The organism is uncultured Brachyspira sp., assembly GCF_944390845.1.
Lineage (GTDB): Bacteria > Spirochaetota > Brachyspiria > Brachyspirales > Brachyspiraceae > Brachyspira > Brachyspira pulli.
This window is the reverse complement of record NZ_CALXRM010000009.1, coordinates 1-57,671: the sequence shown is the minus strand read 5'-3', so window position 1 is coordinate 57,671 and position 57,671 is coordinate 1. Positions and strand designations below refer to the sequence as shown.

Sequence of the window (57,671 nt, the reverse complement as noted above, 5' to 3'; positions counted from 1 at the left end):
TACTTTACAATTAACAGTTTCTTTATCTTTAGTAAAGTTATATTTAATAGTTGCATTATGATAAACTCTAGTAGGATATGAACCTGAATCATCTACAATTTCTTCAACAAAAAATACTGGAACTTCATAATCATAAGACTGTTTTTCAGAAGTTAAATCCCAAGGAACAAGAACATTGTTTCTGTACTCTTGATTTCCTGTACTGCTGTCATATTTGGAAGTACTTATTTTACTTAATGATAACAATACTCCTGTGGCATCTGAAGCAATATTAAAATATACTTCTCCGTCTGAACTAACAGACATAGTTGATGAACCGCTTTTGTATGTACCTATTAAATTTGTTGTTCTTACTTTTGAACAAGCTGTTGAGAATAAAGCTAAAGCTGTTAAAACTAAAGCTATTTGTAAAATTTTTTTCATTTGTTTTACTCCTATTGTTTTTTTATTAATAAAAAGTTATATCTCGAGCTATAACCAATTATTTGATAAATTAATTTTCTTGAATGCAATACAAAAAGATATACTGCTTTATATGATAAATATCTATTTATAAAAAATAAAGAACTAACAAATAAATTATTGTTAGTTACTGTAGACTGTAGACTGTAGACTGTAGACTGTAGACTGTAGACTGTAGACTGTAGACTGTAGACTGTAGACTGTAGACTTGCCTTTAATATAAGAAATTGCTTTTAATATCATAGTAAACAAATTATACATTATACAATTAAAATGTCAATTAAATTTATATATAAATAATTAAAATATAGAATATTATTGGTAACTATATAATACGTTCTATTCTATATAAGAATTTCTAAAATCATATATAGAAAAAATATCATATTTCACACCATGAAGTTTTTTACTCTGCATAACGGTAGCCTTATCATAATATATAGGTATAATAGCCATATCTTCTTGTATGAGTATGCGTTCTGCATCATAAGCTGCTTTTATTCTTATATCTTCATTGGCATTGGTCATAGCTATATCAACTAAATAATCATAAACTTCATTAGTATATCCGCCGTCATTACCTAAACCATCAAGCTGAAAAAGTCTTAAATAACCTGTGGCCTGATTATAAGCAACACTTGTACCAGCTTTAATCATCTGAAAACTTCCATCTTTTATTGACTGTAAATAAGTTGTAGGTTCTTCGTATCTTAATTTCAAATCTATACCAAAATTATTTTTATACATACTTTGAATAGCTTCTGCCACAAATAATGAAGAAGGATTAGTTGTTGTAATTAGTTCTATTATAGGAAATTTCTTTATATCTCTGTATCCTGCCTGAGCAAGTAATTTTTTAGCTTCTTCAACATTTTTTTGATAATCACTTTCTTTAAGAGAAAAATATTCAGGAGCATTATCTCTAAAATTATTAGTACCATTCTTTACATTAATAGGAACAAAACCATTAGCAGCTACTCTGCCCCCACCTAGAACATTACTTACTATATAATTTCTGTCTATACCAAGTGCTAATGCTTTTCTTACTAAAGGGTTAGTAAAAGGTCTTCTTTTCAAATTAACCATATAATAAGCAATAGATGTTATGTCAACTTCTCTGCCTATACCCTGCTCTATTAAAGAAGCTCTTTCATTTTCTGGTGCCTCTGGATAAAATAATATACTATCTGCATAAATACCAGCAACTGCAGTATTAACATCTTCTAAAAATTCAAAAGTTATTTTTTCAGCCTTAACATTATCTTTATCCCAATAATAAGGATTTTTCTCCATTACTATTTTCACCGCCTCATCATATTCAGTCATTATATAAGGGCCATTTCCTATATAATGATCTTTACTCAATGCCCAATCCTCACCATAAGTTCCTATAATATCCTCTCTTACAGGTGAAGCAATATCACTAGCCATGGCTTCTTCAAAATATGGTAATGGTATATCTAGTTCTATTTTTAAAGTATGATCATCTAAAGCATAAACTCCAAGTTCTTCTAAATTCTTTTCACCTTTCATTATACTTTGAGCATTCTTTATTATATCAAATCCCAAAGAAAAAGGAGATGCGACTTCAGGATCAATCAATCTTCTTAAAGTATATACAAAATCATTAGCAGTTAAATCTCTTCCGTCTGACCATTTAGCATTTTCTCTTAAATGAAATATATAAACTGTATTATTACTCATAGATTCCCAGCTTTCAGCAAGTGCCGGAATTATAGTACCTTTTTCATCTCTTTGAGTGAGAGTTTCAAATGCATGTGTTATGTAAACTGCTGTATTAATACCTTTAGCAAATGCCGGGTCTAAACTGCTTGGCATTCCTCCAACTGATACTACTATGCCGTCATTAGAGGATTTAATATTAGAGCATGATAAGAAAAATATATTTGCAATTAAAATTATTATAAAAATTACTTTCTTCATTATATTATTCTCTTTAATTTAATTTTCTAAATATGATAACTAAATATATAATTATGTCAACTATATTATGTTAATTAAAAAAATAGTGCACACGGTAAATAAATTAAAAAATATAAATGCATTAATTTTCTTTTTAAATACATAAATTAATAAAAATAAATCGTGCGTAGAAAAAATTTTTAAACTTAATAATCACTTGGGCGGGTGCTGAAATTTCTCATTAAACTTAAAAAATAAATAAAATTTTATTATCCAAATAAAACTATAAAATATAAAGGGCGGGGTATGTATAAAGACTTATTATTTAAATTATATCAATAATATATTTAGAATCTACATAATCGCACAGCCACACTTTATTTTCAGACAAATAGAATTTAATACCATCTTCATACATTTGTTTAGAATTAATTTTTATAATGGCAGGTTTACCATGACGCTCACCTACTTTTTTGGCTATATCCTCTGTTAATGATAAATGTACATGAAGTCTATTCATTTTCTTTATGCCTTCCTGTTTTATACTATCTATATTATCAATTGAAGTTCCATGAAATAATATCTCAGGAGGTTCTTTTTCTTCAAATCCTAAATCTACATCGATGCTATGTCCTTGATTCGCCCTTATTAATGTATGATTTTCATTAAAGCTAAATCTTTTTTTATCATTGTATAAAACTACCCTTTCAAGTATATCTTTATTTATATTTCTACCAGTAGCCTTTATTTTTTCAATCAATTCATGAACATTTGCCCAACCGTCTTTTGATAATGTAAGTCCTATATTTTCAGGTTTATGTCTTAATACTAAACTAACAAATTTACTTATTTTAACTTCTTCTTTACTTAATTTATCATCTTTCATATTTATTGCCTTTATGAATTTATATAAAAATAACGCTATTTATAAATTATGTCAACTATATTATGTTAATTAAATACTATAATAAGTTATATAAATACATAAATAATGTTATTAGGTATTGTAAAAAAATCACTTTAAATATAATATAACTAAAAATCAATTATGAGGAAAAAGTTTTATGAGCATTATAGGAATATCAGGAAATCTATTATACGAAAACAATTCAATACCTAAAGCATTTGTAAACCGTTCTTATGTAGATTCTGTTATAAGAGCAAGCGGAACACCTTTTATAATGCCTATAACAGATGATGAAAGAACCATAAAAAGCATGGTTGAAAAGGTAGATGGTGTTCTAATGACAGGAGGAGTTGATGTCCACCCTTTCAGATTCGGAGAAGAACCTATAACAAAAATAGGAACTATTTCAGATGAAAGAGATGAATTTGACTTTACTGTTATGAAATATGCCTGTGAAATGAATAAACCAATATTTGGAATATGCAGAGGAATACAAGTTATCAATGTACATTTCGGCGGAACACTAATACAGGATATACCAACACAAAGAAATACAAATATACTACATAGTCAAACTGCAGAATTATATGTTCCTGCGCATAAAATTCAAATAGTAAAAGACAGCATCATTTATGATATGTTCGGCGATACTGCTGAAGTAAACAGCTTCCACCATCAGGCTATAGATAAAGTATCAAAAGATTTCAGAGTAACAGCAACTTCAAAAGACGGAATAGTTGAAGCTATAGAATATAAGAAAAAATACTCTTTTATCTTAGGCGTACAATGGCACCCTGAATTAATGAGTTCTAAAAATATAAAGATGCAAAATCTTTTTGATATGTTTGTAGAAGTTTGTAAATCAAGAAAATAATTATTAAACAATAAATATAAAATAAAAGACTTTTTTATTATGCTTTAATATTTAGGCAGTAAAAAAAGTCTTTTTTATTATAACTTATATTTCAATATTTAAGTTTATATATACTAAAAAATTTTTAACTTTGTCAATTTTTTGTTGTTCTTTTTCCCACCGCATACGCTCTGCGGACTTCGTCAAAGAACCAAAAAGTGCAAATATAAAATTAGTATTAAATCATACTAATTATGTTTTACATGTAAGATAAATTACTAAATTTAAATCAAAATGCAGCCTTTCGCAAAGCGTATCCGAGCCTGTCGAGGATATAGCTTCTTTGTGGCAATACCACAGGCACTCCTTTCAGTCGCAAAAGAAGTGGGGTTTGGGGCAAAGCCCCAAATATAAAACCAAAACATAAATTTATTTTTGACAAAGTATATTTGTTTAGGTATATACTGAAAATTTTTAAGTTTGTCATTTTTTTATTGTTCTTTTTCCCGCCGCATACGCTCTGCGGACTTCGTCAAAGAACCAAAAAGTGCAAGGATAGAATTAGTACTAAATCATACTAATTTTGTCTTACATGTAAGATAATTTTTAAATTAAAGCCTATATGTAGCCTTTCGCGAAGCGTATCCGAGCTTGTCGAGAATATAGCTTCTTTGTGGCATACCTAAAGGTACTCCCTTCGGTCGCAAAAGAAGTGGGGTGCTTGCGAAGCACACAAAGTGGTGGGCAAAGCCCGGCAAATATTTTAAATTAAAAAAATTATTTTGACAAAATATAGTTATTTATGTATATACTATTAGGTATAGTATACAAATATAAATTTTAATTAATAAGATTCTTTACTTCGTCCCAGCTTAATTTATTAATATCACCCATAGAATCGCCTACAACGGTATCAATCAATACACGCTTCTTATTTTGAAGTTCTAATATCTTTTCCTCTATAGTTCCTCTTGTAATAAGCTTATAATTAGTTACAACGCGTTTCTGACCTATTCTGTAGGCTCTGTCAGTAGCTTGATCTTCAACAGCAGGATTCCACCATAAATCATAATGCATTACTGTATCAGCTTGTGTTAAAGTAAGTCCTGTACCAGCAGCTTTTAAACTAAGTAAGAATATAGGCACTTCTCCGGCATTGAATCTATGAACTAAATCCATTCTATCCTTTGTAGCACCGTCCAAATAGAAATAATCTATACCTAACTTTTTGAAAGCTCCTCGCATAAGATTAAGCATTCTTGTAAATGAACTAAATACTAATACGCTATGTCCGCCTGCAATAGCTTCTTTAATCATCTCTATGAACATATTAAATTTACCGCTTGTATGGCTTTCTCCTCTCAAATCATCATGCATTAATCTTGGGTGACAGCATACTTGTCTTAATCTTGTTAATGCTGAAAATATTTCTATATGTGATTGAGCAAAACCTTTACGCTTAACTGTTTCAAATATTTCTATTCTTGCAGCTTCAAGTATAGACATATAAAGTTCTTTCTGATCTTTTGTTAAATCGCAATAACTTACAACCGTATGTTTTGGAGGCAAATCTTTAAGAACATCAGTTTTTAATCTTCTTAATATAAAAGGTGCTATTCTAGTTTTTAAATTATCTAAAGCCTCGCTTGAACTATCCAAACCAGCAAGTATAGGAGCCTCATAATCTTCAACAAAATCTTTATGCTTACCCAAGAAACCAGGCATAAGAAAATCAAACATTGACCACATCTCACTTATACTATTTTCTATAGGAGTACCGCTTAATGCAAGTCTTTTTAACGATTTTAAACTTTTTACCATTTTTGCATTTTGAGTATTGGCATTCTTTATATGCTGTGCCTCATCAAGTATTAAATAATTAAATTCATTTTCGCTTAATGCTTTAACATCTCTTCTTAATGTTGAATAAGATATCACTGCCACATCATAATTGCTTACTGCTCTGATTTTTTTCATTCTAGTTTTTAAATTACCAGATAAAACTATTACTTCAAGAGAAGGAGCAAATTTCTTAATCTCACATTCCCAGTTAGCAACGCATGAAGTAGGAGCAACAACTAATGATGTAAGTTTTGAACCATTTTCTTTTTCTTTTAATATAGTAGCTATAGTCTGAAAACTCTTTCCAAGTCCCATATCATCGGCAAGTATTCCATTCAATGACATATCAGCTAACTTTCTAAGCCATTTATAACCTACTAATTGATAGCTTCTGAAATCCCCTACAATAGTTTTTGGAGGAGTTTCATCATAATCCACCTTTTTTATATTAGCTATTGTATCCATAGCATTATCATCTAAATCTAACTCTATACCGCTATGCTTCTCCAACATATCAGCAAAATAAGGAGCACTGAACATAGGAAGTAAATATCTATTATTCTCTTTCTGTTCTATAGGATTTTCTTTAAACATCTTAGCTATATAATCAATTACTTCCAAATCTATAGGCACAAAAGAACCATTCTGAAGTCTTATATATTCTTTATTCTCAACTTTTACTGCTTTTACAATATCTGATAAATCATGTATTTCTTTAACGCCTTCAAAAGAAAAATTAATCTCAAAGAAGTTAATATCTTTAGTTAAAGAAACTCTCATTTTTAAAGGCTTAACATTTAATTTTAATGATTTGAAAGATTCACTATAATAACAAGTCCAACCTCTGTCCTGAAGTGCCGGAAGTATTTTATAGCATAAATAAAATATTTTCTCATCATCATCAGTTGCAAAAGTATAATCACCTACTTTCTCCAAATATTTTGATAATGTTCTGCAGAAATATTCTTCCTTTTCAGTATCTCTGTAAATCTCTGTAACTTCATTATCAAACATATTACTGCTGGTAAACTTTCCGGAATAAGGATCTACTGTAAAAGAACCATATTTAAACTTAATAGTTGAAAATACATTAGTTCCGTCATAATCTAAAAATACCAATGCCTGAGCAGGAAATGCTAATATATCATTGTCTCTAATATCTTCAGGAAGTTCTATATTATCAAAATCTTTTTTAAGATTAGGAAGTACTCTTGAACAGAAATCTTTTATATAATCTTTTTTTACTACTATACTGTCTTTAAAAATATTCTTCTTTATCTTTGGATATGAAGGATTTGTTTCATAAAATATATCTTTATAAAGTACAAAATCACAATTCTCACCGAATGTATAAACTCTATTTAAATCAACATCTTTAATATTCAAATTAAGTACTAAATCTTTTTGTTCATTATAATAGCTTTCCAATTGTAAATTTAGTACATCATCACTGAAAGTTATAACTCTGCTTTCAAGCCTTATATTATGAATATCTTTTAATAATATCAAACATTGATAAGCATTATAATCTTTAAACCATAATTTACCATTTTCTTGTATATGTCTAGCCTCAGCATATAAATTATTTAAAAATCTTATTAATTTTGCTTCAGCCTTACTGAAATCTTCAAGTTCTATTTTATATTCACTGTCTTCTATATTTTGCTTATCTCCAATAACGCATGAAAATAAAAAGTTCTCAAGCTCGCCTACTCTTAATTCTTTTTTATTTTCTATATCTATCAATTTTAAAGAAAGACCTAGAGTTCTCTCATTGTTATTATCACCCCTTACAGATAATAATACAGACAAACCATAATATTCCCTATAAAGATTATCCCTATAATTATCCATTAATGGGGATCTTGTATAATATAGCCAATCCTTTCTTGAAGGATCTATTATTTCTACAGATTCCTCTTTTTTGTTTCTATCTATTCTTTTATTATCACTTTCTGTAATAACTACACTATTAGCTATAGTTTTTATAGATGCTTTCGCTAATTCATCATTTTCCTTAGCAGTAGCATTAAGATTTAAAAAAGGATTATCATTTTCTTTAATTTTCTTTTTAGAGTTACCCCTAGTATTCATTCCCATAACCTTACTATATTTATACACATTATTTTAATGGCTTTTATAATAATAGAATTATCAAAAAAGTCAATATTATTAATGTATAAATAAACATGATTTTTTATAATATGTAAAAAACAATAGTTTTTATTATATTATGATAACTGAATTATGTTAATTGATTAAGAAAAAATATTTAAATACACTGTATATTTTTTATTTGATTTAAAAAATTCTTTAGAATCATTATAACCCTGCTCTATTCTTTTGGCAGCATTTTTTGGAGAGAAATCTAAAGCACATCTTACAAAATTGCCTAAATTCTTTGAAGGATACATTTCATAAATATTTACATTATATTTCTTTTTAACAGGCTTCTTATAATCTAAATGTACAACTATAATATCTGTACAATTCTCATAACTATAAAGAGGCTCTATAGTAGAATCATCAGTATAACATCCGTCAATATAATAATTATAATCAATTTTTTATGCTGGAAATACAGCTAATAATGCAGAAGTAGCAAGAAGTATTTTTTTTATTATTTCATTAGAATTGCCATTTCATTTAAAATATTGAGCTTCAACAAAAAAAGGTTTTCTATACTTTGAACATAAAAAAATGATAATCTGATATAAGATTTAAATCGATATATTTATCTATAATTTCTATTAATCTGTATCTTGAAAATATTCCGAAAAGAAATGATTTATAAATATTAAAATCTTTAGCAGTTAAAATTTTCTCTTTCCAAACTTTTTCATATATACTATAATTATTCATAGCCAAAAGATAGGCACTAAAATCACCAACAGAATTATCAGAAATAGAACTCACTTTATCATATAACCGATTCTATTAGATACTTCCATACCCCTATATAATAAACTCCTCTGCTTCAAACGCCGCCTAATACAAGACCAAGTTTTTTAATAAATAAAAATTATTTATTAATATAAAATTAGTTACCGCCATTATTTGGATTCAAAGAAGATTCAAGTCTCTTTCTTTCTCTTTCTGCTTGCTGTAATTCTGCCTGCATCTGATAATATGAAGCAAGTCTCTGTTGTCTATATTCTTCAATTCTGTCTTTTTCAGCATCCATACGTTTTTTATTATCTTCTAAACGGCTTTTTGTCATTGTAATACTATTTTCAACAATACCTCTTGTTTGAGAATAAGGAGTAACAAAGTCACTCATAGCATAAGCAACACCTGTATCTGGTATATCATCTCCTGTTGTATCATTAGAGAATAATTCTTCTATACCGTCCATTTGAGTTTCAATTTTATTCATAAATTTTTCTTCATCAACCTGTAAGAAACCTTTTTTAACTTTTGACCAATCCTCACCAGCATTACCTCTGTTTATACCTATTTGGTCAAGAAGTGCTAATTCTTCGCCGTATTCTGTTTCATAAGAATCAGCAACTATCATTCTTACACGCTGTGATATAGTGCTTACAAGTCCATTACCGCTAAATACACCAACATAATATAATTTTTTTCTCAAAGCGTCATCTGTCATATCAACATTAAACTCTATTCCTAAAGTAGTAGCCAAATCGTTTAAATCGGTTCTATTCATAGCTTCAAGTCCGTCTCTTATATCTCTTGATAAAGGTCTTTGAGTAGTATCATTTAATAAGTCTATTACTTCGTTGTATGCTCTTATAAAATTAGCTATAGCATTAACTACACCTTCTTTATCTACTTCAATAGTAGTGGCAAATGCTTCAGGAGTAACTTTTTTAGCTGTTATATTAAGACCATCAACAACATCATTGAATTCATTAGTATCACTTAATACATCGATTCCGTCTATAGAAGCTCTGGCATCTGTAGCTTCTGATATCAAATAGTTAGGAGCATCTTCTTCCCTGCCCATATCTTCTATAAGCAAATCTTTATAAAATACATTATAACCGGCATTTTTATTTATTAAAACAACTTCTGTTATAACATCGCCAGGTTCAAACTGTCCGCCTATTGGTATATTAAGTCTTTGCCAAGATGCACTTATAGTAGGTAAAGCAAAGAATTTCTCTACTTCATCACCTGCTTTATTAATATATTTAACTCCTATTATTTCAGAATTAAATCCAACCTCATCTATAGGTTCTGGTGCCTCTGCTTCCTTTCCTTCCTTAGCTTTACGTTCTGCCTCTAAAGCATCTTTATATTTCTTTATATCTTCAAAAGTTCTTGAGCTATCAGCTGGAGATAAACCTTCTCCGTATAACTCTACATCTTTATAAATTACACTATCTATCTTATTAAATGTCATTCCTGTATCTGGTATAGATAAATCTACTGTAGGAGGCATAATAGGTGCTTCTTCATCATCTAAAGTATCTGAAACTCTTGCTGTTATTGATAAAGTAATGTTTTCATTAGCCTCTGCTTCTCTATGTAAAGGAAGTGATAATTTATTTTCGCCTTGAAGAACTATAAAGTCATTTTTTACCATATAATTAGTAGTTAAATTATCTGATTCATCTTTCCATTTGCTTAAAAGTTCCTGATTAAATATATGACCTAAATATCTGTAAGGTCTTCTTGTAAACATATTCAATTCTTTCAATATGCCGGAATCATCGCTTACAACTTCAACTATATTTTTAGAGCCTGTTTTTACTAAATCCATAGTAAGAACTTGTAAATTTCTTGATTTTTGTGTTATTGTAGTTTTGATTTTTTTACCGAATGCTTTATCAATGGCTTTCTGTAAATTTACCAAGCTTCCGCCTGCAAAATCTATAGTAGTTTCTTCTTCGCCTATTTTTAATACTATCTTTCCTGCCGGCAAAGTATCAGCCATATTGAATGCTTTTGAGGAGAATTTTTGACTGGCTGCTATATCTCTAATACCTATATCATAAGTTGTAGTATTGGCAACTCTGTTTGCAGTAACAGTAAAATAATCCGGAATACCATCTCCTACACCTACAAAATTTCTAAAAGGGGAACGGAAACCATATAATTCTTTTGAAGCTGTAGCAAGAGTATCAAGTCTAGCTTTCAAATCTTCATAAGCAGAAATTTGCCTTTGATAATCTCTAGCATTGTCCGCTAAATTAGAAAGAGTTGTACTTCTCTTATTAACTTCAGCGTCAACTGCATTTTTATATACTTCATCAAGAAAAGCTCCTGTTGTTGCCATAAACAAATCTCCTCTTAAAATATACTATATTAATAAAACTAAAATTGTAATATTTAAGTAAAAATAAATCTATTTTTAAATTTTCGGAATACTTTAAAAATATATAAGAAATATTTATTTTATTTCAAAAAATATTATGTTTATAACTGTATAAAATTACATAAAAAAAGAGAATGAACCTTATAATACTAAAGATTCATTCTCCCAAAACATAAGAAATAAAATTGATTAATCGATTATATTTTTCAAATCCTTTATAATTGTATCTATATTTGATAACTGCAATGTGGAATAATTCTTTAATTTGTTTGCTATGCATAGTAATTTTTTTGTCTTTTCTATATGATCATAACTAAAAAATATAGCTATAGGAACATTCAAGGTTTTTGCTATTTTATTTAAATTAGTTATTGATATATTTCTTTTTCCTACTTCAACGCTTTGTAAATATTTAGAAGATATGCCAGACACTTCTGCTATTTCTGATATAGTTTTCATTTGTGATTTTCTTATGGCACGTATATTTTTACCAACTGAAGATATTAATTCTTCATAATCTATCGGTCTTTCTTTTTTATTATTATCATCTTCTGTTTTGCTGTCGCTGACTATACTATTATAAAAAGGTTTTTTCAAATTAGTAGTAAGCATATTCACACCTCCGCTTCTTTTTTATACTTATCAAAGACTCCATCTTCTCTAAAGCTATAAAAAGAATTCCCGGCAATGATAATATGATCCAGCATTCTTATATCAACCATCTTAAATGCTTTATACAATACCTCAGTAATATCAATATCTTCTTTTGAAGGTTTTGCTATGCCAGAAGGGTGATTATGTGTTATTATAACGTAACTAGCACCAAGAGATAAAGATTTTTCCACTAAATCTCTCGGATATATAGTAGCAGAATCTATTGTTCCTCTAAATATATTCTCCATAGATATAAACCTTTTATTTACATCTAAACAAACTATGCAAAAAGTTTCAAATTTTAATTTTCCCAATTTCACTATAAGATAATTGATTAAATCCTTTTTCTTAAAATGAGGGGCATTAATTTTTAAGCTGCTTAATAAATAATATTCTAACAGAGAAGGTATATTCTTAATAAGTTTTATTTTCTTCTCATTAAGACCTTTTACCTTTAATAACTCTTTTTCTGAAGCATTTACTATATTATACAAATTATAAAAATTATAATAAAGCTTGTCTACTATAGTATTTGCTTTCTCTAAAGATATACCATTAGATATAATAGAAGCCAGCATTTGTTTTTCGTTTACAATATCGGCATTACTATATTGCAGGCGGTTTTCATAAAAATCATTATACATAAATACTTCCTTAATAAATTATAGTATAGCCTATAGTTAAACAAATTATTTTTATAAAATAAGCCATTTATTAAAGAAAATAAACAGTATATATTTTACTTTTTATTAATTTTTTAAAAAAATTACAATTATTCTAAAAAAAGTTGTATTTTAATATGATAATGTATATATCAATTTTATTTCTCCTGCAGTCTCATCTGCACCTATGGTATCATTTTTTATTGTAATTATAAATTCTTTAATTTCGCCTTTTTTAAGAGTAAAACTTTTATCATAAGAGATATTTGCAGTATCTCCTACAGAAGAATCAAATACAAACATATCTTGTGTTTTATCATATTTAAACTTTATCATAGGTTTTTGATGCTCTATTAAAACAACATCACCAACCACCTGAGGTATTTTATATGTTTTATCATACATAGTTACAGCAGCATCTAAAGAAAAATAAACTTCATCTTTATCTTCGTATTGAATATCTGCGGTATAAACTGTAGAAATTAGGCTTTTTCTCTCTCCTATATTTACAGTTGTTAAAGAATCAAAAAATAAACTAGGCTTTTCTTTCGAAGCTACTGTATTTAAGACAGGCTCTTCAGTATTTAAACTGCCTGCAAATCTAATATCATAGCTAAAACCAGCATAATCATAATATTCTGTTTTTCCGCCAAATTTAGTATTCAAAGTTTTTGCACTGATATTTTCTATTTCTAAATTCTGAACCTGCAAAGCCATTTTATTTTTTTCAACAATTTTTATAGGCATATAAGGTGAGCGTCCATCTTCAATATTTTCATTAGCGATAGGTCTGCCTAAATCTATCTTACCGCCATATACTCTAGGTGCATATCTATTATTATTTGCTATAGAATCTGAACACCATTTATAAATTTTTATATCTCCATTTGGAAGAACTATACCAACAGGATCGTATTCATAAAAATAATTAAATCCATCAACTGCAAATTTTATTTGACTGTTTAAATTAGCACTGTCAGCACTAGCCTCCCAGCCCAATTCAACAGATCCCCATTCCATAGGAGCTGGTATTCCTACAATAGTTTTCCATTTTACAGGTATCGCAAATGCAAATACTAATTTTGAATATCTATCTATAGCTATCAAATAATTGTCTGTTTCAAGTCCTGCTGTACCAGTGAATCTGTAGAACCAGAACCTTTTTAATCTTTCGCTTTTATTGTATGCACTTGTTGATGAAAAAGTAGGATTCATATTTTCATACATATAATATTTTACTTTTGTTACAGTAAATCCGGCCGCTTTAGTATTAGTGCCGTTATAAAAATATTCATTTCTTGAAGAATCTTTCAATTTCCATTTATCGTCTTTAATTAGCATATATCTAGGTTCATTTTTAAGCCCAAAAGAAGCAGCAATTACATAATCATCATGAAGATTAAGCGTAAATCCGCCGTAATTTTCTTCATTCCAAGGTCTTTCACCATTATAATTATAAAATGGATCTTCTTCCGGCTTCAAAATATCTTCTCCGCCTATATCTGGTTCTTCTGTATCTCCTCCGCCTGAATCACCATTAGCCATTTGCTGATAATAATATCTAGGATTGAAACCGCTGCTGCAAGTAATTGCAAACAGTGCTATAAAAAGCACTGATAAAATAATAAATAAAGTATTTCTCATAAAATAAAATCTCATTAATAATTTTTATGCAATAATTATACTTATAAAATAAATTAAGTAAACAATATAAAATACATATTAACAATAAATAAGCAGAAGAAACAAAATATTTTTTATTATTGTTATGCTTGCCTACGCCTAAAGGCTTAACTTAATAAATTAAGTTAAGGGCTTCGGATCGCTTTTATATTTCAATTCTAATATTTAAAAATTATTTTTTTATTATTGCTAATAAAAATTGTCCGCTCTAAGGTTCTGTCAAGTAAATTTGCCAGAGGCGAACAATTTTTATAAATAGCTTTATAATATTAAAAAATTATTATTTATTATTATTGTTATGCTCGCCTACGCCTAAAGGCTTAACTTAATAAATTAAGTTAAGGGCTTCGGCTCGCTTTTATATTTCAATTCTAATATTTAAAAATTATTTTTTTATTATTGCTAATAAAAATTGTCCGCTATAAGGTTCTGTCAAGTAAACTTGCCAGAGGCGAACAATTTTTATAAATAGCTTTATAATATTTAAAAATTATTATTTTTTTGTTTTGATAATTTTTCATTAAATATTATATCATTACCTTGTCCGTCTTTTATAGTAATAAATATATTATTAGCATTATTTCCTAAATTGAGCATATAAGTATAGCCTTCATACAGCTGTGATTTTACAGTCATATATATACCTGAAGCTTCAGAATTAACGCTCAAAGTTTCATTAATAATTACATCTCCTGCTGTATTACCAAGAACAGTAATTATTAAATTATTATTTTCTTTGTCATTAATCTCAACAGCAACCTTTTTTGCCTCATCTTCATAAATGCCTTTTCTATTGCTGAATTTAACACCTCCAGCCCCGCCATAAGGGGAACTGCATGAAACTAACACCAAAAATATTATAAAAAGTATAGATTTTTTTATCATTTTTCCATCCTAACATTATATAAATTATATTATATAAAAAAAATTTTGTTTGTAAATATAGCCAATAAAAAAGCGGAGAGAGTTTTTTAATTCCCTCCCCGCTTGATTTTTTAGTTATAACAATATTTATTTAGTGACTCTAGTGGCATCTAGAACATAAGAACTTCCAGAACCAGGAGTTATTATAGTACCATACTTAGCACTTATTTTTATAGTATTCTCACCTTCTAACACTATCCAGCCATGTCTAATATCTCCAAGAGTACCACTTGTACCTTCTGGAACACCATAAGCAGCATTATAATGATTGGCTTCATTATTATCATATCGGCTTAAACTATAAACTAGCGTCTTTGTATCACTCCAACTACCAAATATACCTTTTTCTTGATAACTTAGAGTGCATTGAGTACCATCTTCACTAAATTTATAGGTTACATTCTTATATCCATTATACTCTTCAGCTTTAGTAAATTCAGCCCCTCTAACCCTATCAGTGAATATTGGACCATTATCTACAAATGAAGTCTTTCCAACCTCTGTAGAAGATGATCCTTCCTTCTTATGAAGAGTATCATCATTACCAGGAAGAGCAACTGTAATAGACTGCCCATTGTCTGAAGTATATGATGCATCTGTTTCTGTTTGTGCTCTTAAAGTATATTCTATTGTTTCTGTGCTTCCGTTCCATGTAGCAGCTGTATAAGTTAATTTATTAGCTGCAGAATCAAATGCATAGCTATACAATATCAAGCTCTTACCAGTAGGTTTTGTATAATCACCAGGCAATGCGGATTTATCTGTGTTAATGTACTCGCTAGTATCTCTGAACTTATAAGTTTTACTTTTTAATCTATCTATAAAGTTAGCAACTACAGTCTGCGGTTCCAAATAACCAGCATAGTGTGATATAGCACTTGTAGCACCAGCTATAGGAGAAGCTCCAAATGACCAATATAATACTCCGTCTTCAGTACCAGTTTCAGTATCAGTATCTAATCTCAATCCCCAATACCAACTTCCATCTGTTGTATACTCTGCTTTATCGCTGTTTTTATATTCAGCAGAGAAATTATATGTATCAACAAGCTCATTATTCTTGTAATGGTATAATATTTTACCGGAAACATCGAATCTATATTCATAGTTGCCGTATTTATCTTTATAAGTTTTTCCTGCTACTCTGTCAGTAAAGCTTATTCCAGGATCTTCATAGTTTAGATAACCTACTAATTTTCCTTCTAAATGAAGTTCATTATTAGAATTTTTAAGCTCAAATGTTTTATTCTGTTTTGTAGGAATCTGCTCTTCATACATACCCTTAACAGCTTTATCTACAGCCTGATAATTATAGTACATATTTGAGCTAGTCTGCTTATCTGTCTTAGTATTAGTAACAACATGTATTATGTAGTTACCAGCAGAAGAGAATGTATAATACTGCATCAAATAGCTGTTATCCTGATTTCTCATCTTATAAGTCTGTCCTGCCACTGAAGCCATAAATCTGTCTACTGATACACCACCCTGCTCAGTAAGATAAGCTTCATATCCGTAAGCTGCAGAATTAAGTATGTCGCCTGCAGTAGCCAAAGCACCTGTAGACATTTGTATCATAGTACCAGTTTTATTAATTCTTAAAGCCCAGTATTTGAATATCAAAGCACCGTTTTCTATATAAACAGCTTTAGTATAATCTGATCCTGAACTTCCTACATTATCAGTTATAGTATATGTAATCTCTTCTCCGCTTGGATAAACATAAGTAAGATTTTTTCCGCCTGCATCAAATATATATTTATAGCTTCCGTCAGGTGCATAATAAGTAGTACCTGAAACTATATCCAAGAAATATGCACCTCTGTCTTGGAAGTTAAGCTCGCCTGCAGCTTCATCATTTTTCATCAAATGTATTCCACCACTTTGAAGAGTAAATGTATACTGCTGACCATCAAGGCTGTATATTGCTGTTTTACCTTTATCTTCTACTAATGTATAAGTTACAGAAGTATCTTCCTGTTTAGGTATGCTTTCTATATATGTAATAGTTTTACCATCGCTGCTGAACTGATATTTGAAAGTTTTTAAACTTCTTCCATCGCCAGGTGTACCTTTATAATCTCTGAAAGCATATACTTTATTAGCAACTTCATCTGTAAAGAATTCTATTACAGATTGATCTACATTCAAATATCCTGGAGTTGAAGTTACTCCTTCAGTTTTAGTACCGCCAGGGGAACTGCCTGCTCCAACTGACCAGTATAACACACCATCTTTAGTGCCTTCATGTTCATCTAATCTTAATCCCCAATAAGAGAATAAACCGCCATTATCTACTTTATATACTGCTCTGTCGCTTGCATCCTGATTATTGAAAATATATCTCTTATCAAGTTTACCATTTTTATAATATTCTAATATAGTACCATCTATATTGAATTTATATGAATAACTTCCATCTTCAGCATCATATACTTTTCCTCTTACTCTGTATACAAATTCAGGACCCGGATCAACATAGTCTAATTCAGCTGATACATTATTAATGCTATCTCTTACTTTAGCATAGCTTTCTAGTCCTGTGATTGTTATATCTCCGTATTTCAATGAAGTAGCACCAGTAACTTCTACATAATCATAAGTTTTTTCTGATGTTTTTCCGTCATAGAAATGATCTAATGTTATAGTAACTTGTTTTCCGTCTTCAGAGAATTTATATGTATAAAGAGTTAAACCAGATCTTATACCATAAGTTTTACCTTTGAACTGTTCTAATATATCTTCAGGTTTGATATCTGCCACATTTACATAATAGTAAGGAGAACGTCCTGCACTTTCCTTATCTGTATATCCTGCTATATCTCTTGTAGAGTCATGAACTTGAGGGAAAAATGCATTAGCATCTTTAGCCATTTCTTCCTGATATTCTCTATACAAAACCAATTCTAATTTATCCTCTGTTTCATTATATTTCATGAAACCTATAGGGTCGTATTCATAGAAAGGTCTTTTATCACCCCAAAGCTCTACCGCTTCAAATGCTGTAGGATAATATTGTCCCAATTTTGAGTCTGTTTTAGTTATTTTACCATAAGCAAATACTAATTTTGAATAAACATCAATTGCTATCAAATAGTTATTTAATGGAACAATAACAGCCTCACCTTTAAGTCTATAGAACAAAAATCTTCCCATTCTTTCTGACTGGTTATAAGTACTTTCTGGATCAACTAATGGATTTTTATAGTCATATCTATAGAATGTAGCCTTAGTAATTTCATAACCTTGGGCTTTATTTGCTCCGTCTTTAGCATTATATTTTTTCTCTGCTGTTAACGCATCTGAAACTGCCCATTGTGTACCGTCTTTAAAGAATGTATAAACTGGAACATTTTTTCCGTCAAAACTTGCACCGAATAAAAAGTCTAATATTTTATTACCGTCAAATCTATAATTAATATCATTCCATTCACCAACTTTAAATGGATCCTCTTCTTCAGGAATGTTTTCACTTCCTCCAACATCTACTTCTCCTGAAGGCGGATCTTGTTCATTTTCAGAAGCAGAATCTTTTTGATTATAATAATATCTTGGATTAAAGAAATGCCCCCCGCAAGACATCATAAAAACAGATATTATTAATAAAAATAATAAATAACTCTTTTTCATATCATTTCCTTAAATTTAAAAAATTATCCTTTAAATGCCAAACCTATAGTAAGTCCGAAATCTAATGAGTTTATATAATAAGATTTTAACTGTGTTGTAGGATCAAATGCAGGTCTATTCAATTGGCTTAAACCAGCATTCATTAAATTTAATAAACTATCAGGCATTGTTATATATTTAGGACTGTATATGTTAAATCTTGTATAAGCTCCTAATATTACTTCTACTCTGTCATTGATAGGCTGATTGTATTCTATCATAAATTTAATACTGAACATAACAGGGTTCATATTTTTAATCATAAAATCAGTAACTATTATTTCTCCGATTTCTGGAGACATTATCTCACTATTGTTACAATAAGCTAAATATTCAGGAGATAAGTCCGCTATTAATTTACCTCCGATATGAAGACCTAATGCTAATCTGCTGTTTAAGAAATAAGCTTTAGTACCTATACCAAAACTTATTACTGGAGCATAACTAACATTGATATACATATCAGCACTTACTCCGTCTATAGTATTTCCTGCAACCTGTCCTGCAAATCCATTACCTACACCTATAGAACCAAATAAACTCATACCGCTGAATTTAGCAGGGTCTAATCCGCCAAACCATCTTTGAGAACCAAACAAATAACCTAGTTCTGCTTCTCCGTCCATAGTGTAACCTACAGAACCTTTCATAAATGCTGCACCTATCTTATCCAAATCTTCCTGACTTATTGAAGGCATAGTTGCTGTTCCATTAAAGTTTGCCTTTAATGCCCAAATAAAACCTTCCTCAAATCCGTAAGCCGCTGAAAAGCTTGATAATAATAATAAATAGATTAATATTTTCTTCATAAGAATTTTCTCCCACTTTTTTAAAAATCGACAAAATATATAAAATGTTTATATGCAAATTGTAACTTCTTTTTACTTTAAGTAAATAGTATTTTATATAAATTTACGACAAATTTACTATTATGTTTATTTACATATGTAGAATTTTATACATTTTATACATATTTTCTAGACATTTTTTTCATTTTGTATTATTTTTTATAGACATTTATCAGATAATGTTTATTTTTATATAGTTAATTTATACTATTTTTAATGTAATTACATTTTTATATTATCTTTATATTCTTTGATTGTTTTATATGGGGTTTTTAATTGGAAGTTAACTATATTACTATACCAGTTAACATAATCGAATCTATTTACTTCAGCCATTATAGAATGTTTATCTTCATGAATATCATATTTTGGGAACATCATTGCAATAGTTTGAACAATGTAATAAGAGAACATATCTTTTATTGTTTCATAATCTGCATTAGACTGCAAAAAATGATAGGTACTAATTATAGCTATTGATTTACAAGGTCTGATTTTATTATTCTCAAGTACCAATCTATCTACAAAACCTCCATCAGCAATAGACTTGACACTCATGCCAACATAATTTGCTGTAAGAGGCATATTTACAATAATTATAGATGAATCTTTAAATTCATTAGCTATCATTCTCCAATATAAAGCAGTATAAATCATAAATCTATTGCCTACCAATAACTCTTTTCTAGTTTGTAAAGGTGTACTCCAAACATCAAGTATGCTTTCTACATAAGATGGTGCTATACTTTGAGCTATAGTGTATAAAGGAGTTCCATATTCGTATCCAAATAACCTTTTTATATTAAAACTCGTTTCGTTAGAAAGCGAATAAACTATATTTTTTTCTAATTCATTATAATCTATATTTTTTATATCTATAAAATTACTTTTGAATATATCTGCATTATTGACTATTATTTTTCTATTGGCTCTATAAAATGCCTCATCTGCAATACCATTCTTTAAATTATATTTAATATTATAACCTAAAATATCATAAGTAAGTTTGGACAAATCATCATCAAAAATATCTAAAAAATCTCTAGGCTTAAAAGCTGATATAGCATCATCTTCAATATAAGTTATGTTTACTTCATATTTTTTTTCTTTTTTTAAAGGTTCAGTACTTTCATGACATGATAATAAAAACAAAGATATCAAAATTATTATATTACTGAGGTATTTCACCGCTAACACCTGTAGCTTCTATTTTTTGGGTATCTATAAAATACTTTATTTCTCTGGCTCTTACAACACTATCTTTTTGTTTTAAATAAGGTTTTTCACCCCAAAGTCTTAAATATTTTTGCTTATCAAAATAAGTTGCCCAAGCACTTTGAGAATTCATATCTTTTCCTTCTACATATACATTACCATTAGCACGCAGTTTTTCTTCATCATTAAACATCTGCATAGTAACTGAAGTAATTTTTATACTTCTATCTTCAACATAGGCTTTAGGAGAACCTATTACTGTAGCAACTTTTGTGTCTGGGTCTAAATGAAGTAAATCCCCCTCTAAAGATAAACTCTCATCATAATCAATCATTACAACATCATTGTGAAATATTACATCTTTAAATTGCTCATCTTTTTTATATTCTATCCATTCTCCAAAGGCAATAATTCCTCTGTCTGGTATTCTTACAGAAGGGTCTTGATACATATATATATGTTCATTATCGATTTCATATTCTATATAACCGCCTTTAAGTATCATATTTTCTTCATAGAAAAAGGCTGTTACATTGCCATAAGCATATAAGGTACGAGTCTGATTATCTTTGCCGCCATATTCGTTTAAAAATAATCTATCTGCAACTATAATATTATAATTACTAACATTACTTTTCTTTTTATTAGTTTCCCCAGAATTAATATAATTATTTGTCTGAAGTACGTATATCTTACCTCTGCCCATAACATTAGCTGTTGAATTTTTGGCATTATATTCCAATATTTCACCCTCTAATTTATCAGAACCTTGATAAAGTCTAGGATTTCCTGTTAAAAGAGCCGTTTCTTTATCCATATCATATATTAAATTATCAGAATATCCATCAGTTTTCCTTTTACTTTCCCTATCAACATGAGTCAAATGAACATTACTTATAGCTTTTGCAATAGGAGTATTAAAGTCTCTTTCCATAAAAGAACTTCTTATTGTCATATTATTTGTAGGAGATTTCAATACTGGTTTATTTTTAACATAAGCATATCTTGTTTTTCCATTATAACTAGCATAACCGCCTGTTATTGTAGAACCATTTGTTTTACTTAAAAGTCTAACTCCGCCGCTGAATGTAGCTAATTCTGTTTCCTGATAAAAAGTCATAACATGACTTGTAATAACAGCAGATGTATCTTCTAATTTTGCATTACCTGTATATTGAAAAACTTTTGTTTTATTATTGAATGTAAATTTATCAGCACTTCTTCTTGATTGAGCAATTAAAGTTAATGCGAATATAAATAAAATTAATACAACTAAAAAAACTTTATTGATCTTCAGCAATAGGCACTCCTATAGCATCACCTTCATCAACTTCATTATATATCGTAATATGCTCTAAGCCCATATCCCCTTCCATACTGCTGCCTGTAAGCCAGCTTCCGTCTTCCTGTTCTACACGTATAGGAACTGGACTTTTAAATTTTTGTTTTTTATTATCCCATTGCAAATACTCTGTATAAAGAGTTGTATTATTCGAAGATTTTGCAACTACATTTGTATATATTTGAGCAAATAATGTTTCTTGATTTATAGTAACAAATTTACCTAAAATACTAGCAGCTATTGTGTGATTTGAGTCATAAGTATATGTTCTGCTGTCATAAAGTTCAACTATTTTCTTTTTATTATAAAATTTAGCATTAGTAGCATAAGAATCTAATTGTTTGAAATTTGTATCATAACTTTCCCGTCTGAATCCATAAAATTCCATATCTGGCGGAGGTACAAAATCATCTTTTGCTTCAAATTCTTTTCCAAGTTCTTTAAAATTAGTACATGAAATAAAGAATATACATAACAAAAAAGATATTAATATATTAAAATTGTTTAATAATCTCATTATAAATACCTTTAGCCTTTAAAATCATATCGACAGCAACTCTAAAAGCTCCATATCCGCCTTTCTTACTTACTATTATATCGGCAGCCTTTCTAGCCTCATCAGTTGAATCTTTAGGAGTAAAAGAAACCCCAACATATTTCATAACTTTTAAATCTATTAAATCGTCGCCAATATATGCCACTTCTTCTTTATTTAAACCATATTTCTCTATCAAAGTCAAAATAACAGGCATTTTATTTTCTTCGCCAAGTATTAAATCTTCAAAACCATGTTTTTTAAATTTATCGAATCTAGTCTTTATAGCATTAGAATTGCTTCCAGATATAACAGCAATTTTAATACCAGACTTTAAAGCCATTACAACCCCCATTCCATCTTGGGTATGAAAAAATTTACTTTCGACACCATTATCATCGAATATTAATCTTCCATCGGTCATAACACCATCTATATCAGAAACAAATAATTTTATTTTTTTAAGCTTATTGATATTGAATAAATATGAAATAGAATCATTGATACTCATTTTCAGAATCTTTAATTAGGATAACTCTTTGGGGCTTACAGGACTCGAACCTGCCCACCCGGTTTAGGAAACCAGTGCTCTATCCTGATGAGCTAAAGCCCCTTATAAAAAGAAGCTAATAACAAATCGGAGAGTGTGGGACTCGAACCCACATGGGTGTTAGCCCGGCGGTTTTCAAGACCGCTGCTCTACCAATTGAACGAACTCTCCAAACGAATATGTTGAATATTATAACATATAAAAAATTTATTTCAAGTTTTTTTTTAATATTTTAACTATTTTTAAAAAAAGCACGCCTAAAATAAAGTCCATGTGCTGGTGCTGTAACGAATGCTTTTGCTCTATCTTCACTTTTTAATATATCTTCTATAAAATTAGTAGGCATTTTCTTTTTTTGCCCCTCTACTAAAGTACCTACTATAATTCTAACCATATTATGTAAAAAAGCATTGCCTCTTATTATAAAATATATAGTATCTCCTTTTCGTATAGCTTTAACTCTCTCTAAATATCTAAATTTAGAATCATTTTCATCTTCTGTAGAACAAAAAGAAGTAAAATTATGCTCTCCTATTAAATATTTAGCATATTCATTTATTAAATTCTCATCTATAACATTCTTTCTGTAAAACCAACTGTAACGCTCATAAAAAGGAAATGAAGTAGAACTATTTTGAACAATATACAAATATTCCCTGAATGTAGCTGAAGCTCTTGCATTGAAATCATCTTCCATTTCTTCAGCCTTTATTATTCTTATATCTCTATCTAAATAAGAATTCAAAGCTATATGAACTTTATTAATAGGAACAAGCATTTTTGGAACTCTAAAATTAGCAACTTGTCCTAATGCATGAACTCCCGCATCGGTTCTTCCGCAGCCATATATAGTAATTTTTTCGCCATATACTTTCTGTACAGCTCTATATATCTCACCCTGAACTGTTCTTAAATTCGGCTGTATTTGCCAGCCATAAAAATCTGTACCATCATATTGTATTGTTATTTTTATATTATTCATAATGCACCAAAAAACAAAAAGCCCATATAAAATTATATAGGCTTTTATTTAATATTTTAAATTTATTTATTATAGACCAGCTGGTATTAATACTCCAAGTTCCTGAGCAGCATTAGTATTTATGCTTAATACAGGATTTTTCATATACTCTATAGGCATATTAGCTGGAGAAGACTGACCGCTTAATATTTTTACTGCTTGTCCTGCTGTTAATCTTCCAAGCTCATAATAATCAATACCATAAGTAGCTAATCCGCCAGCATCTAACATAGCTGCTTCACCGCATATTACTGGTATTTTTGCTGGACTAGAAATAGCTATAACATTAGCCATACCAGCAGAAACCATATTATCTGTTGGCACATATATAACATCAACTTTACCAACCAAACTTTGTACAACTTGCTGTATATCATTTGGATTTGTTATTGTAGCATCTACATATAATAAACCCATTTCATCTGCTTTTTTCTTAGCTATATCTATTTGGAATTTAGAATTTGCTTCGCTTGAACTATATAAAAAAGCTACTTTTTTAGCTGAAGGTAGAAGTTTTCTTAATAACTCCATTTGTTCTTCAACTGGAGTTAAGTCAGATGTTCCTGTTACATTACCTCCAGGAAAACTATTATCTGCTACCAATTTAGAATCTGCAGGGTCAGTAACTGCTGTAATTAATACTGGTATATCTTTTGCCAAATTTGCAACTGCTTGTGCTGCTGGTGTTGCTATAGCAAGTATTAAATCCACTCTATCATTAACAAATTTTTGTGCTATTGTAACACAATTAGCTTGATCTCCCTGAGCATTTTGATAATCAATATCTATATTTTCTCCTTTTATATAACCTGCCTCAGCTAAACCATCTATAAAACCTTTATTAGCTTGGTCTAATGCTGAGTGTTCAACTAATTGTAATACACCTATTTTTAATACTTTATCTGTATCTGATGCTGCTGTATCTGTTGCTGTTTTGCTGTTTTCTGTATTTTTATTAGAACATGATACAATAAGCAACATTACAATAAAAAAAGAAATTAATAATTTTTTCATTATTATATATTCTCCTTAAAATTAGAAAAATTACTACTTCTAGTATAATATAATATAGCTATAATAAAGTCAAATAAAATTTACAAATATATATTTACCATTTATTGAAAATAATACATTTTATGATATCATCATTAATCATATTTTATCATTACGGGGCATTAAATTGATTAGACATTCAAGACCAACTATAAGAAAAAAAGATTTAGAATCAGCTTTAAGAGTTATGATTAGCGATAATTTAGCTACTGGAGATGTTATACAAGAATTTGAAAGAACTTTTGCTAATTATTTTGGAAAAGGTTTTACAGCTATATTCGTTAATAGCGGAACTGCTGCATTAGAGCTTATATTAAGACATTTAAAAGTTGGCGAAGGAGATGAAGTTATAATGTCATCGTTCTTAAATGCTTCTCCTCTTCAAGTAGTTACAAGTTTAAAAGCTACACCTGTTTTGATAGATATAGATGAAGATAGTTTCCAAATTTCTATGGATAATGTTATAGAAGCTATTAATGAAAAAACTAAAGCTATTATAGTTTCACATATGTTTGGAAATTGTGCTTTAATTGATGAACTTGTAGATATTAAAGTACCTGTTATAGAAGATGCATCTCATAGTTTAGGAGGAAAGTATAGGGATACTTTGCTTGGAAGTTTTGGAGATTTTGCATATTTTTCTCTTTCTGCAACTAGAATGATTACTTCAGGCGGTGCAGGCGGAATGATACTTACAAAGAAAAAAGGTATGGATTCTATAAGAGATATAATTCATTATGATAAAAAAGAAAATTTCATAAAAAGATTCAATTATTGTGCTACAGACTTACAAGCTTCAATAGGTATAGAAGAATTAAAACATCTTGAAAGAATGGTTGAAGTAAGAGCTGATATTGCCTCATTTTATGACAATGCAATATTAGAAAGTAATTTAATGAAATTATCAACTCATGACAGTGAAAGCCCTTCATATTATAGATATGTATGTATGCTTAATGGTAATATGAATGTATATGATGTAATAAAAATGTTTGAACGTCATAATGTAGAGGTGGCTAGACCAATATTCAAACCATTACATCAATATTTAAATTTGCCTAATGAAAATTACCCTAATACAGAAAATGCATATTTAAAAAGTATATCATTACCAATATATCCTACATTACAAAAAAATGAAGCTGAACTTATTTGCAAATTGATAAAACAAATTAGATAATCAGAATATTCTGTAAGTAAGCATTGCATTCATATCAAAATACAATCTTGCGGAATATTGAGGATGTGATATATACTGCCCTATTCTTAAATTTACTTCTGTATATATCCTATTTAAAAACTCATATTGGAAATGAGCATAAGCTCCTATAGAATGCCATAATTGTTTAGTATTATTCATATATGCCAACATATAATTAATACCAACTGTTAAAGGAAGCAAATCAAAAAGAACCATTGTATCAAGTTTATAAGATATATCATTCTGATCTCTAATCAAAAGCAAATCATAATCTAAATGGTATTTTCCATGCATATTATACACATATTTAAAAGCAAGTCCTGCCTGCAATGTTATTCCTCTGCCTTCAAATAAAGATTTCAAAAAACTTACCTTAAATGTTGGCATTACTTCTGCCTCAAAAGATAAATTTGAAGTTTTCGGAGCTTTTTCTATCCAATTAGTACCATAAGTTACACTATCAAAATTAGCAAATCCTCTTTTGGCATAAGATAGGTAATAATTAAGCATAGAAATTTTGGCATCTATATTAAAATACTCTGAAATAGAACTATTAACAAATATTGTAAGCCTATTCATTTCAGCACTAATATGGTCGCTTATTCCAACATCGGTTTTTATACCTTCCCAAATATATCCAGGAAATACATCTGATATAAACCTGTAAAAAAGTAATATTCTTCCGCCTCCGTCTAAATAAGGGCTGAAACGTCCGTTCAAATCCACACCTATATAAAGACCAGCCTGCATATTAGTCTGAGCAGAAAGAGGTTTAAATATTACAAAAATATATATTAAAAAAACAATCAAAAATTTTATTAATTTCATTTAAAAACATTCAATATTATAATTTTTATATAAGGATATATTATACCATTTTATAAAAATATGTACATTCTTTTTATTAAGAGAATTTACTAATAAATAAAAAGGCCTTTCAAAAGAAAGGCCTTTTTTAATAATCTATAAAAAATTTATTAATTTTTAACTGGAGTTACAATAGTATCCTCAAAATCATTATCGCTGTATGTTTCATCGTCATCATCATTATCATCTGAATAAGCTTCTTCATCACTCATCAAAAGAGAGCCTTCTTCTTCGTCTTCTTCTACTTTTTTAGATTTTTTCTTTGATACTGGGGCTTCAGCATTTTCATCATCATTGCTGATTTCTTTTGCTGCATCTTTAGCACCGCCGTTTTTCTGCTCCTCTAAATATTCAGCCAATTTTTCTTTAACTTTATCAACACCGCCCATATTCAATGTTTCTCTAATTTGTATTTCAAGTTCCATACGCATTTTAGGATCAGATGCTAAAAGTTCCCTAACCTTTTCCTTACCTTGTGCAATCTGCTCACCATTATAATAAAACCAAGCACCGCTTCTTGTAATGATTTTTGCTTCCATAGCTAAATCTATTAAAAGACCTTCTGATGATATACCTTTACCGAATATTATTTCCAAATTAACTACTTTAAATGGAGATGATAATTTATTTTTAACAACTTTTATTTTAACTTTATGTCCTATAGTATCATCGCCTTTTTTTATCCATTCAGTTCTTCTTATATCAAGTCTTACAGAAGAATAGAATTTCAAAGCCTTACCGCCTGTAGTAGTTTCTGTAGGGCCAGCACCATAACCAGTAGTAGCAATATTTTGTCTTAATTGGTTAATAAATATTACTGCTGTATTAGTATTGCTTATTATAGCAGTAAGTTTTCTTAACGCATGGCTCATTAATCTAGCCTGTAAAGCTATATGAGCATCGCCTATATCACCTGCAAGTTCGGCCTTAGAAACAAGTGCAGCAACAGAGTCTACAACAACAATATCAAAAGCTGTAGAAGACACAACTTTCTCTAATATTTCCAAAGCTTCCTCACCACTGTTTGGCTGAGAAATATATAAATTATCAATATCTACACCCAAAGCACTAGCATATACTGGGTCAAGAGCATGTTCAGCATCTATAAAAGCAGCATAACCTCCAGCCTTTTGTGCCTCTGCTATAACATGAAGAGTAAGAGTAGTTTTACCAGAAGCTTCATGTCCGTAAATCTCTATAATTCTTCCTCTTGGTATTCCTCCAACACCTAAAGCATGGTCAAGAGTTAATGCTCCTGTAGAAATAACATCAACATTAACTGTTTTATTGCTTCCAAGTCTCATAAAAGAGCCTTGTCCGTATTTTTTATTTATCTGATCTGTAATAGCCTCAATAGCTTCAGCTTTACCGTCTTTTTTTACTTCAGCAGTTTCTTTCTTTTTAGTAGCCATATTTTAAAATTCTCCTAAAAACAATATAATAATACATTGTATAAAAATACATTGTTTTTGTCAAGATATTAACAAGTAAAAATATAAAAAAATAATTAAAAAGGGATTTATAAAAGGAATTAATAAAAAAAGCCCCTTATAACAGGAGAACTAGCACCCAGTTGGGTTGACTTACCGTTGCTTCCTTCCGAACCTGGCGGATTCATCATCAACTGCCGTAGAACCCCGTTATAAGAGATGTAAAACAAAAAAAACATATATACGGAGAGAGTGGGATTCGAACCCACGGTACTGTTACGTACACACGACTTCCAATCGTGCTCCTTCAACCAGCTCGGACATCTCTCCTAGTATTAAGTTAAGCGTGCCTGAGAAGATTTGAACTTCCAACCTTCAGAACCGCAATCTGATGCTCTATCCAATTGAGCTACAGGCACTTAAGCATTTTAGTTTATAAATTATAACATAGTTAATATTTTTTTGCAAATATTAATTATTATAAATATCGATTTATTTAATCAAATACTCCCTGTCCAACTTTTAAACCTAATTGTACACCTAAATCAAATGATGATAAGTTTCTGCTGTCAACCATAACTTTTTCAGCACCTCTCAAATCTATACCAAAATCTGTTCCAACATAAGCTCCAACTAAAAGTGCTACATCTTCATGAACATAGAAAGAATAGTCAAAAGTTAATTTCACATAAGTAATAACACTATTTTTCATAATATCATCTATTTTTGAAACACCATAATAGCCATAAGTTTTTGTGCTAGTATTATTTTCAACAATTTCTGTTGAATGTGTTAAATATAAAGGTATTTTTACACCTAAACCTAAACCAAAAGCAAAATTTTTATAATGGAACTTAGGAAGTATACCTACAGAAAAATTCTCAAAAGTATAATATTCTTTTGATTTAACTTTTACACCATTTTGATCATAAGTACTGCCTAATCCAAAAGAATCATGAGCATATCCTAAATCAGCTAATAAACTTATTCCTATATCACCATCTGATACCAAATATCCTGCCTGTATATTTACTCCGGCATCAAAACCAACTGTACCGCTGCTTTTTCTATAATTATTTATATAATCTGCTGTAGCATCTTTTGAAAAATTAACATCATAGAAACCAAAACTAGCTCCTATTGGTATCATTAAACCAAATTGCCATCCGCTTTCAGCAAAAGAAAGTTTAGCAAATACTAACATAACAGATAAAATAATTATGGTAATTTTCTTCATAATACACTCCTTATTTTATTTAATTCATATCTATTTTTTTAGCCTCATGCCATAATTTATCCAAATCATAATATTCTCTGCCTTCTTCAGTAAATATATGAACTACTAAAAATCCATAATCTGTTAAATACCAAAGAGACTCAGGATCATTATCATTTTCGGCATAAGGTACTACACCATCTTCTTTTAATTCTTTATAAACTGCATTTGATCCTGCTTTCATTTGAGGCGAAGAAGAAGCTGTTGCTAATATAAAATAATCTGATAATGTTGTTACTCCGTCTAAATCCAATATAACAATATTTTCAAGCTTCTTATCATCTAAGGCTTTAGCTGCTTTTAAAGTTAATTCTTTAGCTTTTTCTCTATCTATAAATTTTCTCTTTTTAGTATTTGATTGATTTTCATTAATATTTTCTTCATTATTGTGTAATTTCATAATAGTCATTCCCCAAAATTAATACTGCATTATTTAATACTCTTCTGTCTGTTTTGGCATATACACGGCTTACCCGGCCTTCATTAGCCACCATAAATGCCTTTTCTATTTGACCGTCTCTAATAAGTACAACACTTTCATTCAAATTTGTAATAAAGTTTCCATATTCGCCAGCCGCAAAACCTCTGTAACGCATTCTAATATTTATTCTGTCAGCAAGCCCAGCAACTGTTGTAGCATTTAATACACTCAAACTAACATCTTCATTATTTAATTCACTTTTCTGTGTTTTAAGCTCAACATACAAAGTTAAATCATTCATCTGTTTTTTGAATGCACTTCCTTCAAATATAGGTGTTAAAATTCCATTATCATCAACTCTTGCATCTATATTTTCTATAACCAATGTTCTTTCATTGCTGTTTGCTAGTATATCTAAAAATGCTTTTACATCTGGAGGTCTTAAATTACTTTTTATTTTAGAAGCTATAACTTTTCTCATATCTTTAGAATGAATAATATTTCTAAGCTGAGGACTTTGTATTAAACCTATTGCAGAATTTATAATTACATCTTCAAGTCTGTACAAGGTCTCTATATCTTCATATCCATTCATTGTCAAATAATGCAGATATGATATTACTTTATTGCTTGTAAATAACCACTCGCCTATTCCAAATGAAAGTTCGTATCCTTTCTCCTCGTCTTTAAATTCGATAGGTTCCTCTACATACATCTTGATTCCGCCTATCAAATCTATAATATCAGAAATTTGATTATTATCAATAGCAATTCTATAAGTTATTTTTTTATCAACAGAATTTTCTATAGCCTTAAAAACTGCATTTTCTCCTCCGCTTTTATACAGCATATCTAAAGGTACAGGCGGAGAATCAACATTTTCCCATAAAGCTATATTTCTAGGAAGACCTATTAATCCTATTCTATTATGTAAGCTGGATATGATGCCGACATAGGAACCGTAAATCTCTTTATCATCATCTATAAACAAAACAGCAAAATATAAAGGCTCATCATTTTTTTTAGCTATATTTAATTTACTAACAAAGAAATAGTAAAATATAAAACCTATAATAAATGCTATAAGAATGCCTGAAAAAAGAACCAGCATAGTAGCTTTTTTATTAGCCTGACTTATGGTCCTAAGAGCTTTCTCATCATTTATATTTTTTTTATTATAATTTGTCATCTATATATAATATATTATGTTAATTAAGTTGTCAAACATATTTAAATATCAAAAGATAAATCATATAATATTTTTTATGTTAACTATTGAAATTGTTAGAGTATTATAATATACTATAAACTAGAGGTAATTTATTAATTATGAATTTTTTTAGAAAAATATTTTTTATTTTTGGAATACTTTTATCATTAATATCTATAAATGCTTTAATGTCATATCGTAGTCCAAAAAAAGATAAAGAAATAACTAAAGATTATTGATATATGTTTAAATATAAAATTGTATTATTTATTATACTTTTCTATAGTATAAATCTTTTTTCTATTACAATAACTATGCTGCCTTTTTCCACAACTAATGAAGCTTGGATAAGCGAATATAATGTTGATGATGGAATGCCAAGAGTTTTACAAGACTCATTAATTAATACAAAAATGTTCAATGTTACTGATTATGACTTATTAATATCATATTTTAGTTCTTATGACATTGTACTTTCATATAAAACAATGCAGACAAATTTGCAATTGGCTTCTGAATTTATAAAAGAAACTTTTAATTCAGATTATATGATAACTGGTGAAATTTTAGATTTTACTCTAAAAAAAGGCAGGAAAGATACTGCAAATGTAAAATTTAAAGTAGATTTAATTGATATAAATACTTTAAGAGTAGTAAAGTCATTTACAGATAATGGAACTTACACGCTTCCTGGTAATAGTGAGGTATATTCTTCTGAAGATGCTTTATTTACAGAAACTGCTTTAGGAAGAGCTTCAGCTGTTGCATTTAATAAAATTGCTAATAATATATCAAAATTTTTAGGAAATCCGCCTCTAATAGGTTTAGTCACAAGAATAGAAGAAAATAAAATATATATAAATCTTGGTAAAAAAAATAACATAGTTAAAGGTGCTGAATTTAATATTTATAAAGTAGATAAAATATTAGATATGCCGGAAAATCAAATAACTGTATCATCTAATTTCAGTAATATACCAAAAATTCCAAATACAATAACAACTAATAATAGAGGATATATGGCAGTCAGAAGTAATGAAAAAGGTGATGTATGGTATACAAGTGAAATGCTATATAAATACAGATATTATAAAAATGTTGAAACTCTAGTAGGTACAGCTAAGGTTATAGAAATATATGATAATTTTGCTGTATTAGAAAATAAAAATCAAAATAAAATAGAACCAATGATGTTAGTGAAAATAAAAAATTAGGAGTCAATAAATGATATCTAAACAAAATGTAATATATAATGAAATTGATAAAGAAGATTATTATATTTATATTGATCAAAAAACAAGTAAAGGAATATTTACGCCTTATTATAAAGGAAGCTGTAATAGTTTTTTGTATGATTTTAAATTAGATATATGCAGAACATTTCATAAAAATGCTAGATCATATTCTATTATAGATTTATCATTAGACGGTACAAAAGTAATGACAATATCTGTTACAAGTAATGACAGTCAAAATAATGTATTTAAAATAATAGAAATTGGTACAAATAAAATATTACTTGAAATAGATAATCTATATGTATATGAAGCTAATTTTACTGCTAACCCAAGATATATCATTATGAGAGCTAGAGATATAAACATTATGAAAGTATTTATCTATGATATAGAAGCAAAAAAAGTAGTACATACTTTAAAAGAGAATATTTTTATAAGAAGCGGTTGTTTTGATGAAAAAAGAATAGTATTTACATATCCTTCAATTACAGAAAATAAAGTAATTAACCATATTAATTTTAATACATTAACTGAAACTAAAGAATTTATAGGGTATTCTGATATAAAAATTTCAAAAATTTTCCATGCTAATGCTGAAGAATTATTATTATTAGATCATGAAACGTCTATATCACTATACAGCAATGGAACAAAAATAATATGGAAAATACAATTTTTATCATTTTTGAATCATTACAGCGGAGGATTTTTCTATCTTAAAGAGGACAATAAAATATATTTAGATACTCCAGCTATAATTCAAGAGAAATTATCAAATAGTCAAATTGATGCTATGGTTTTATATAGAATAGATTCATATAGCGGAAATATAGAATCTATTCAATTACCTGCAAAAATTAAATACAAAAAATTTACACATATGTTTGATTATAGGTTAATAGATACAACTGGAAATATTTTTGATATAAAGGATAGAACAGCTTATTCTTTCCCTTTAAAAATACATAGATAAAGAATAAAATTATGAAAAAAAATATTTTAATAATTATAATAACAATAATAAGTCTTATATCTTGTGATAAAGAAGATGACGAAAAGATATATTCTGTTTGTGAGGGCAGTACTAATACAAAAAAAGAATTATCTGCAAAAGAATATCATGTGTTAATAAATAAAGGTACAGAATCACCTTTTTCAGGGGCACTACTAGATATAAAAGAAGATGGTGTATATGTATGTAAAATATGTTCTACACCATTATTTCATTCGGAAGCAAAATTTGATTCAGGAACCGGATGGCCTAGTTTTGATGATGCTATAAAAGAAAATATAAAATTAGTAAAAGATGGACATAGAATAGAAGTAATATGTGCTAATTGCGGCGGACATATGGGACATGTATTTTATAATGAAGGATTTACAGAAAAAGAAACCAGATATTGTATTAATTCAGTCTCTTTAAATTTTGTAAAAAAATTCACTAATGAAAATGATGCAAATAAATAATTAAATTAGGTAATAAAGAATAATCAAAAATACGGAGTTCAAATATATGATAAAAAAAATTACAATAGCAGTACTGTCTTTATTATCAATAATATCTTGTTCTGAAAAACTCAATAGTCAAAATATTAATAATAAGGACGATAAAATGGAGCAAAATACAGCTATGCCAGAAAATATAAAATATGCCTATTTTTCATCAGGCTGTTTTTGGGGAACAGAGTATTGGTTTGAAAAATCTAAAGGCGTTATTTCAGTTGTAAGCGGATATGCTGGAGGACATAAAATAAACCCTACATATTATGAAGTATGTACTGGTCTTACTGGTCATTTAGAAACAGTTAGAGTAGCTTATGATCCTGAAAAAACTACTTATGAAGAATTAGTAAAACTATTCTTTGAAACTCATGATTTCACTCAAAAAAACGGTCAAGGTCCTGATATAGGTTCTCAATATTTATCTGCCATTTTCTATCAAACTCAAGAAGAAAAAGAAATAGCAGAAAAATATGTTAGTATGTTAAGAGATAGAAATTACGATGTGGCAACAACAATAAGAGAATATAAGAATTTTTATGAAGCTGAAGATTATCATCAAGATTATTATGCTAAAAAAGGTTCTATGCCTTATTGTCATTTCTATACAAAACTATTTTAATTTAATTAGAATTTTATATTCATAAAAAATAAAAGAGGTTTAAAAGTATAAAACTTATAAGCCTCTTTTTTTATTTGATTATTTAAGATTTACTTTTAAACGTTATAATTACAACTTCCGGATAAGCAAATAATCTTAAAGGAAATAAAACAGCTCCTATTCCAGAAGTAACATACACTTTCATATTGCCATAATTCATAAGTCCGTAAATTGCAGCAAACAAAGGATATTCTCTATTTTTATTTAAACCTTCCCATACCCACATAGGAAGAAAACTTATTTGAAGTCCATGAGTATGTCCTGAGAAAAAGAAATCTATAGACTTAGAATATCCGCCGTCTTTAGCTCTCTTTAAAGGTATATTAGGTTCATGAGATAAAAGTATATGGAAATATTCCGGTTTAACATTGCTAACTGCAATATCAAACCTAACATTATCAGTTAAAAAATCACCTACCCCGCCTATAGATATATATTCATTGCTTTCATTAGTGATATATAAAAGTTTATTATCCATAACCTTAAAACCATTAAAATATAAAGCATTAGAAACATCTTTTGTGCTTTCCCAATTATCATGATTTCCTAAAACTGCATACTTACCATACTTAGCTTCTAATCCTTTTATTCCATTATTAAATTTATCTGTATTTCCTTTATCATAATGACTAAATTTATGAGGTGCACTATATATATAATCTCCTCCAAATAATATCATATCTGGTTTTTCATTCATTATCATAGATGACATTTTTTTAATCTGACTTTCAGGTATATAAAGTCCTGCATGCATATCAGCTGCCACAGCAACTTTCATATTATCAAAACTTTTAGGCAAATCTTCAAATTCTAAAGTTATATATCTTACTCTTATAGAATGTGCAGTTATATACATATATAAATTAAAAAATACAAAAAATATAACAACTGCTAAAAATATTATTTTATTCCTTTTAGATATCTTTTGCAAAAATTTCATTCTCAAATCCTTAAAATTATTCAGCATTACAATTAGTTATCAAAACAGACAATACAGAAGACAATGCTACTATTATCATCACAAACAATAAGAAACTAAAAATAAAAGGCCAAAATATTATTATTAATATAGCCGAAATTATAATTGATGATAACAAACATATTATAAATGATGAGTTAACAAGTTTTCTATCAGATATATGTGAAAACTTTAATAATCTTCTATAAAAAATTGATAATAAAGATGATATTAATAGCGCCAATGATAATGCTAAAATTACTATAAATACAAAAATAATATTTTTTAATGAATAATTATAATTTGTATAATATTCTTCATTAAAATTGATAATATTCAAATTATAATTTTCTACAAAAGAACTATTATTTAAATATGAATAAATATCTTTATTATCAGAAAACACTAATATACTTTCATTATATGGAGACTTATCACCTTCTTTTAAATAGATGAAATTAGACATTGAAGTAATATCTCCTATAATATCATAATTTTTATCTTTGAAATCATATATTCCGCTTACATAAAAATAAGAAGTTTCAAGCCAACCTCTTGAAGCCTTAGCAATCAATGATAATGCATCACCTACTTTAATATTTAAATAAGCTGCCAAATCTTTACCTATAAGAATTTCTTTTTTTGGAGTTTCAAACATTTCACCTTCAACTATTATATTAGAAACTACCATACCATTTTCTAATATATTTTTTTCATAAGTATAAACTCTTGATCCTATACTTCCAGTTCTTATTACAACACCTACAGGAAAAGTTAATACTCTTTCAACATCGGCATATTGATCATAAGATTCAATATCTTTATACAAAATATTAATTAAATTATCATTGCTTGATGATAAAGATCCATTAAACAAAAATGTATTTTCTGATGTATTATTCTTAACTATTCTAACAATATTTTCTACATTATCATTATTAGCTTCTTTGTTTATAAAGCCAAAAAAAGATGAATATAATACTAAAGTAATAACCACATAAGTAAATACTATACCGCACATCATAAGTATATTTTTATTTCTAATAGGCTTTAATTCTTCTTCTCCACCCTCTATGAACATCCATTCTAAAATAGAATATTTAATATTAGCTAATATAACAGTTAATAAATTTATAACCAAAATTATAATATAAAGAAAATTAAATGTAACTTCTAATTTTAATAAAAACTTTGTAATTAAAATATCTATAACAAATGATATTAAAAATCCAATAAAAGAAAATAATAATTTAGATTTAATAAATTGCTTATAATTAGAAATATTATAAGAGTTTATAAACATGTAAATAGAAAATAATACAAATAAGTACGTCAAAATTATATATATATGAATCTTTTTATTATTTTTATTTGCATTATAATCCTCACCTATAATATCCTCCTTTGAATATATCCTAAAATCATCTCCAAATATATTTTTTATATCATTATCATAAAATAATAAATCTTCTTCGCTTATATTTTGTTTAATATACATTTCTGTAGCACAATTCTCTAAGCCTACAAAAGAATTCAAATTATCAATATCTATTAAAGCATAATTATAATCTAATTTTTCAGACACTTCTATAATAGTATATTCTTCTGCATTATAATGTCCTGTTTTTGTAATAGCCTTTAATATTATTGTATCATTAGTGTTAACATCTAAAACAGAAGCTATCGATTTACTTATTATTATAGAATTATTTGCATCAAAATTATCTAATGTGGAATCTTTTAAAATATTAAAAACTTCTTCATCATTTTTTATATCAATACCATTTATAACTATTTCTTCCTCACCCAAATGTGATATTAAACTAGCTCTGTATTTTAATCTTGATGTAATATATTTTGATTTCAATAATTCTTTTGTCTTTTGTTCTTTTTCTTTATAGCCATCTATATAATATCCATCTAATGCATAATCTCTTAAATCTTTATAATTAATGTTCATTATATTAATAGTACTTAATGATGTATTAGGATCACTATTATTGAAATAATTCATGATTAATAATGCAATTAAGGTTACAACAAACGATATAATACAAACTAATATATTACTTTTTTTCATAAACTCACTATACCCTGAAATTATATATTTTGTTATGATTATATGTTAATAAGTATTTTTGTAAATACTAAATATTATTTTTTGATATATACTGAAAATTTTTAAGTTTGTCAATTTTTTCTTGTTCTTTTTCCCGCCGCACGCCTACCTAAAGGTACTCCCTTCGGTCGCAGGCGGACAGCGTCAAAGAACCTATATCCTCGATAAACTTGGATACGCTACGCGAAAGTGCAAGTATAAAATTAGTACTAAATCATACTAAAATTGTTTTACATGTAATATAGGTTATTAATTTAAGCTAAAATATAGTCCTTCGCGAAGCGTATCCGAGCTTGTTGAGGATATAAGCTTCTTTGTGCCACCACCAAGTAGGTGCCTAATCGGCAAAAGAAGTGGGGTGTTACGAAGTACGCAGAGCGGTGGGCAAAGCCCTGCAGATATTTAAAATTCAAAAAAACTATTTATGACAAAATATAGTTGTTTAGGTATATATGATTTTTATTGATAGAAATATTATAAAATATTAATGCAAATAAAAAATGCCGGATATAAAATTAATTATCTCCGACATTTTTCAATTATATGATTATAAATTAGAACAATGAAGTAGTTCTATTAGTATCAAAGCCTATAATTTTTGTTACTATTAAATATGTAGCTGTAGTTCCTTCTTCCATACCAGGTCTTTCCTCTAAATAACCTTCAACTTTCAAGTTAACTTTAGTAGGTTCAGCGAAATTAAAGCTAGTAAATTCTCTTTCAAGATTTAAATATTCGCCTTCTGTAGCAACTTGGAAATTACTTGAAGTAGCATAATCTGTAAATACTGCAGAATCAGCAAAATATACAAAATCTCCTTCAAAAGTTTTTGAAGTCTGCTTTCCATCAGTTGCTGCTGCATTTTTAGCATCATCAGTTTTCTGACCGCCGCAAGAAATCAACAATACAAATGCAATTAGTAGTAAATAGACCTTTTTCATTTTTTATCCTTTTTATATATTATTATTGTACAAATTGTAGTACGAAATATAAAACAATAATAAAAAAAATAGTAATAATTTTTTGTAAAAAAAATTTATAATTTAACAAAAAAAGGAATACTTACAACTAAGTATTCCTTAAAAAATCATATTTTTATAAAAATATTAAACTACACTAATTTTTTATTTGATGAAAAATTATATCTCTAATATTAAATATATTTAAGAATAATATTATCATTCTATCAATACCTATGATAAATATATTTCAAATATAAAATAATAACACATAATTTATTCTTTGCTTTTAACTATTCATAAAAAACATTCAACTAAAAATAAACAAAACTTAATTATTTATAAATGTTTAAAAAACAGTTTATTATTTGCTATTAGTTAACATTTTAAGACGGCTATCCGTATTAAAAATACAATGTTCACAAGGACCATGCTTAACCGTATCTGAATATAAATATTTTCTCATATTCACAAATTTTTCACTGGTAAATATTTCAAATAAATTATTATCATGAATATCACCGAGTATATAAGGCTTATGTATTTCTAAATCGCTTCTCATATTACAGCAAGGCATTACTAAACCATTATAATCTATATATAAATCAGTAATAGGAAAAAAACAGCCATAATCTCTAATATTTTCTTTTCTAATATGAGAGCTATTAATACTTCCGCCTCTGTCACTTCCTATTTCTTCAAAATTTCTTGCTTTATAAATAAAATATAAATCATAATAATCAAATTTTATCGTATATTCTTTGTTATTATAAAAAAGTATATTATATTCTAAACCCAATTTTTTAGCTCTTTTCTCCATAGCTGGTTTTATTATATTCTCTACATCAAATTGATTATTTTCTTTAGAATAGTAAGACATTATGATGGTATTTATCCCTGCTTTTCTCAATTCATATAAATAATCTCTATTTAAATAATCTCCATTAGTAAAAATTTGTAAATCAGCATAAGGTAAAGCTTCCCTAGCTTGCTTTACTCTCTTTAAAATAAGTTCTCTATTAGCAAGAGGCTCATTAAATCTATGAAAACTAACCTTATTAGAATAATTAATTTCTTTTAAATCATTAATGATTTTTAAATATAATTCTTCTTCAAGCTCTATATTATTTGTATGCCTATCTACTATTGAATTAGGACAAAACCAACATGTTCTGTTACAATATGAAGCAATCTCTATTTCTATCAAATAAAGATTTTTTTCTAATATTTCTTTTTGTTTATTTAAATCTTTTTCAATACTAAAAAGTTCTACTGTTCTATTAAGAACAATAGCTGGTAAATTATTTATTATCTTTTTGTTATTTTCTATAGTTTTATTTTTATCCTCTATAGCTTTGTTTTTATCAGATATGATTTTATCTTTATCTTCTATAGTTTTGTTTTTATCAGATATGATTTTATTTTTATCCTCTATAACTCTTTTTCTATCTTCTATAACTCGATTTTTATCTTCTATAACTCTTTTTCTATCTTCTATAGCTCTGTTTTTATCTTCTATAGCTCTGTTTTTATCTTCTATAGCTCGATTTTTATCTTCTATAACTCTTTTTCTATCTTCTATAGCTCTGTTTTTATCCTCTATAACTCGATTTTTATCAGATATTATCTTATCTTTGTTTTCTATTGCTTTATTCTTATCAGATATGATTTTATCTTTATCTTCTATAACTTTGTTTTTATCAGATATAATTTTATCTTTGTTTTCTATAATCTTATTAATTGATTCTTTTAATTCATTTCTTAAAAAATCTCTTTTTTTTCTAAAAGGTATCCACCATAATATTTTATTGATTATTTCATCTATATTGTTCATAATATATCCTTAATAAATATTTTGCAATAAAAAAACCTATACTGCTTTTTTATTATGCAGCATAGGTTGTAATTTTTAAGTTTATGTATTATTATAGAGGAATGTATAAGTTTTTCTGGTCTGGTCTGGTCTGGTCTGGTCTGGTCTGGTCTGGTCTGGTCTGGTCTGGTCTTATTTTAAATTTGATCATAAAATTATACTCCGATAGAAAAGTTATTATATATAATACTTATTTGACAATCTTATCATAAAATAATTTTCACGGCAAGATTTCATTGTTAATTTTATTTGTTAATAAATTACCATAATAATTTACAACATTATTCAATTGTACATCATTAAGATTTTGTTTCACATTTACTTGCCATAAATTTATATAATATTCATATCCCAATTCAACAGGCCTATTAATATTATCTTTTACCACATTAATTTTAGTACCATTCAAAACTGCCATAGCCCAAAACCAAATATCATCTGCTTTAGGACATAATTCCATAAATAAATTTTCATCAAATATATCTTTATATAATAATTTTGATTTATATAATACACCTCCAATACCAGTAGGAAAGTTGATAAAAGATGGAGTTGTATTTGTACTTTCAATACACTGAATCCATTTATTATATGTTAAAATATGATTGTTTTCATCAAATTGCATTTTGTGTGCTCTATGACAATGAATATAATTTGGATTTTCTAGATAAGCATTATATAATTTTTCAAGCCAATTATATTCATAATAGGCATCATCGTCAGCTGTTACTATAACATCATCTGGATATTTTTCTAATGCATAAATTAGTTTTTTATATTGCCTTATATTCTTACAAAACTCTATTTCTATTCCAAATTTTGTCATACTAAGTACATGGCTAGGAATATCATCTTCTAAATTAGGAAACTCTTCTTGTCCAAGCCACAATATTATCTTATCTGGCTTTATAGTTTGATTTAACAGCGAAAAAAGGACAACATCTATATCATATATTCTTTGAGGAAAACTAGTTAAACTTACTATTAATCTTTCTTTTCTCTTTTCTTCAATAATTTTTTTATTACTTAATGATAATATTTGCATCCTGGCCTTATTTCTTAAATCCAAAAGAGAAATCTCTTTCTTCAGCTTTGGTAATTCTTTACTTGTATTTGATACTTGATTATTTATTATTTCTATTTTTTTATTTAATTGTTCATAATATATTTTTTTATCCTCTATAACTTTGTTTTTATCCTCTATAACTTTGTTTTTATCCTCTATAACTTTGTTTTTATTTTCTATAACTCGATTTTTATCTTCTATAACTCTTTTTCTATCTTCTATAGCTCTGTTTTTATCCTCTATAACTCGATTTTTATCTTCTATAACTTTTTTTATATCCTCTATAACTCGATTTTTATCTTCTATAACTCTTTTTCTATCTTCTATAGCTCTATTTTTATCTTCTATAGCCCTATTTTTATCTTCTATAACTCTATTTTTATCTTCTATAACTCTTTTTCTATCTTCTATAACTCTATTCTTATCTTCTATCGCTTTATTTTTATCAGATATAATTTTATCTTTATCTTCTATAGCTTTATTTTTATCAGATATGATTTTATCTTTATCTTCTATAGCTTTATTTTTATCAGATATAATTTTATCTTTGTTTTCTATAATCTTATTAATTGATTCTTTTAATTCATTTCTTAAAAAATCTCTTTTTTTTCTAAAAGGTATCCACCATAATATTTTATTGATTATTTCATCTATATTATTCATAATATATCCTTATAAATATTAAAAAGATAAATAGAGTAATCTAAGGACTTTATGCGACAAATTATATATAATTTATAATTATTTTCAAGTTTTTATATATTAGGTTGCTATTTTGACAAAACAAATGCGGTAAGATAATAATATAATATTTTTTATATAATAGATAGTATATTTATTATACAAAAATATTTACTACAATAAATATGCAAATAAACTTATTTTTACTACTTTATTAGTTATATAAATTTTATAATATTTAAATTAATAAAATATCAATTAAAATAAAATTATTTACATAGTAATAATAAATTTTATAAAGAATATTTAAATTAATATAAACATAAAAAAACACATATTTTATTTTTTACATAATCTTAAATTTATTTTTAAAATTATCACGCCATTTTCTTATAGGTATCCACCATGCTATTTTATTAATACTTTTCTCATTTACTTTAAAAGTCAACTTAATACCAAAAAAATACACAAAGATATGATGTTCATCGTTATAAATGCCAAAAAGTTTTATCCAATTTTGATTATAGGATAACTCTTTTCTTAATAGTGATTTTTCCTTATTAATCTTTACTAATTCATTATGCAATTTATTAATTCTATCATCTATCTGACTAATTTTAGTATCTATTTTATTGATTTGTTCATTAATTTTAGTTATTTCTTTATTTAAATTATCAGTTACTTCATTATTATTTTGTTTTACTATAGTCAAAAATGAATCCATAGGATTATTTTTAAACCAATTTGTATATTGGTAATAATGCCAAAAATAATCGTAATATTTATTATATGATATTGTATTTTTATCCCAAGGCTTTTTATATGTTATATGCAATATATTTATATCATCATCTAATAAATCATATTCGTAAAAATCATTTATTGCTTTTCTATCAAAATAATTGTCATTGGTAATCATATAATTATATTTATGAGGAAGAAATTTTACTTTTTCATTAAAAACATAATTAAAAGCATCCTGATCCATAAAACCTTTTTTTTGTGCTAATTTATAGTCAAGTAATTTTTCGGATGCATTTTCTTCTCTTAATTTTTTTGTATTAAGCAATAAAACTCCGCTATTAAAATAATATTCCGTCCCCAATCTTAAATGATGTTTTCTCAATTGAATAGCAATAAAATCTTTTATAACTCCAGCATAAAAATTACTAATGTCTGTTGTAAATAGTTCTGAAAGATCTTTCAGTATAATTATATCTGAATCTAAATATAATACTTTATCTAAATTAGGAAATATATTTGATATATCAAATTTAAATAAAGCAGCAGAACTTACATGACCACTATTTATAATATCTTTATATTTGTTATCATTAACAATAATATCTATGGTGATAAAGTTGTTATTATTATTTTTGGCAAAATTCTCAAGTATATTTTTATTCTCGTTTTCTACCTCTGCTAATAAAACATAAATATGGTACTTAGTATCTGTATTTTTATTCATTATCATTGAAGTTATTGCTACACAAGTAGGCATAATATAATGATCATCAGATATAAATACTATATTGATAACATCATTATTCATTATTAATTTTACTCCTCACTAATTTTGTTATAATTCAATAATCATATATAATTCTATTATACTTTTTTAATTTAATAATTGACTTAGCAAAATGACTAAAAAATAATTTTTTACTAAATTATATATGATTTCTAATTGTTTTTCAACTCGTGGATTATTAAGCATAAATTAACATTCTTTCATTTTGTTATAATTCAATAATCATATATAATTCTATTATACTTTTTTAATTTAATAATTGACTTAGCAAAATGACTAAAAAATAATTTTTTACTAAATTATATATGATTTCTAATTGTTTTTCAACTCGTGGATTATTAAGCATAAATTAACATTCTTTCATTTTGTTATAATTCAATAATCATATATAATTCTATTATACTTTTTTAATTTAATAATTGACTTAGCAAAATGACTAAAAAATAATTTTTGTTAAATTATATATGATTGCTAATTGTTTTTCAACTTGTGGATTATTAAGTACAAAAGAACATTTTTTAATAAATGAAAATGTTCTTTTGGTATTCCATTAAATTTACGCAAATGTCTTTTTGCTTGATTCCAAAAATTCTCTATACCATTAATATGATTCTTTTCTTGAGCAAATTTCTCACTATGATTAATTCTAAAGTACTTAAATTCAGAAACATCTAAAACATCACAACTATAATAATAATCTGAATAAACAATACTATCAGGATGTACTTTTCGCCTTATAATTGGTATCAAAGTACTTGTTTTTGTATTATTTATCATTTTTACATATACTTTTCCGCCTCTTTTTAGTAATCCGAAAACTGGTATTTTATTTTTAAATATTTTTAAATTTATTTCTAAAATTATCACGCCATTTTCTTATAGGTATCCACCATGCTATTTTATTAATACTTTTCTCATTTACTTTAAAAGTCAACTTAATACCAAAAAAATACACAAAGATATGATGTTCATCGTTATAAATGCCAAAAAGTTTTATCCAATTTTGATTATAGGATAACTCTTTTCTTAATAGTGATTTTTCCTTATTAATCTTTACTAATTCATTATGCAATTTATTAATTCTATCATCTATCTGACTAATTTTAGTATCTATTTTATTGATTTGTTCATTAATTTTAGTTATTTCTTTATTTAAATTATCAGTTACTTCATTATTATTTTGTTTTACTATAGTCAAAAATGAATCCATAGGATTATTTTTAAACCAATTTGTATATTGGTAATAATGCCAAAAATAATCGTAATATTTATTATATGATATTGTATTTTTATCCCAAGGCTTTTTATATGTTATATGCAATATATTTATATCATCATCTAATAAATCATATTCGTAAAAATCATTTATTGCTTTTCTATCAAAATAATTGTCATTGGTAATCATATAATTATATTTATGAGGAAGAAATTTTACTTTTTCATTAAAAACATAATTAAAAGCATCCTGATCCATAAAACCTTTTTTTTGTGCTAATTTATAGTCAAGTAATTTTTCGGATGCATTTTCTTCTCTTAATTTTTTTGTATTAAGCAATAAAACTCCGCTATTAAAATAATATTCCGTCCCCAATCTTAAATGATGTTTTCTCAATTGAATAGCAATAAAATCTTTTATAACTCCAGCATAAAAATTACTAATGTCTGTTGTAAATAGTTCTGAAAGATCTTTCAGTATAATTATATCTGAATCTAAATATAATACTTTATCTAAATTAGGAAATATATTTGCTATATCGAATTTAAATAAAGCAGCAGAACTCACATGACCACTATTCATAATATTTTTATATTTATTATCATTAATAATAATAATATCTATACTGACAAAGCTATCATTATTATTTTGGGCAAAATTCTCAAGTATATTTTTATTCTCGTTTTCTACCTCTGCTAATAAAATATAAATATTGTACTTAGTATCTTTATTTTTATTCATTATAATTGAAGTTATTGCCACACAAGTAGGCATAATATAATGATCATCAGATATAAATACTATATTGATAACATTATTATTCATTATTAATTTTACTCCTTAATAAATCACCATAATAATTTAACACATTATTTAATTGTACATCATTAAAATTTTGCTTAACATTTACTTGCCATAATTTGACATAATGCTCATAATTTAATTCTGTAATTCTTCTAATATTATCTTTTACTACATTAATTTTAGTACCATTTAAAACCGCCATAGCCCAGCACCAAATATCATCTGCTTTAGGACATAATTCCATAAATAATTTATCATTAAAAATATCTTTATATAATAATTCTAATTTATATAATGCTCCCCCTACATTTGTTATAAAATTATCAAAAGAAATATTTGCATTACTGCTCTCTAAACATTGTGTCCATTTATTGTATGGTAAAACATTACCATTTTCATCAAATTCAATTTTATGAACTCTATGACAATGAATATAATTTGGATTTTCTAAATAAGCATTATATAATTTTTCTAGCCAATTATATTCATAATATACATCATCATCTGCTACAACTATTAAATCATTAGGGTATTTCTTTAATGAATGAATTATTTTATTATAAGAATATAAATTATTACAGAACTCTATCTCTATGCCAAACTTTTGCATATTAAGTATATAAGGAGGAATATCTTTCTCTAAATTTGGAAATTCTTCTCTTGAAAGCCATAATATTATTTTATCAGGTTTCACTGTTTGATTTAGTAATGAAAATAAAACTACATCTATATCGTATATTCTTTGAGGGAAAGTGGTTAAACTTACTATTAATTTTTCTTTTCTAATCTCTTTTATAATTTGTTCATCACCAAGTGATAACATCTGCATTCTAGCTTTATTTCTCAATTCCAAAAAGAAAATTTCTTTTTTTAGTGCTGTAAATTTAGTATTCAAATCCTTGTTAAGAGTATTTACTTGAGTATTTATACTATCAATTTTTTTATTTAGTTGTTCATAATTTTTATTTTTTTCTTCTATAGCTTTATTTTTCTCCTCTATAGCTTTATTCTTTTCTTTTATGATATCGTTAATTAACTGATTTAATTCATTTCTTAAAAGATCTCTCTTTTTTCTAAAAGGTACATACCATACAATTTTATTGATTATTTCTTCAATACACATAATATCTCCTTAATAAAATTTAACAATAAAAAAACCTATACTGCATTTTTTTATGCAATATAGGTTGTAATTTTTCAGCTTTTGAATTATGATAAAATAAAGTATAGATTTACATATTATGGTCTGGTCTGGTCTGGTCTGGTCTGGTCTGGTCTGGTCTGGTCTGGTCTGGTCTGGTCTGGTCTTTCTTTAAGTATTTACTATGTTTTTCATCTATTAAATTACATATACTTTCTGATGTTATAGTATTTAAATAATCATGATTATAAAAATATTCTATATCTTTTTTATTAAGAGCACCTTCAGGTAAAGGTGTTGAAACTATTTTATTTTTTTTATATTTTTCTGGATAATTTGTAAATCTTATATAATTTCCTCCTGATGATATTACTATTATATTATTACTAACTGTCATAGCAATATGATATCCTCCAGAATCATTAGTTACAACTATTTTTGATTTATTAAATATAAAAAACAATTTATGCAAATGATATTTTCCACATATTGATATTATATGTTTTTTATCACCTATAATTTTTAATGCTAATTCTTCATCTTTTTCAGATCCTACTATATAAGATATAATGTTGTATTTATAATATAAATGATCAGCCACATCTGAAAAGTTATTAGGATCCCATTGTCTATTTATGTCGGTAGCACTTGGAAAAATTATTGCATATTTTTGATTAAAATCAAAATTTATACTATTAAAATAATCATTATTTAATTCTATAGATAAACTATCTATTTCTATATTATTGTTATTTAATAACTCTTTAAAAAAATCCATATTTCGGTATAGCTCAAATTTATCATTTTCATCTGGATATATAAATTTTGTATATGTATTAACATCACTAACTCTTTGTCTTTTACTTAAACCTAGTAATCCTCCATAAGTACCTATTTTTTCTTTTGAGTTTATTAAATTAATTGTTTTATCAGCATTTATACTTCTTAAATAATAATATGAAATCAATATATCATAATTAATATTTTGAAAAAAATCAATTAATTGTTTATAATAATTATTATCTTTAATTTTTCCGTTAAAACAAATATACTCATCAATATATTCTTTATCGAAAAATAAAAATATGTCTTCAATCCTATAAGTACCAATAAAAGTTAATTTATCATTTTTAAAATAATTTCTAATATATTTAAAGAAAGGTTTTAAAAACAGATAATCTCCTATACCAGCATCAAAATAAATGGCAATATTCTTAACATATTCTTTTTTATCAGTTATGTTAATTACTTTAAAGGTAGAGTTTTTTTCTTCTATTTGCTTATAGCTTTCTATAATTTTATTCTTTTCTTCGATAGCTTTATTTTTTTCTGCTATGGCTCTGTTTTTTTCTTTTATGAGATTATTAACTAATTGATTTAATTCATTTCTCAAGAGATCTCTTTTTTTTCTAAAAGGTACATACCATACAATTTTATTGATTATTTCTTCAATATTCATAATACATCCTTAATAAAATTTTATTCATATAAAAACATACATAACATTTATGCTACAATCATAGATTTCAATTTTCAGTATAAAAATTATAACAATATTGCATATATTTTTTTATTTTATATAAAAAACACAATTTATATATTTGTATACATAAAACTATTGACTTATTACTTAATAGCTATATGATTAACACATAAATAAAAATATTAATTTTGTAATATTATAACACATTTAATAAAAAATAAAAAATAAAAAAATTATTTTTATAGATTTTTTTCATAAAAAATAGACAAAACAAACATTTTATATGTATAAATAGTATTATATTAATATATATAGTTATATATATTATTAAATAACTATATATTAATATTTACAAATAAAAAACTATATAATAATACTTTATATACTATAATTTTTATTTTTATATTAATTATTAATCATATTCAATATTTTTTCAAAAATATAACTACATATTAATCATATATAACTTCATAAACTATTTCTATATCTAGTAGTAAGTATTATGTAATTTTAGAACTAATTTACATATATTAAAATAATAGTATTTTATCAAAATTAATTATTTTAAATATTTGAATAGAGTTGATTTACAAAAAATACTATATTTTTAAGAAAACATAAAAGAAGAATCAAAAAACATCATTTTTTATAAAAATAAAAGTTTTGTGATATATTAAAAACATATCCAAGTTAATGATAGTAATATTTTATGTTATAAAAAACAACAATTTATATTCATAATAAATTAAAAAAATATAATTGTTTATATATGAATATTTATAATAAAATATTATATATTTAATTATCTTTTACATGATATTTTTGTTCCAAATAAGTATGTATTTTTTTATCTTATAAATTGTATATAGAAAATAATGCAAATTTTTTTATTGATTAAAAATTGATTTATTTTAGCATCCAAATTATTTATTTTATTTTTCATGCCATCAATATATCAAATAATTATTTTTGTAACATATATTTTTTCATAAGTATTATTATTCTTTATTAATAGATATGTTTATAATATTATATTTTTGATAACTAGCCTTGTAATAATCTTTTTCTTATTCTTTTATTTCCAGAACTTTTTACATTCTATTTTTTCAGAAAAATTATGCACATAATTTTATATACTTACCTAATCATTTCATTAATAATAAAAAATCTATTATACACATCTCTCCACAAACAATGGTATATATAAAATAGTACCTATTCGATTTTTTAGAATATACCTAAACAACTATATTTTGTCATAAATAATTTTTTTAAATTTTAAATATCTGCTGGGCTTTGCCCACCGCTCTGTGTACTTCGTAGCATCCCAGTTCTTTTACTGGTATAAAAGAACCAAAACAACTGCATTTTTAATCCAAATATAGGATATATCCTATATTTAATAAGTATTTTTCAAATATAAAGTTCCAGCAATTGCATTTTTTGCTACTTTTTTGTGCTACAAAAAAGTAGATAACATTTATATAAAGTGTATCAGTTGACAAACTTAAGAATTTTCAGTATATTCTATGAAATCTTTTTTTTCTATACTGATTTTTTTAAGTTTGGCAACTGATACACTATATATCGTTAGTAACTTTTTCACCACAACTTCATCAAAGTTACTGACTACGGCACTCAGAACACAAAAGTCAATTACTAGAACTTTATATCAAAAAAATATATAATATTAGATATAAGATATAAGATACAACCTAAATATAGACTACACTAAAAGGTAAACTTAGTTAAATGCAGTTCTTTCACATAACAAATATGAGTTGTTAGATTCTTGATTCTTCTATGCCAATATTACAGTACTTTCTTAGGTTATAAAAAACTGTGGGGGTGTGACGAAGTAGGTATAGCTATAAGGCTATTTCCAACAAATAATAAAAATAAGAAAATAATTCCTGACACAATATGGTTGTTTAGCTATATACTAGAGATAATTTTTTTAGATTTAATTTTACATATCTATATAAAGAATCCTCTCTAACTGTATAATATATATACTTTTATATCTTCCATAAATAAATCCTATTATATATTTATTTTATTTTTCAATTTGTCCCCATAATAGTCAAAAACATTATTTAATTGTACATCATTAAAATTTTGAAGTTTATTCACATGCCACAATTTAACATAATAATCATAGCCAACTTCAATAATCTTATTAATATTATCTTTAACTACATGAATTTTTGTACCATTTAAAACGGCCATGGCCCAACACCAAATATCATCTGCTTTAGGACATAACTCCATAAATAATTTATCGTTAAAAACATCTTTATATAAAAATTCTAATTTATATAATGCTCCACCAACATTTGTTATAAAATTAGAAAAAGAAATATTAGTATTGCCACTTTCTACACATTCAATCCATTTAGTATATGGTAAAATATTTCCATCTTCATCAAATTGAATTTTATGTGCTCTATGACAATGAATATAATTTGGATTTTCTAAATAAGCATTATATAATTTTTCAAGCCAATTATATTCATAATATACATCATCATCTGCTACTACTATTAAATCATTAGGATATTTTTTTAATGAATGAATTATTTTATTATATGAGTATAGATTATTACAAAACTCTATATCTATACCAAATTTTTTCATATTAAGTATGTGAACAGGAATATCTTTTTCTAAATTTGGAAATTCTTCTCTTGAAAGCCATAATATTATTTTATCCGGTTTTACAGTTTGATTTAATAATGAAAATAAAACTATATCTATATCATATATTCTTTGAGGAAAGGTTGTTAAACTTACTATTAATTTTTCTTTTCTAGTCTCTTTTATAATTTGCTCATCACCTAATGACAATATCTGCATTCTAGCTTTGTTTCTTAATTCTAATAAAGAAATTTCTTTTCTTAAAGACAAAAATCTATTATTTAAATCTTTGTTAAAAGCATATATTTTACCATTTATATCATCAATTTTTTTATTTAGTTGTTCATAATTTTTCTTTTTTTCTTCTATAGCTTTGTTTTTTTCTTCTATAGCTTTATTCTTTTCTTTTATGATATCGTTAATTAACTGATTTAATTCATTTCTTAAAAGATCTCTCTTTTTTCTAAAAGGTACATACCATACAATTTTATTGATTATTTCTTCAATTTTCATGAAAACTCCAAAATACTAAAAATAATTACATTTTATATAATAACATATATTATATAAAATGTAAAATACCACCTTAACAAATTATATCATATTATAACGATATTTATAATAAAAACTTATTATTCAATTTTTCTCATCTGAGGGAAAAGAATAGTATCTCTAATGCTAGGAACATTCAAGAATAACATAGCCATTCTATCAATACCTATACCAAGACCGCCTGTAGGAGGAAGTCCATATTCCAAAGCATTAATATAATCTAAATCCATATCCATAGTCTCATCTTCGCCGCGTGCTTTAGCTTTTAATTGTTCCTCAAAACGTTCTTTTTGGTCTATTGGGTCATTAAGCTCACTGAATCCGTTTGACATTTCCATTCCGCCTATAAATAATTCATATCTTTCTGTAATGTCTGGATTATCAGGATAAGATTTTGAAAGAGGCGAAACTGATTTAGGATAATTAATAACAAATGTAGGCTGTATTAATTTTTCTTCTACTTTTTCCTCAAATACTGCAACCATTACTTCCCATTTAGTAGGTTTAGTTTTTGAAGTATCTATTTCTACACCTATTGACTTAGCTTTTTCTAATGCTTCATCATCTGACTGTATAGCATTAAAATCCAATCCTGAATGCTCTTTTACTAAATCTACCATAGGAACTCTAGCAAAAGGAGGTTCAAAATTAATTTCATAATCTTTATACTGAGAAGTATATTTTCCGTTTAATTTGAAGCATACTTTTGAGAATACTTCTTCAACTAATTCCATAACCTTGTGGAAATTAGCATAAGCCATATATGCTTCCATCATAGTAAACTCTGGATTATGTCTTGTAGATATACCTTCATTGCGGAAATTCCTATTAAGTTCAAATACTTTATCAAAACCGCCTACTACAAGCCTTTTCAAATAAAGCTCTGGTGCTATTCTTAAATATAAAGTCATATCCAAAGTATTATGATGAGTAACAAAAGGTTTAGCCTTAGCACCTCCAATTAAAGGGTGCATCATAGGTGTTTCTACTTCCAAGAAATTATTATCAATCATTACTTGTCTTATAGCAGAAACCATTTTAGATCTTTTAATAAATGCTTCTTTTACATCATCATTCATTATTAAATCAACATATCTTTGTCTATAACGCATTTCTGTATCAGTTAAACCATGGAATTTTTCCGGCAATGGATTAAGTGATTTTGTTAATAATTTTAATTCATTTGCATATATAGTTATTTCACCTGTTTTAGTTTTAAATACAGTACCTTTAACTCCAACTATATCGCCTATATCTATTAACTTTTTAAACACTGTATTATAAAATTCATCGCCTACTTTATCTTTTTGTATATAAGCCTGAATTGTGCCTGCTGAATCTTTTATAGTTAAAAATGAAGATTTACCCATTACCCTATAAAGCATAATTCTTCCGGCAACAGCAACTTCTGTTTCATTCTTCTCTAATTCTTCAAATTTATCTGCTATATCTTTTGATTTATAAGTTACATCATAACTGTTTGGAAATGGGTTAATTCCCATAGCTCTTAATGTGTTTAATTTTTCTTTTCTGTTTTCTTTTTCTGCATTTTTTTCTACACTTACATTTTTTTCATTTTGTGTATTTTCAGAATTATTTTGATTTTCTGACATTAAATTATCCCTCTTAAATTATTTGTTATTTGTAATGAAATAACATTAAAAATGTTCTATAAATATATATTAAAAATAAAAAAAATTCTATAAAAAAATAGAATATTAATTAGCTTTTAGTTTAAAATAATCTATAGCTGTTTTTAAACCGTTAGCTTCATTTAATAGAGTTTCTGAAGTTGCTGTTGTCTGCTCAACTAAAGCGGCATTATGCTGTAAAGAAGCCTCCATATTATTTATAGCCATATTTATTTGTTCAACTCCTGACTGCTGTTCCTGAGCTGATGTATTTATTTGATCCATAAGCTGAGATACTGTATCCATTTTATTTGATAATTCAACAAATATTTCCTGCGACTCTTTAACACTCTCAGCAGCCAAATGTATTTTTTCATTACTATCTGTTATTAATTCTGTAATATTTTTTACCGAATCTTGAGTATTTTGTGCTAAATTTCTTACTTCACTGGCTACAACGGCAAATCCGCGTCCTTGCTCACCAGCACGTGCTGCCTCTACAGAAGCATTCAAAGCCAATATATTAGTTTGGAAAGCTATACCGTTTTTTCCAATATTAGAGCAACTCCAGTCATACTTTCAGGCATATTTAAAATATAATAATCTATAAGTTCAGCATAGGAATTTCTGTTTCTTATGCCAACATTATATAAATCGCTTACTGAAGAAGATAATGTCTTTAAATAATTATATTCTGTTTTTAATACATTTTCTGCATTAGCGGCCTGTGCTTCTACACTTTGTTTTAAATAGATTAAAGCCTGAGTTTCCAGCTCATCATTTACTACCATTATGTTGATTAAACTTGATATTATCATCATAATAAGAAGAGGCAGCAATATTACAGCACTAATTTTAAATTGTAATCCTAAATTTTTAAACATTATGGTTCCTTAAATTAATATATTATTAAATATTTATAATGGTTTTTTATTCGAATAAAAAATAAATAATTTGGCAAAAAATATCTTTTATTTACAGCAGCTTAATAAAATTCAATATTTCTATAATAAAGATTATTAAACTACTGTAAAATAAAAAATAATAACTGGATTTGACACTAAATAGTACAAAATAATATTTAAATATTATTCCATATAAGCATAACTGAATCTATGTTTTCCTAAACTGTCAAATACAACATTTTTTAATTTAGTATTTATCAATATAGGAGTAGTATAATAATATAAAGGTATAATAACATCATTATCCATTAATATTTTTTCAGCCTTATGCATAGCGTCCATTCTGATATTTTGATCTATAGTACCCATAGCAGTTTGAAGAAGTCCGTCATATTCTTTATTAGTAAATAAAGCATGGTTTTGAGGACTGTAACTTAAGAACATACCTAAGAAAGTCATAGGATCATTATAATCGCCTGTCCAACCGCTTCTTCCTACAACATAATTCTTATCAGTATATAAAGTTTGTAAAAATACAGCCCATTCCTGCTGACTTACTGTACTATCAACATTTAAATGCTCTTTCCACATTTGCTGTACTGCCTCAAAAGTAGGAATTTGTACATTAGAATCAACTATAAATTGAAGTACAGGAAAACCATCGCCATTAGTATATCCTGCTTCAGCCATTAATTTTTTAGCTTCTTCAACATTCTTTTGATAATCTTCAGGCTTAACACTAATATAATCTCCGCCTACTTCTCTAAAATCACCATTAACATCAGATGCTCCATAAGGAACAAAAGCACCAGATGGAACTCCTGTTTTTACAACATTATCTACTATATAATTTCTATCTATAACAAGAGATAATGCTTTTCTCACTTTTGGATCTTTCAATACTTCATTAGTATGATTAAGTGCATAATAATAAGTACCAAATAAATTAACAAATTGAAGTAATCCTTCAGATTTTAAAGCATCAATATCTTGAAAAGGTACTCTGTCAGAAAGATGTAAAGAACCTTCTTTTATTCCTGCTACTGATGCTGTAGGATTATCCATTAAAACAAAAGTAATTTTTTCCGGTACTAAACTAGCATAATCCCAATAATTAGTATTTTTTACCATTACTATATTATCATCAATATTGCGTTCTATCATTACATAGGAACCATTTCCTATATAACTTTCTGGGCTCATAGTCCAAGTGTCGCCGTATTTTTCTATAATATCTTGTCTAATTGGGTAGAATGTAGGAAAAGCTGTTAATTCCAAGAAATAAGCTGTAGGTTTCTCTAAAGTCACTTCTAAAGTATAATCATCAATAGCCTTTATTCCTAAAGTATCCAATTCCATTTTGCTTGCATTTATAGCCATAGCATTTTTTACAGGCTCAAACTGATAACTATATTCGCTTGCAGTTTTAGGATCAACTGCTCTTTTCCAAGCATATATAAAATCTTTAGATGTTACTGGAGTACCGTCAGACCATTTTCCATTAGTTCTTAAATGGAATGTATAAGTAAGTCCGTCTTCACTTATATCCCAACTTTCTGCTGCACCGCCTATTAACTTACCTTCTTTATTTTTTGTAGTAAGTCCTTCAAATGCATGAATTATATATACAGAAGCATCTGAAGCTATATTTAATGTTGGGTCTATTGTTTTTGGTTCAGGCCCTACATTTATAAATAACTCATTAGAATTATCAGAACCTTTATTCTGTGAAGAACAAGAAATAAAGATTAAGCTGATTAATAATAATGTAGAAATTAAATAAAAAATCTTTTTCATAAATTAATCCCTTTATTTCAATAGTATTTATCGCAGAGTAATATATACTACATATAGTAAAAAATCAATTAATTATTATATATTTTTTTATATTTTTTAGTTTCATTAATTATAAAAATATATTAATATATAATGAAGATATTTAAATTTATTTAATTACTTTTTGTTATTATCAGTAACTTTAATAATATATAAAACGATTATTAGGTAATACAATTTTTAATTTAAATATTTTATAAAAATACATTTTGAAAATTAAATATATGAATAGTAAATACCAAATAATAAAACATAAAATAACACTTTTCATTATAGCATTGATGTTTCTATTTGCATCTTTCATGATAGTTTTCATTCATATAAAATTCACATACAATAATACAAATATAATAAAAATATATGCTGATGTAAAAAATATTGAATACTATGAATACGGCACTATCAAAAAAAGAAAATTTGCTAATGTAGTGTATAGTTTCAATTACAGCAATGAAAATATAATTTTAACAAATTCTTATATGAAAGAATTAGATACTAACTTCAATATTAATTCAAAAGTTATGATACTTTATGATATAGAAACTAACACAATAATTAATGAACCAAATAAATATACTTTAATATTAGCATTTATATTTATAGTATTTGCTGTAATGATAATCATATTTGCTTTAAAATTAAAACAAAATAATATATACGTATCTCCAAAATTAAATAAGTAAAAATATACTTCTATTTGATAAAACTATAATTTGTTAATATATACCTAAACAACTATATTTTGTCAATTTTTACTTTTTTGTAAATGTAATTTTTGTTTATTAATAGTATAAAATATTATTAAGTTTTGTTTGAAATGTGAAGTAAAAACAAGATTTGTGTTAAAAATGCAGTCTTTTTGGTTCTTTGTGTCAATACCACAGGCACTCCTTTCAGTCGCAAAAGAACTGGGGGTGTGGGGGCTAGTCCCCACAAATAACCTAAATTTAAAATTGTATTTTTTGACAAACTCTAAAATTTTTGGTATATACTGAAAATTTTTAAGTTTGTCAATTTTTTTAATATATTGTATAATAATAATATGGATTTT

45 protein-coding genes, 4 tRNA genes, 1 other RNA gene and 2 pseudogenes (1 of these 52 running past the window's edge) are annotated in these 57,671 nt (G+C 26.7%); 7 read left to right on the top strand and 45 right to left on the bottom strand.

All coding sequences use genetic code 11. From position 1 onward, the window contains the following. The 3 genes from Q0K52_RS03260 to Q0K52_RS03250 form a co-directional block, all read right to left on the bottom strand. Positions 1-423: the 5' portion of a hypothetical protein gene (locus Q0K52_RS03260; RefSeq protein ID WP_297296411.1), read on the bottom strand. Its footprint begins 57 nt before the window's first position; the window shows 423 of its 480 coding nt (coding positions 1-423); it begins with the start codon at positions 421-423; its stop codon lies beyond the left edge, outside the window. A 378-nt stretch (positions 424-801) separates the two neighbouring features. After that, complete coding sequence (locus Q0K52_RS03255; RefSeq protein WP_297296409.1) at positions 802-2,406, bottom strand: peptide ABC transporter substrate-binding protein; 1,605 nt, start codon at positions 2,404-2,406, stop codon at positions 802-804. A gap of 304 nt (positions 2,407-2,710) precedes the next feature. Then, positions 2,711-3,271, bottom strand: a complete 561-nt coding sequence (locus Q0K52_RS03250; protein ID WP_297296407.1) for an RNA 2'-phosphotransferase — start codon at positions 3,269-3,271, stop codon at positions 2,711-2,713. Positions 3,272-3,449: 178 nt separating this feature from the next. Here Q0K52_RS03250 and Q0K52_RS03245 point away from each other — a divergent pair, with 178 nt between their 5' ends. Next, positions 3,450-4,166 (top strand): gamma-glutamyl-gamma-aminobutyrate hydrolase family protein, encoded by a 717-nt coding sequence (locus Q0K52_RS03245; RefSeq protein ID WP_297296405.1) that lies wholly within the window; start codon positions 3,450-3,452, stop codon positions 4,164-4,166. Positions 4,167-4,985: 819 nt separating this feature from the next. Here Q0K52_RS03245 and Q0K52_RS03240 read toward each other — a convergent pair. The 18 genes from Q0K52_RS03240 to Q0K52_RS03155 all read right to left on the bottom strand — a co-directional run bounded on the left by Q0K52_RS03240 (position 4,986) and on the right by Q0K52_RS03155 (position 25,385). Further along, on the bottom strand, positions 4,986-8,081 hold the full coding sequence (locus Q0K52_RS03240) for a DEAD/DEAH box helicase (RefSeq protein WP_297296403.1): 3,096 nt from the start codon (positions 8,079-8,081) through the stop codon (positions 4,986-4,988). 164 nt (positions 8,082-8,245) lie between these two features. Further along, entirely contained in the window at positions 8,246-8,401 is a 156-nt protein-coding gene (locus tag Q0K52_RS03235) for a hypothetical protein (protein ID WP_297296401.1), read from the bottom strand. Positions 8,402-8,666: 265 nt separating this feature from the next. Continuing rightward, on the bottom strand, positions 8,667-8,903 hold the full coding sequence (locus Q0K52_RS03230) for a hypothetical protein (RefSeq protein WP_297296398.1): 237 nt from the start codon (positions 8,901-8,903) through the stop codon (positions 8,667-8,669). A gap of 124 nt (positions 8,904-9,027) precedes the next feature. After that, entirely contained in the window at positions 9,028-11,229 is a 2,202-nt protein-coding gene (fliD, locus tag Q0K52_RS03225) for a flagellar filament capping protein FliD (protein ID WP_297296395.1), read from the bottom strand. Positions 11,230-11,457: 228 nt separating this feature from the next. Next, a complete protein-coding gene (locus tag Q0K52_RS03220) occupies positions 11,458-11,880 on the bottom strand; it encodes a helix-turn-helix transcriptional regulator (protein ID WP_297296393.1) in 423 nt (140 codons plus the stop codon). A gap of 2 nt (positions 11,881-11,882) precedes the next feature. Continuing rightward, on the bottom strand, positions 11,883-12,566 hold the full coding sequence (locus Q0K52_RS03215) for a RadC family protein (protein ID WP_297296391.1): 684 nt from the start codon (positions 12,564-12,566) through the stop codon (positions 11,883-11,885). Positions 12,567-12,716: 150 nt separating this feature from the next. Further along, a complete protein-coding gene (locus Q0K52_RS03210) occupies positions 12,717-14,228 on the bottom strand; it encodes a hypothetical protein (RefSeq protein ID WP_297296389.1) in 1,512 nt (503 codons plus the stop codon). Positions 14,229-14,750: 522 nt separating this feature from the next. Beyond that, a complete protein-coding gene (locus tag Q0K52_RS03205) occupies positions 14,751-15,152 on the bottom strand; it encodes a hypothetical protein (RefSeq protein WP_297296387.1) in 402 nt (133 codons plus the stop codon). Between the two features lie 126 nt (positions 15,153-15,278). Then, positions 15,279-18,821, bottom strand: coding sequence for a hypothetical protein (locus Q0K52_RS03200; RefSeq protein ID WP_297296385.1), 3,543 nt, complete (start codon positions 18,819-18,821; stop codon positions 15,279-15,281). Between the two features lie 23 nt (positions 18,822-18,844). Beyond that, on the bottom strand, positions 18,845-19,669 hold the full coding sequence (locus Q0K52_RS03195; RefSeq protein WP_297296383.1) for a hypothetical protein: 825 nt from the start codon (positions 19,667-19,669) through the stop codon (positions 18,845-18,847). 261 nt (positions 19,670-19,930) lie between these two features. Beyond that, positions 19,931-20,896 carry a hypothetical protein gene (locus tag Q0K52_RS03190; protein ID WP_297296382.1) on the bottom strand — a complete coding sequence of 322 codons (966 nt, stop codon included), beginning with the start codon at positions 20,894-20,896 and terminating at the stop codon, positions 19,931-19,933. Continuing rightward, complete coding sequence (locus Q0K52_RS03185; RefSeq protein WP_297296381.1) at positions 20,880-22,223, bottom strand: LptA/OstA family protein; 1,344 nt, start codon at positions 22,221-22,223, stop codon at positions 20,880-20,882. Before Q0K52_RS03185 ends, Q0K52_RS03190 begins: the two co-directional genes overlap by 17 nt. Continuing rightward, positions 22,207-22,782, bottom strand: a complete 576-nt coding sequence (gene lptC / locus Q0K52_RS03180) for an LPS export ABC transporter periplasmic protein LptC (protein ID WP_297296379.1) — start codon at positions 22,780-22,782, stop codon at positions 22,207-22,209. Before lptC ends, Q0K52_RS03185 begins: the two co-directional genes overlap by 17 nt. After that, positions 22,760-23,311, bottom strand: a complete 552-nt coding sequence (locus Q0K52_RS03175; RefSeq protein ID WP_297296377.1) for an HAD family hydrolase — start codon at positions 23,309-23,311, stop codon at positions 22,760-22,762. The genes lptC and Q0K52_RS03175 overlap by 23 nt, the downstream gene beginning before the upstream one ends. Before the next feature lie 29 nt (positions 23,312-23,340). Next, positions 23,341-23,413, bottom strand: a tRNA-Arg gene (locus Q0K52_RS03170). Positions 23,414-23,438: 25 nt separating this feature from the next. After that, positions 23,439-23,521 (bottom strand) — tRNA-Ser (locus tag Q0K52_RS03165). A gap of 61 nt (positions 23,522-23,582) precedes the next feature. Further along, a complete protein-coding gene (gene truA, locus Q0K52_RS03160; protein ID WP_297296375.1) occupies positions 23,583-24,332 on the bottom strand; it encodes a tRNA pseudouridine(38-40) synthase TruA in 750 nt (249 codons plus the stop codon). 69 nt (positions 24,333-24,401) lie between these two features. After that, entirely contained in the window at positions 24,402-25,385 is a 984-nt protein-coding gene (locus Q0K52_RS03155) for an ABC transporter substrate-binding protein (protein WP_297296373.1), read from the bottom strand. Between the two features lie 166 nt (positions 25,386-25,551). On the opposite strand from Q0K52_RS03155, the gene Q0K52_RS03150 reads away from it, so the two are divergent. Continuing rightward, on the top strand, positions 25,552-26,604 hold the full coding sequence (locus tag Q0K52_RS03150; RefSeq protein WP_297296371.1) for a DegT/DnrJ/EryC1/StrS aminotransferase family protein: 1,053 nt from the start codon (positions 25,552-25,554) through the stop codon (positions 26,602-26,604). Here Q0K52_RS03150 and Q0K52_RS03145 read toward each other — a convergent pair whose 3' ends face one another. The 8 genes from Q0K52_RS03145 to Q0K52_RS03110 form a co-directional block, all read right to left on the bottom strand. After that, entirely contained in the window at positions 26,605-27,453 is an 849-nt protein-coding gene (locus tag Q0K52_RS03145) for a toxin A (RefSeq protein ID WP_297296369.1), read from the bottom strand. A gap of 149 nt (positions 27,454-27,602) precedes the next feature. Beyond that, positions 27,603-28,904, bottom strand: coding sequence for a recombinase RecA (recA, locus tag Q0K52_RS03140; protein WP_297296367.1), 1,302 nt, complete (start codon positions 28,902-28,904; stop codon positions 27,603-27,605). Positions 28,905-29,040: 136 nt separating this feature from the next. Beyond that, positions 29,041-29,135: signal recognition particle sRNA small type (ffs, locus tag Q0K52_RS03135), an RNA gene on the bottom strand. Positions 29,136-29,166: 31 nt separating this feature from the next. Further along, positions 29,167-29,252: transfer RNA gene (locus tag Q0K52_RS03130), tRNA-Ser, on the bottom strand. 15 nt (positions 29,253-29,267) lie between these two features. Further along, positions 29,268-29,341: transfer RNA gene (locus Q0K52_RS03125), tRNA-Arg, on the bottom strand. 77 nt (positions 29,342-29,418) lie between these two features. Next, complete coding sequence (locus Q0K52_RS03120) at positions 29,419-30,159, bottom strand: hypothetical protein (RefSeq protein WP_297296365.1); 741 nt, start codon at positions 30,157-30,159, stop codon at positions 29,419-29,421. A 19-nt stretch (positions 30,160-30,178) separates the two neighbouring features. Further along, positions 30,179-30,598 (bottom strand): ribosome silencing factor, encoded by a 420-nt coding sequence (rsfS, locus tag Q0K52_RS03115; protein WP_297296363.1) that lies wholly within the window; start codon positions 30,596-30,598, stop codon positions 30,179-30,181. Continuing rightward, positions 30,582-31,808 (bottom strand): LCP family protein, encoded by a 1,227-nt coding sequence (locus Q0K52_RS03110; protein ID WP_297296361.1) that lies wholly within the window; start codon positions 31,806-31,808, stop codon positions 30,582-30,584. Before Q0K52_RS03110 ends, rsfS begins: the two co-directional genes overlap by 17 nt. Positions 31,809-32,071: 263 nt before the next feature. On the opposite strand from Q0K52_RS03110, the gene Q0K52_RS03105 reads away from it, so the two are divergent. From Q0K52_RS03105 to msrA, 4 genes are read left to right on the top strand one after another with little or no spacing between them, the layout of a single operon-like run. After that, positions 32,072-33,043 carry a hypothetical protein gene (locus Q0K52_RS03105; protein WP_297296359.1) on the top strand — a complete coding sequence of 324 codons (972 nt, stop codon included), beginning with the start codon at positions 32,072-32,074 and terminating at the stop codon, positions 33,041-33,043. A 10-nt stretch (positions 33,044-33,053) separates the two neighbouring features. Continuing rightward, positions 33,054-34,040: a hypothetical protein gene (locus Q0K52_RS03100; RefSeq protein WP_297296357.1), complete on the top strand. Its 987-nt coding sequence runs from the start codon at positions 33,054-33,056 to the stop codon at positions 34,038-34,040. Positions 34,041-34,051: 11 nt separating this feature from the next. Next, the gene (gene msrB / locus Q0K52_RS03095; protein ID WP_297296355.1) at positions 34,052-34,534 is read left to right on the top strand and encodes a peptide-methionine (R)-S-oxide reductase MsrB; all 483 of its coding nucleotides are present in this window, start codon (positions 34,052-34,054) and stop codon (positions 34,532-34,534) included. Positions 34,535-34,580: 46 nt separating this feature from the next. After that, on the top strand, positions 34,581-35,189 hold the full coding sequence (gene msrA, locus Q0K52_RS03090; protein WP_297296353.1) for a peptide-methionine (S)-S-oxide reductase MsrA: 609 nt from the start codon (positions 34,581-34,583) through the stop codon (positions 35,187-35,189). 82 nt (positions 35,190-35,271) lie between these two features. On the opposite strand, the gene Q0K52_RS03085 is transcribed toward msrA, so the two are convergent. The 15 genes and pseudogenes from Q0K52_RS03085 to Q0K52_RS03015 all read right to left on the bottom strand — a co-directional run bounded on the left by Q0K52_RS03085 (position 35,272) and on the right by Q0K52_RS03015 (position 56,581). Further along, a complete protein-coding gene (locus Q0K52_RS03085) occupies positions 35,272-36,168 on the bottom strand; it encodes a metallophosphoesterase (RefSeq protein ID WP_297296351.1) in 897 nt (298 codons plus the stop codon). Between the two features lie 16 nt (positions 36,169-36,184). Next, positions 36,185-38,266 carry a hypothetical protein gene (locus Q0K52_RS03080; protein ID WP_297296349.1) on the bottom strand — a complete coding sequence of 694 codons (2,082 nt, stop codon included), beginning with the start codon at positions 38,264-38,266 and terminating at the stop codon, positions 36,185-36,187. A gap of 593 nt (positions 38,267-38,859) precedes the next feature. Further along, the gene (locus tag Q0K52_RS03075) at positions 38,860-39,246 is read right to left on the bottom strand and encodes a copper homeostasis protein (protein ID WP_297296347.1); all 387 of its coding nucleotides are present in this window, start codon (positions 39,244-39,246) and stop codon (positions 38,860-38,862) included. Between the two features lie 382 nt (positions 39,247-39,628). Continuing rightward, on the bottom strand, positions 39,629-41,098 hold the full coding sequence (locus Q0K52_RS03070) for an SPASM domain-containing protein (RefSeq protein ID WP_297296345.1): 1,470 nt from the start codon (positions 41,096-41,098) through the stop codon (positions 39,629-39,631). A 259-nt stretch (positions 41,099-41,357) separates the two neighbouring features. Then, complete coding sequence (locus Q0K52_RS03065; RefSeq protein ID WP_297296342.1) at positions 41,358-42,866, bottom strand: glycosyltransferase; 1,509 nt, start codon at positions 42,864-42,866, stop codon at positions 41,358-41,360. A 364-nt stretch (positions 42,867-43,230) separates the two neighbouring features. Continuing rightward, positions 43,231-44,436, bottom strand: coding sequence for a glycosyltransferase family 8 protein (locus Q0K52_RS03060; RefSeq protein WP_297296340.1), 1,206 nt, complete (start codon positions 44,434-44,436; stop codon positions 43,231-43,233). Positions 44,437-44,851: 415 nt separating this feature from the next. Further along, positions 44,852-45,243 (bottom strand): annotated as a pseudogene (locus tag Q0K52_RS03055) (transposase); the annotation flags it as partial. 4 nt (positions 45,244-45,247) lie between these two features. Continuing rightward, positions 45,248-46,456, bottom strand: coding sequence for a glycosyltransferase family 8 protein (locus Q0K52_RS03050; protein ID WP_297296338.1), 1,209 nt, complete (start codon positions 46,454-46,456; stop codon positions 45,248-45,250). After that, on the bottom strand, positions 46,449-47,558 hold the full coding sequence (locus tag Q0K52_RS03045) for a glycosyltransferase (RefSeq protein ID WP_297296336.1): 1,110 nt from the start codon (positions 47,556-47,558) through the stop codon (positions 46,449-46,451). The genes Q0K52_RS03050 and Q0K52_RS03045 overlap by 8 nt, the downstream gene beginning before the upstream one ends. Positions 47,559-47,667: 109 nt before the next feature. Beyond that, positions 47,668-49,035: a glycosyltransferase family 9 protein gene (locus Q0K52_RS03040; protein ID WP_297296335.1), complete on the bottom strand. Its 1,368-nt coding sequence runs from the start codon at positions 49,033-49,035 to the stop codon at positions 47,668-47,670. Between the two features lie 2,067 nt (positions 49,036-51,102). Beyond that, the gene (locus Q0K52_RS03035; protein ID WP_297296333.1) at positions 51,103-52,209 is read right to left on the bottom strand and encodes a hypothetical protein; all 1,107 of its coding nucleotides are present in this window, start codon (positions 52,207-52,209) and stop codon (positions 51,103-51,105) included. Positions 52,210-52,328: 119 nt separating this feature from the next. Then, a complete protein-coding gene (gene lysS, locus Q0K52_RS03030) occupies positions 52,329-53,861 on the bottom strand; it encodes a lysine--tRNA ligase (protein ID WP_297296331.1) in 1,533 nt (510 codons plus the stop codon). 105 nt (positions 53,862-53,966) lie between these two features. Beyond that, positions 53,967-54,422 (bottom strand): annotated as a pseudogene (locus Q0K52_RS03025) (methyl-accepting chemotaxis protein); the annotation flags it as partial. Further along, positions 54,416-54,763 carry a hypothetical protein gene (locus Q0K52_RS03020; protein ID WP_297296329.1) on the bottom strand — a complete coding sequence of 116 codons (348 nt, stop codon included), beginning with the start codon at positions 54,761-54,763 and terminating at the stop codon, positions 54,416-54,418. The pseudogene Q0K52_RS03025 and the gene Q0K52_RS03020, both read right to left, overlap by 7 nt. A 204-nt stretch (positions 54,764-54,967) precedes the next feature. Beyond that, complete coding sequence (locus tag Q0K52_RS03015; protein ID WP_297296327.1) at positions 54,968-56,581, bottom strand: peptide ABC transporter substrate-binding protein; 1,614 nt, start codon at positions 56,579-56,581, stop codon at positions 54,968-54,970. A gap of 263 nt (positions 56,582-56,844) precedes the next feature. On the opposite strand from Q0K52_RS03015, the gene Q0K52_RS03010 reads away from it, so the two are divergent. After that, positions 56,845-57,303 carry a hypothetical protein gene (locus tag Q0K52_RS03010; RefSeq protein ID WP_297296325.1) on the top strand — a complete coding sequence of 153 codons (459 nt, stop codon included), beginning with the start codon at positions 56,845-56,847 and terminating at the stop codon, positions 57,301-57,303. Between the two features lie 62 nt (positions 57,304-57,365). Here the strand turns inward: Q0K52_RS03010 and Q0K52_RS03005 are convergent. After that, positions 57,366-57,671, bottom strand: a 306-nt coding sequence (locus Q0K52_RS03005; protein ID WP_297296323.1) for a hypothetical protein, incomplete at its 5' end; no start/stop codon positions are given.

What these genes read in the sequence shown, in the direction of transcription:
- Q0K52_RS03245 (WP_297296405.1), top strand. Translation starts at nt 3,450, where the DNA reads ATGAGCATTATAGGAATATCAGGAAATCTATTATACGAAAACAATTCA.
- Q0K52_RS03205 (WP_297296387.1), bottom strand. Translation starts at nt 15,152, where the DNA reads ATGATAAAAAAATCTATACTTTTTATAATATTTTTGGTGTTAGTTTCA.
- recA (WP_297296367.1), bottom strand. Translation starts at nt 28,904, where the DNA reads ATGGCTACTAAAAAGAAAGAAACTGCTGAAGTAAAAAAAGACGGTAAA.
- lptC (WP_297296379.1), bottom strand. Translation starts at nt 22,782, where the DNA reads ATGAGATTATTAAACAATTTTAATATATTAATATCTTTTTTGTTATGT.
- Q0K52_RS03065 (WP_297296342.1), bottom strand. Translation starts at nt 42,866, where the DNA reads ATGAATAATATAGATGAAATAATCAATAAAATATTATGGTGGATACCT.
- Q0K52_RS03075 (WP_297296347.1), bottom strand. Translation starts at nt 39,246, where the DNA reads ATGAAAAAGGTCTATTTACTACTAATTGCATTTGTATTGTTGATTTCT.
- Q0K52_RS03200 (WP_297296385.1), bottom strand. Translation starts at nt 18,821, where the DNA reads ATGAAAAAGAGTTATTTATTATTTTTATTAATAATATCTGTTTTTATG.
- Q0K52_RS03040 (WP_297296335.1), bottom strand. Translation starts at nt 49,035, where the DNA reads ATGAATATTGAAGAAATAATCAATAAAATTGTATGGTATGTACCTTTT.
- Q0K52_RS03050 (WP_297296338.1), bottom strand. Translation starts at nt 46,456, where the DNA reads ATGAATAATAATGTTATCAATATAGTATTTATATCTGATGATCATTAT.
- truA (WP_297296375.1), bottom strand. Translation starts at nt 24,332, where the DNA reads ATGAATAATATAAAAATAACAATACAATATGATGGTACAGATTTTTAT.
- Q0K52_RS03215 (WP_297296391.1), bottom strand. Translation starts at nt 12,566, where the DNA reads ATGTATAATGATTTTTATGAAAACCGCCTGCAATATAGTAATGCCGAT.
- rsfS (WP_297296363.1), bottom strand. Translation starts at nt 30,598, where the DNA reads ATGAAATTACACAATAATGAAGAAAATATTAATGAAAATCAATCAAAT.
- Q0K52_RS03085 (WP_297296351.1), bottom strand. Translation starts at nt 36,168, where the DNA reads ATGAAATTTTTGCAAAAGATATCTAAAAGGAATAAAATAATATTTTTA.
- Q0K52_RS03250 (WP_297296407.1), bottom strand. Translation starts at nt 3,271, where the DNA reads ATGAAAGATGATAAATTAAGTAAAGAAGAAGTTAAAATAAGTAAATTT.
- Q0K52_RS03010 (WP_297296325.1), top strand. Translation starts at nt 56,845, where the DNA reads ATGAATAGTAAATACCAAATAATAAAACATAAAATAACACTTTTCATT.
- Q0K52_RS03045 (WP_297296336.1), bottom strand. Translation starts at nt 47,558, where the DNA reads ATGTGTATTGAAGAAATAATCAATAAAATTGTATGGTATGTACCTTTT.
- Q0K52_RS03100 (WP_297296357.1), top strand. Translation starts at nt 33,054, where the DNA reads ATGATATCTAAACAAAATGTAATATATAATGAAATTGATAAAGAAGAT.
- msrA (WP_297296353.1), top strand. Translation starts at nt 34,581, where the DNA reads ATGATAAAAAAAATTACAATAGCAGTACTGTCTTTATTATCAATAATA.
- Q0K52_RS03145 (WP_297296369.1), bottom strand. Translation starts at nt 27,453, where the DNA reads ATGAAATTAATAAAATTTTTGATTGTTTTTTTAATATATATTTTTGTA.
- Q0K52_RS03195 (WP_297296383.1), bottom strand. Translation starts at nt 19,669, where the DNA reads ATGAAGAAAATATTAATCTATTTATTATTATTATCAAGCTTTTCAGCG.
- Q0K52_RS03080 (WP_297296349.1), bottom strand. Translation starts at nt 38,266, where the DNA reads ATGAAAAAAAGTAATATATTAGTTTGTATTATATCGTTTGTTGTAACC.
- Q0K52_RS03255 (WP_297296409.1), bottom strand. Translation starts at nt 2,406, where the DNA reads ATGAAGAAAGTAATTTTTATAATAATTTTAATTGCAAATATATTTTTC.
- fliD (WP_297296395.1), bottom strand. Translation starts at nt 11,229, where the DNA reads ATGGCAACAACAGGAGCTTTTCTTGATGAAGTATATAAAAATGCAGTT.
- Q0K52_RS03120 (WP_297296365.1), bottom strand. Translation starts at nt 30,159, where the DNA reads ATGAAGAAAATTACCATAATTATTTTATCTGTTATGTTAGTATTTGCT.
- Q0K52_RS03240 (WP_297296403.1), bottom strand. Translation starts at nt 8,081, where the DNA reads ATGAATACTAGGGGTAACTCTAAAAAGAAAATTAAAGAAAATGATAAT.
- Q0K52_RS03015 (WP_297296327.1), bottom strand. Translation starts at nt 56,581, where the DNA reads ATGAAAAAGATTTTTTATTTAATTTCTACATTATTATTAATCAGCTTA.
- Q0K52_RS03210 (WP_297296389.1), bottom strand. Translation starts at nt 14,228, where the DNA reads ATGAGAAATACTTTATTTATTATTTTATCAGTGCTTTTTATAGCACTG.
- Q0K52_RS03235 (WP_297296401.1), bottom strand. Translation starts at nt 8,401, where the DNA reads ATGTATCCTTCAAAGAATTTAGGCAATTTTGTAAGATGTGCTTTAGAT.
- Q0K52_RS03035 (WP_297296333.1), bottom strand. Translation starts at nt 52,209, where the DNA reads ATGAAAATTGAAGAAATAATCAATAAAATTGTATGGTATGTACCTTTT.
- Q0K52_RS03220 (WP_297296393.1), bottom strand. Translation starts at nt 11,880, where the DNA reads ATGCTTACTACTAATTTGAAAAAACCTTTTTATAATAGTATAGTCAGC.
- Q0K52_RS03155 (WP_297296373.1), bottom strand. Translation starts at nt 25,385, where the DNA reads ATGAAAAAATTATTAATTTCTTTTTTTATTGTAATGTTGCTTATTGTA.
- Q0K52_RS03060 (WP_297296340.1), bottom strand. Translation starts at nt 44,436, where the DNA reads ATGAATAATGATGTTATCAATATAGTATTTATATCTGATGATCATTAT.
- Q0K52_RS03105 (WP_297296359.1), top strand. Translation starts at nt 32,072, where the DNA reads ATGTTTAAATATAAAATTGTATTATTTATTATACTTTTCTATAGTATA.
- Q0K52_RS03070 (WP_297296345.1), bottom strand. Translation starts at nt 41,098, where the DNA reads ATGAACAATATAGATGAAATAATCAATAAAATATTATGGTGGATACCT.
- Q0K52_RS03175 (WP_297296377.1), bottom strand. Translation starts at nt 23,311, where the DNA reads ATGAGTATCAATGATTCTATTTCATATTTATTCAATATCAATAAGCTT.
- lysS (WP_297296331.1), bottom strand. Translation starts at nt 53,861, where the DNA reads ATGTCAGAAAATCAAAATAATTCTGAAAATACACAAAATGAAAAAAAT.
- Q0K52_RS03110 (WP_297296361.1), bottom strand. Translation starts at nt 31,808, where the DNA reads ATGACAAATTATAATAAAAAAAATATAAATGATGAGAAAGCTCTTAGG.
- Q0K52_RS03020 (WP_297296329.1), bottom strand. Translation starts at nt 54,763, where the DNA reads ATGTTTAAAAATTTAGGATTACAATTTAAAATTAGTGCTGTAATATTG.
- msrB (WP_297296355.1), top strand. Translation starts at nt 34,052, where the DNA reads ATGAAAAAAAATATTTTAATAATTATAATAACAATAATAAGTCTTATA.